Annotated in this window: 64 protein-coding genes and 2 pseudogenes (1 of these 66 running past the window's edge); 54 read left to right on the top strand and 12 right to left on the bottom strand. The window is 64.8% G+C overall.

Annotation, left to right across the window (positions count from 1 at the left end; translation table 11 throughout):
* From Q4610_RS18475 to Q4610_RS18415, 13 genes are all read left to right on the top strand, one after another.
* On the top strand, nt 1-1,509 hold the 3' portion of the coding sequence (locus Q4610_RS18475; protein ID WP_019054424.1) for a PRTRC system ParB family protein. It extends 132 nt beyond the left edge of the window; only the last 1,509 of its 1,641 coding nucleotides appear in the window; the start codon falls outside the window, past its left edge; it ends in the stop codon at nt 1,507-1,509.
* A gap of 34 nt (nt 1,510-1,543) precedes the next feature.
* Entirely contained in the window at nt 1,544-1,972 is a 429-nt protein-coding gene (locus Q4610_RS18470; protein WP_019054425.1) for a PRTRC system protein E, read from the top strand.
* Nucleotides 1,973-2,014: 42 nt separating this feature from the next.
* A complete protein-coding gene (locus Q4610_RS18465; RefSeq protein ID WP_019054426.1) occupies nt 2,015-2,221 on the top strand; it encodes a PRTRC system protein C in 207 nt (68 codons plus the stop codon).
* Between the two features lie 2 nt (nt 2,222-2,223).
* Nucleotides 2,224-2,448 (top strand): hypothetical protein, encoded by a 225-nt coding sequence (locus tag Q4610_RS18460; protein WP_019054427.1) that lies wholly within the window; start codon nt 2,224-2,226, stop codon nt 2,446-2,448.
* Between the two features lie 79 nt (nt 2,449-2,527).
* Nucleotides 2,528-3,388, top strand: a complete 861-nt coding sequence (locus tag Q4610_RS18455) for a hypothetical protein (protein WP_019054428.1) — start codon at nt 2,528-2,530, stop codon at nt 3,386-3,388.
* Nucleotides 3,389-3,395: 7 nt separating this feature from the next.
* Nucleotides 3,396-4,220 carry a PRTRC system protein B gene (locus Q4610_RS18450; protein ID WP_019054429.1) on the top strand — a complete coding sequence of 275 codons (825 nt, stop codon included), beginning with the start codon at nt 3,396-3,398 and terminating at the stop codon, nt 4,218-4,220.
* On the top strand, nt 4,217-4,972 hold the full coding sequence (locus tag Q4610_RS18445) for a PRTRC system protein A (protein ID WP_019054430.1): 756 nt from the start codon (nt 4,217-4,219) through the stop codon (nt 4,970-4,972). The genes Q4610_RS18450 and Q4610_RS18445 overlap by 4 nt, the downstream gene beginning before the upstream one ends.
* Nucleotides 4,867-5,625 carry a PRTRC system ThiF family protein gene (locus tag Q4610_RS18440; protein ID WP_026149972.1) on the top strand — a complete coding sequence of 253 codons (759 nt, stop codon included), beginning with the start codon at nt 4,867-4,869 and terminating at the stop codon, nt 5,623-5,625. The genes Q4610_RS18445 and Q4610_RS18440 overlap by 106 nt, the downstream gene beginning before the upstream one ends.
* Before the next feature lie 80 nt (nt 5,626-5,705).
* On the top strand, nt 5,706-6,185 hold the full coding sequence (locus tag Q4610_RS18435; RefSeq protein WP_019054432.1) for a hypothetical protein: 480 nt from the start codon (nt 5,706-5,708) through the stop codon (nt 6,183-6,185).
* 93 nt (nt 6,186-6,278) lie between these two features.
* The gene (locus Q4610_RS18430; RefSeq protein WP_304537361.1) at nt 6,279-7,940 is read left to right on the top strand and encodes an ATP-binding protein; all 1,662 of its coding nucleotides are present in this window, start codon (nt 6,279-6,281) and stop codon (nt 7,938-7,940) included.
* Between the two features lie 23 nt (nt 7,941-7,963).
* A complete protein-coding gene (locus Q4610_RS18425) occupies nt 7,964-8,158 on the top strand; it encodes a hypothetical protein (RefSeq protein ID WP_019054434.1) in 195 nt (64 codons plus the stop codon).
* The gene (locus tag Q4610_RS18420) at nt 8,155-8,481 is read left to right on the top strand and encodes a hypothetical protein (RefSeq protein WP_019054435.1); all 327 of its coding nucleotides are present in this window, start codon (nt 8,155-8,157) and stop codon (nt 8,479-8,481) included. The genes Q4610_RS18425 and Q4610_RS18420 overlap by 4 nt, the downstream gene beginning before the upstream one ends.
* A gap of 154 nt (nt 8,482-8,635) precedes the next feature.
* Nucleotides 8,636-9,100: a DUF736 domain-containing protein gene (locus Q4610_RS18415; protein ID WP_304537360.1), complete on the top strand. Its 465-nt coding sequence runs from the start codon at nt 8,636-8,638 to the stop codon at nt 9,098-9,100.
* A 112-nt stretch (nt 9,101-9,212) separates the two neighbouring features.
* Here Q4610_RS18415 and Q4610_RS18410 read toward each other — a convergent pair whose 3' ends face one another.
* Nucleotides 9,213-10,841, bottom strand: a complete 1,629-nt coding sequence (locus Q4610_RS18410; RefSeq protein ID WP_019054749.1) for a Na+/H+ antiporter — start codon at nt 10,839-10,841, stop codon at nt 9,213-9,215.
* A 148-nt stretch (nt 10,842-10,989) separates the two neighbouring features.
* On the opposite strand from Q4610_RS18410, the gene Q4610_RS18405 reads away from it, so the two are divergent.
* The 12 genes from Q4610_RS18405 to Q4610_RS18350 all read left to right on the top strand — a co-directional run bounded on the left by Q4610_RS18405 (nt 10,990) and on the right by Q4610_RS18350 (nt 18,280).
* Nucleotides 10,990-11,508: a hypothetical protein gene (locus Q4610_RS18405; protein ID WP_019054750.1), complete on the top strand. Its 519-nt coding sequence runs from the start codon at nt 10,990-10,992 to the stop codon at nt 11,506-11,508.
* Nucleotides 11,505-11,975 carry a DUF6878 family protein gene (locus Q4610_RS18400; protein ID WP_019054751.1) on the top strand — a complete coding sequence of 157 codons (471 nt, stop codon included), beginning with the start codon at nt 11,505-11,507 and terminating at the stop codon, nt 11,973-11,975. Before Q4610_RS18405 ends, Q4610_RS18400 begins: the two co-directional genes overlap by 4 nt.
* 2 nt (nt 11,976-11,977) lie before the next feature.
* The gene (locus tag Q4610_RS18395) at nt 11,978-12,379 is read left to right on the top strand and encodes a DUF6915 family protein (RefSeq protein ID WP_019054752.1); all 402 of its coding nucleotides are present in this window, start codon (nt 11,978-11,980) and stop codon (nt 12,377-12,379) included.
* 4 nt (nt 12,380-12,383) lie between these two features.
* A complete protein-coding gene (locus tag Q4610_RS18390) occupies nt 12,384-12,695 on the top strand; it encodes a DUF7673 family protein (protein WP_019054753.1) in 312 nt (103 codons plus the stop codon).
* 41 nt (nt 12,696-12,736) lie between these two features.
* Complete coding sequence (locus Q4610_RS18385; protein WP_171132739.1) at nt 12,737-12,934, top strand: hypothetical protein; 198 nt, start codon at nt 12,737-12,739, stop codon at nt 12,932-12,934.
* Nucleotides 12,935-13,126: 192 nt separating this feature from the next.
* Nucleotides 13,127-13,822 carry a hypothetical protein gene (locus Q4610_RS18380; RefSeq protein WP_019054755.1) on the top strand — a complete coding sequence of 232 codons (696 nt, stop codon included), beginning with the start codon at nt 13,127-13,129 and terminating at the stop codon, nt 13,820-13,822.
* A gap of 60 nt (nt 13,823-13,882) precedes the next feature.
* Nucleotides 13,883-14,785, top strand: a complete 903-nt coding sequence (locus tag Q4610_RS18375; protein ID WP_019054756.1) for a hypothetical protein — start codon at nt 13,883-13,885, stop codon at nt 14,783-14,785.
* 87 nt (nt 14,786-14,872) lie between these two features.
* On the top strand, nt 14,873-15,133 hold the full coding sequence (locus Q4610_RS18370) for an antitoxin (protein WP_019054757.1): 261 nt from the start codon (nt 14,873-14,875) through the stop codon (nt 15,131-15,133).
* Between the two features lie 11 nt (nt 15,134-15,144).
* Nucleotides 15,145-15,543 (top strand): type II toxin-antitoxin system VapC family toxin, encoded by a 399-nt coding sequence (locus Q4610_RS18365; RefSeq protein WP_019054758.1) that lies wholly within the window; start codon nt 15,145-15,147, stop codon nt 15,541-15,543.
* Between the two features lie 145 nt (nt 15,544-15,688).
* Nucleotides 15,689-16,255 (top strand): hypothetical protein, encoded by a 567-nt coding sequence (locus Q4610_RS18360; RefSeq protein WP_019054759.1) that lies wholly within the window; start codon nt 15,689-15,691, stop codon nt 16,253-16,255.
* A 217-nt stretch (nt 16,256-16,472) separates the two neighbouring features.
* On the top strand, nt 16,473-17,021 hold the full coding sequence (locus Q4610_RS18355) for a DUF736 domain-containing protein (protein ID WP_304537359.1): 549 nt from the start codon (nt 16,473-16,475) through the stop codon (nt 17,019-17,021).
* Nucleotides 17,022-17,110: 89 nt separating this feature from the next.
* Nucleotides 17,111-18,280 (top strand): hypothetical protein, encoded by a 1,170-nt coding sequence (locus Q4610_RS18350; RefSeq protein WP_304537358.1) that lies wholly within the window; start codon nt 17,111-17,113, stop codon nt 18,278-18,280.
* Nucleotides 18,281-18,490: 210 nt separating this feature from the next.
* Here Q4610_RS18350 and Q4610_RS18345 read toward each other — a convergent pair whose 3' ends face one another.
* Both Q4610_RS18345 and Q4610_RS18340 read right to left on the bottom strand, forming a co-directional pair.
* Nucleotides 18,491-19,771 (bottom strand): SulP family inorganic anion transporter, encoded by a 1,281-nt coding sequence (locus tag Q4610_RS18345; RefSeq protein ID WP_019054552.1) that lies wholly within the window; start codon nt 19,769-19,771, stop codon nt 18,491-18,493.
* Between the two features lie 2 nt (nt 19,772-19,773).
* The gene (locus Q4610_RS18340; protein WP_043146178.1) at nt 19,774-20,082 is read right to left on the bottom strand and encodes a helix-turn-helix domain-containing protein; all 309 of its coding nucleotides are present in this window, start codon (nt 20,080-20,082) and stop codon (nt 19,774-19,776) included.
* A 179-nt stretch (nt 20,083-20,261) separates the two neighbouring features.
* Here Q4610_RS18340 and Q4610_RS18335 point away from each other — a divergent pair, with 179 nt between their 5' ends.
* The 9 genes and pseudogenes from Q4610_RS18335 to Q4610_RS18295 all read left to right on the top strand — a co-directional run bounded on the left by Q4610_RS18335 (nt 20,262) and on the right by Q4610_RS18295 (nt 27,948).
* Nucleotides 20,262-22,082 (top strand): phosphoenolpyruvate carboxykinase (GTP), encoded by a 1,821-nt coding sequence (locus tag Q4610_RS18335; protein WP_019054550.1) that lies wholly within the window; start codon nt 20,262-20,264, stop codon nt 22,080-22,082.
* A gap of 15 nt (nt 22,083-22,097) precedes the next feature.
* Entirely contained in the window at nt 22,098-22,406 is a 309-nt protein-coding gene (locus Q4610_RS18330) for an alkylphosphonate utilization protein (RefSeq protein ID WP_019054549.1), read from the top strand.
* Between the two features lie 170 nt (nt 22,407-22,576).
* Nucleotides 22,577-22,831: pseudogene (locus tag Q4610_RS18325) on the top strand (DUF2171 domain-containing protein).
* Between the two features lie 114 nt (nt 22,832-22,945).
* Nucleotides 22,946-23,338 carry a DoxX family protein gene (locus tag Q4610_RS18320; protein WP_157410318.1) on the top strand — a complete coding sequence of 131 codons (393 nt, stop codon included), beginning with the start codon at nt 22,946-22,948 and terminating at the stop codon, nt 23,336-23,338.
* Nucleotides 23,339-23,981: 643 nt separating this feature from the next.
* Entirely contained in the window at nt 23,982-24,311 is a 330-nt protein-coding gene (locus tag Q4610_RS18315; RefSeq protein ID WP_171132328.1) for a single-stranded DNA-binding protein, read from the top strand.
* 56 nt (nt 24,312-24,367) lie between these two features.
* Nucleotides 24,368-24,697: a hypothetical protein gene (locus Q4610_RS18310; protein WP_019054544.1), complete on the top strand. Its 330-nt coding sequence runs from the start codon at nt 24,368-24,370 to the stop codon at nt 24,695-24,697.
* A 29-nt stretch (nt 24,698-24,726) separates the two neighbouring features.
* The gene (locus Q4610_RS18305; RefSeq protein ID WP_019054543.1) at nt 24,727-25,329 is read left to right on the top strand and encodes a hypothetical protein; all 603 of its coding nucleotides are present in this window, start codon (nt 24,727-24,729) and stop codon (nt 25,327-25,329) included.
* 773 nt (nt 25,330-26,102) lie between these two features.
* Nucleotides 26,103-27,182, top strand: a complete 1,080-nt coding sequence (locus tag Q4610_RS18300) for a DUF2493 domain-containing protein (protein WP_019054542.1) — start codon at nt 26,103-26,105, stop codon at nt 27,180-27,182.
* Between the two features lie 199 nt (nt 27,183-27,381).
* The gene (locus tag Q4610_RS18295) at nt 27,382-27,948 is read left to right on the top strand and encodes a hypothetical protein (protein WP_019054541.1); all 567 of its coding nucleotides are present in this window, start codon (nt 27,382-27,384) and stop codon (nt 27,946-27,948) included.
* A 4-nt stretch (nt 27,949-27,952) separates the two neighbouring features.
* Here Q4610_RS18295 and Q4610_RS18290 read toward each other — a convergent pair whose 3' ends face one another.
* Nucleotides 27,953-28,204 (bottom strand): hypothetical protein, encoded by a 252-nt coding sequence (locus Q4610_RS18290; protein WP_019054540.1) that lies wholly within the window; start codon nt 28,202-28,204, stop codon nt 27,953-27,955.
* Between the two features lie 581 nt (nt 28,205-28,785).
* Between Q4610_RS18290 and Q4610_RS18285 the strand changes: the two genes are divergently transcribed.
* On the top strand, nt 28,786-29,277 hold the full coding sequence (locus Q4610_RS18285; RefSeq protein WP_254447843.1) for a hypothetical protein: 492 nt from the start codon (nt 28,786-28,788) through the stop codon (nt 29,275-29,277).
* Nucleotides 29,278-29,642: 365 nt separating this feature from the next.
* Nucleotides 29,643-29,867 (top strand): hypothetical protein, encoded by a 225-nt coding sequence (locus Q4610_RS18280; protein WP_019054538.1) that lies wholly within the window; start codon nt 29,643-29,645, stop codon nt 29,865-29,867.
* A 117-nt stretch (nt 29,868-29,984) separates the two neighbouring features.
* On the opposite strand, the gene Q4610_RS18275 is transcribed toward Q4610_RS18280, so the two are convergent.
* A complete protein-coding gene (locus Q4610_RS18275; RefSeq protein WP_019054537.1) occupies nt 29,985-30,203 on the bottom strand; it encodes a hypothetical protein in 219 nt (72 codons plus the stop codon).
* A 481-nt stretch (nt 30,204-30,684) separates the two neighbouring features.
* On the opposite strand from Q4610_RS18275, the gene Q4610_RS18270 reads away from it, so the two are divergent.
* The 7 genes from Q4610_RS18270 to Q4610_RS18240 all read left to right on the top strand — a co-directional run bounded on the left by Q4610_RS18270 (nt 30,685) and on the right by Q4610_RS18240 (nt 38,801).
* The gene (locus tag Q4610_RS18270) at nt 30,685-30,975 is read left to right on the top strand and encodes a hypothetical protein (protein WP_019054536.1); all 291 of its coding nucleotides are present in this window, start codon (nt 30,685-30,687) and stop codon (nt 30,973-30,975) included.
* Complete coding sequence (locus Q4610_RS18265) at nt 30,965-33,271, top strand: type IV secretion system DNA-binding domain-containing protein (protein ID WP_024020798.1); 2,307 nt, start codon at nt 30,965-30,967, stop codon at nt 33,269-33,271. The genes Q4610_RS18270 and Q4610_RS18265 overlap by 11 nt, the downstream gene beginning before the upstream one ends.
* A complete protein-coding gene (gene mobF / locus Q4610_RS18260) occupies nt 33,271-36,315 on the top strand; it encodes a MobF family relaxase (protein WP_019054787.1) in 3,045 nt (1,014 codons plus the stop codon). The genes Q4610_RS18265 and mobF overlap by 1 nt, the downstream gene beginning before the upstream one ends.
* Before the next feature lie 50 nt (nt 36,316-36,365).
* Entirely contained in the window at nt 36,366-36,566 is a 201-nt protein-coding gene (locus tag Q4610_RS18255; RefSeq protein ID WP_019054788.1) for a hypothetical protein, read from the top strand.
* Between the two features lie 17 nt (nt 36,567-36,583).
* Nucleotides 36,584-37,087, top strand: coding sequence for a DUF2726 domain-containing protein (locus tag Q4610_RS18250; protein WP_019054789.1), 504 nt, complete (start codon nt 36,584-36,586; stop codon nt 37,085-37,087).
* A gap of 79 nt (nt 37,088-37,166) precedes the next feature.
* The gene (locus Q4610_RS18245; protein WP_304537357.1) at nt 37,167-37,742 is read left to right on the top strand and encodes a hypothetical protein; all 576 of its coding nucleotides are present in this window, start codon (nt 37,167-37,169) and stop codon (nt 37,740-37,742) included.
* 141 nt (nt 37,743-37,883) lie between these two features.
* Entirely contained in the window at nt 37,884-38,801 is a 918-nt protein-coding gene (locus Q4610_RS18240) for a hypothetical protein (protein ID WP_019054626.1), read from the top strand.
* 167 nt (nt 38,802-38,968) lie between these two features.
* On the opposite strand, the gene Q4610_RS18235 is transcribed toward Q4610_RS18240, so the two are convergent.
* The 3 genes from Q4610_RS18235 to Q4610_RS18225 form a co-directional block, all read right to left on the bottom strand.
* Complete coding sequence (locus tag Q4610_RS18235; RefSeq protein ID WP_026150008.1) at nt 38,969-39,964, bottom strand: hypothetical protein; 996 nt, start codon at nt 39,962-39,964, stop codon at nt 38,969-38,971.
* Nucleotides 39,965-40,167: 203 nt separating this feature from the next.
* Complete coding sequence (locus tag Q4610_RS18230; RefSeq protein WP_019054628.1) at nt 40,168-40,413, bottom strand: hypothetical protein; 246 nt, start codon at nt 40,411-40,413, stop codon at nt 40,168-40,170.
* Between the two features lie 92 nt (nt 40,414-40,505).
* On the bottom strand, nt 40,506-41,675 hold the full coding sequence (locus Q4610_RS18225; protein WP_019054629.1) for a tyrosine-type recombinase/integrase: 1,170 nt from the start codon (nt 41,673-41,675) through the stop codon (nt 40,506-40,508).
* A gap of 57 nt (nt 41,676-41,732) precedes the next feature.
* Here Q4610_RS18225 and Q4610_RS18220 point away from each other — a divergent pair, with 57 nt between their 5' ends.
* The 5 genes from Q4610_RS18220 to Q4610_RS18200 all read left to right on the top strand — a co-directional run bounded on the left by Q4610_RS18220 (nt 41,733) and on the right by Q4610_RS18200 (nt 44,847).
* Nucleotides 41,733-41,903 carry a hypothetical protein gene (locus Q4610_RS18220; RefSeq protein ID WP_019054630.1) on the top strand — a complete coding sequence of 57 codons (171 nt, stop codon included), beginning with the start codon at nt 41,733-41,735 and terminating at the stop codon, nt 41,901-41,903.
* 6 nt (nt 41,904-41,909) lie between these two features.
* Complete coding sequence (locus Q4610_RS18215) at nt 41,910-42,644, top strand: hypothetical protein (RefSeq protein ID WP_019054631.1); 735 nt, start codon at nt 41,910-41,912, stop codon at nt 42,642-42,644.
* Between the two features lie 292 nt (nt 42,645-42,936).
* Nucleotides 42,937-43,200, top strand: a complete 264-nt coding sequence (locus Q4610_RS18210) for a hypothetical protein (RefSeq protein WP_019054632.1) — start codon at nt 42,937-42,939, stop codon at nt 43,198-43,200.
* Between the two features lie 3 nt (nt 43,201-43,203).
* The gene (locus Q4610_RS18205; RefSeq protein ID WP_019054633.1) at nt 43,204-43,905 is read left to right on the top strand and encodes a nucleotidyl transferase AbiEii/AbiGii toxin family protein; all 702 of its coding nucleotides are present in this window, start codon (nt 43,204-43,206) and stop codon (nt 43,903-43,905) included.
* Between the two features lie 45 nt (nt 43,906-43,950).
* Entirely contained in the window at nt 43,951-44,847 is an 897-nt protein-coding gene (locus tag Q4610_RS18200; RefSeq protein WP_019054634.1) for an abortive infection family protein, read from the top strand.
* Here Q4610_RS18200 and Q4610_RS18195 read toward each other — a convergent pair.
* Complete coding sequence (locus Q4610_RS18195) at nt 44,844-45,452, bottom strand: hypothetical protein (protein WP_019054635.1); 609 nt, start codon at nt 45,450-45,452, stop codon at nt 44,844-44,846. The genes Q4610_RS18200 and Q4610_RS18195 overlap by 4 nt on opposite strands.
* Before the next feature lie 140 nt (nt 45,453-45,592).
* Here Q4610_RS18195 and Q4610_RS18190 point away from each other — a divergent pair, with 140 nt between their 5' ends.
* The 5 genes from Q4610_RS18190 to Q4610_RS18170 all read left to right on the top strand — a co-directional run bounded on the left by Q4610_RS18190 (nt 45,593) and on the right by Q4610_RS18170 (nt 48,680).
* Nucleotides 45,593-45,916 (top strand): AtpZ/AtpI family protein, encoded by a 324-nt coding sequence (locus tag Q4610_RS18190; protein WP_019054636.1) that lies wholly within the window; start codon nt 45,593-45,595, stop codon nt 45,914-45,916.
* Nucleotides 45,917-46,001: 85 nt separating this feature from the next.
* A complete protein-coding gene (locus Q4610_RS18185) occupies nt 46,002-46,208 on the top strand; it encodes a hypothetical protein (RefSeq protein WP_019054637.1) in 207 nt (68 codons plus the stop codon).
* A gap of 8 nt (nt 46,209-46,216) precedes the next feature.
* A complete protein-coding gene (locus Q4610_RS18180) occupies nt 46,217-47,347 on the top strand; it encodes a DUF3800 domain-containing protein (protein WP_019054638.1) in 1,131 nt (376 codons plus the stop codon).
* A gap of 71 nt (nt 47,348-47,418) precedes the next feature.
* Nucleotides 47,419-47,694: an HU family DNA-binding protein gene (locus Q4610_RS18175; RefSeq protein ID WP_019054639.1), complete on the top strand. Its 276-nt coding sequence runs from the start codon at nt 47,419-47,421 to the stop codon at nt 47,692-47,694.
* A gap of 77 nt (nt 47,695-47,771) precedes the next feature.
* Entirely contained in the window at nt 47,772-48,680 is a 909-nt protein-coding gene (locus Q4610_RS18170; protein ID WP_019054640.1) for a hypothetical protein, read from the top strand.
* A gap of 31 nt (nt 48,681-48,711) precedes the next feature.
* Here the strand turns inward: Q4610_RS18170 and Q4610_RS18165 are convergent, their stop codons facing one another.
* Both Q4610_RS18165 and Q4610_RS18160 read right to left on the bottom strand, forming a co-directional pair.
* Entirely contained in the window at nt 48,712-49,635 is a 924-nt protein-coding gene (locus Q4610_RS18165; protein ID WP_024020802.1) for a nucleotidyl transferase AbiEii/AbiGii toxin family protein, read from the bottom strand.
* On the bottom strand, nt 49,625-50,398 hold the full coding sequence (locus tag Q4610_RS18160; protein WP_019054276.1) for a type IV toxin-antitoxin system AbiEi family antitoxin: 774 nt from the start codon (nt 50,396-50,398) through the stop codon (nt 49,625-49,627). Before Q4610_RS18160 ends, Q4610_RS18165 begins: the two co-directional genes overlap by 11 nt.
* Nucleotides 50,399-50,670: 272 nt before the next feature.
* On the opposite strand from Q4610_RS18160, the gene Q4610_RS18155 reads away from it, so the two are divergent.
* Entirely contained in the window at nt 50,671-50,880 is a 210-nt protein-coding gene (locus Q4610_RS18155) for a hypothetical protein (protein WP_026149934.1), read from the top strand.
* A gap of 3 nt (nt 50,881-50,883) precedes the next feature.
* On the opposite strand, the pseudogene Q4610_RS18150 reads toward Q4610_RS18155, so the two are convergent.
* A pseudogene (locus tag Q4610_RS18150) lies at nt 50,884-53,448 on the bottom strand (conjugal transfer protein TraG N-terminal domain-containing protein); the annotation flags it as partial.
* Between the last annotated feature and the right edge of the window lie 125 nt (nt 53,449-53,573).

Here is a 53,573-nt window from a genome sequence, read left to right as displayed (position 1 = left end):
CAGCCCATCCTCCTGCGTCCCAAGGGCGAGGTCTATGCGATCGTCGCCGGCGAGCGCCGCTACCGCGCCGGTCTGGAAGCCTACGGCCCCGATGGCGAAGTGCCTGTCATCATCCGCGAGATGACGGACCAGGAGGCGCTGGACGCCGCGATCGCCGAGAATGACGACCGCGACGATCCGTCGGAAACCGAGCAGGCTGACGCCGCCGTCCGCTATCTCGCGGCCTGCCAGAACGATCGCGCCGAGGCCGCCCGACGGCTTGGCTGGTCCCGGGCGAAGCTCGATCGGCGCCTGGCGCTCGCCGAGCTTTCCGATGCCGTGAAGCTCGCGCTCGACGAACGCCGGATCAAGGTCGGCCATGCCGAGCTGCTGGCGGCCGTACCCGGCGACAAGCAGGACAAGGCCCTCGAGACCATTCTCGCCGCCGGGCTGGACGTCGGCAAGACTCGCGAATTGCTGATGCGGGTGACGCAGAACCTCGCCGCTGCCTGCTTCGACAAGACCGAGTGCACCACCTGTCCGTTCAACTCGGCCTCCCAGCGAACCCTGTTCGAGACCCACGTCGACGACGGACACTGCACCAATCCCGGTTGCTTCGAACTGAAGACCCAGACCGCCGAGGCGATCCGCTTCGAGGAGCAGGAGCGTGCCGAGAAGGCGGAACGGGCTGCAGCTCCGCCCTCCACTGACGATGCGCAGGATGACGAGCGCGATGACGACGAGGATGACGTCCTCGACGACACCGAAGGCGGATCTGATGCGAACCCGGGCGATCGCACTGAAGCTCCCACCCGCGCCGAACCGCGCGCCCCGGCTCCGCAGACCCCGCTCCCTTCGACGAGCGGCGGCTCCGCCGCGCACAAGCCGACTGTCACGGTCAAATCGATCGCAGGCCGTACCAGCGACCTGCGCGAGGCGAAGTGGCGCACCGCCGTCGCCCGGGCGCTCGCGGCCGATGCCGTCCAGGCCCACACCGCCATTCTCGTCGCCGCCATGTCGGGCACGCTTCCCCAGATCAAGGCCGAAACGCTGAAGGCGCGTGCCGGCATCCTGGTCGGCGCCACCTTCCCGGATCTTCCCTATGGCGACAAGATCGCGGAGATCCGCGCCCTTTCGGAGCCGCAGGCGGCCAATGTGCTGTCCGCCGTCGGCGCCGCCTATGCCAAGGACGTGCTCACCTTCGGGCATGTCGCCGACCTCGCCCGGGCCTTCGCGGTCGACCTGCGCGACGTCTGGCAGGTCGATAAGGCCTTCCTCGAGCGATACACCAAGGATGAACTCAAGTTCATCGCCCAGGAATGCGGCCTCGTCGCACACATGGGCGAAAAGGGCTTCGCCAAGCTCCTCACCGCCAAGAAGGCCGACCTCATCGCCGGCATGCTGGGCCGGCCCGGCTTCGACTGGGCCGGACGCCTCCCCAGTTCGATGACGCTCGACGGCCAATACGGACCGCCGCCGGTGAAGGCCGCGCCGCCGACCGAAGCCGCGATCACGGAACTCGCCGCCTGACCCCCCGAACACTCACATAGAAGGAAGCGCCCCCATGCTGATTACCAACCTGCTCCCGCTGCTCGCGCGCTACTCGCTCGGCTTCGATCTCGTCGCCGGCCCGGACGATACCGTCACCCTGACCGTGATCCCCCGCAGGCAGGAAGGCGCCGCGCACAAGCTCGAGACCGGCGAAACCCGCCCGATCTCGCTCACCGCCAGCGCCGCGGAAATCGACGCCGAACTAGCCAAGGGCGAAGACGGTGCGCTCGGCCAGCTCATCGCCGCTCGCAAGACGCTCGCCGACCAGCTCGAGGAGCAACGCCAGGCAGCCGAAGCGGCCCGCACCGCCGCCGCCGAAGCCGCGAAGGCCAAGGCGGCAACGCCGAAGACGCCCGCGCCCACGAGTCCCGCAAAAGCTGCGAACCCCGCCGCTCCGCCAGCCGACGCCAAGGCGGACGAACCGGCCAGCCTCTGGGACTGACCTTCATCGACTTGCCCAACATCTCAATTCGAGAGGCCCATCATGCAGATCAACCTCCTGACCCGCACTTACCGATACGACGGCATCGACCTCCCGGTCCCGCCGCATCTCGCGGAAGAACCGGCAGCGTTGCGCTCCTACCATGCGACACTCTTCCCGGCGATTCTCAACGCCGAGATCGTCGATGCCGGCGTGTCGGGCAACGCCCACCTCATCGAATATCGGCGCGCCGTCGGCACCAAGGGCTGAACATGCCGCCCGCCCAGAGCGCGGCCATTCCGGCCGCTCCGCGCAAGACGCTCCTCGAATGGATCGAGCACGACGATGGCAACACGACCGGCTTCCCCCAGCCTCCCTGCAGCGCCCAGGCCCAGGCCCTCCACGCGCGGATCCTCCTCGACCCTGCCAATCACAAAGGCGAAGCGGCGGAGCCGCTTCAGCCCCCCGCCGGCCTCAGGCTCGCCCCACTCGGTTGATCTCGCGGGGCGGTCGGTCGCGCTGTCCGTCGACATCCCCGCCACTTTCGATCAGCCGCTCAGCAATCACCACAAGCTGATGGGCCGCTGGGTGTCCGCGCGGGAAGCAACCTCCAAGCGGTACACGCGCGTCGGCGCCCGCAAGCGCATCGAGCAGGTCTTCAATGCCGCGGTTCTCGAAATCCTGGAGCCGATCGAGCTTGTCGATCTGCGGGTCGCCGTCCTCGTCGGCGAAGACGATAATCCGCCCGCGATCGCCCTTGTCTGCGAGACCCTGGGCCAACTGGATCTTGGCTGGATCGAAACCGGCGACGCTCCCATCCCCTGGCGCGCCGCCGCCTATGCGGCCCTCGGGGAGACGCTCGGCACCGCCCTTCCGGTCTTCGGCTACCAAGACCTCTTCGACGAAATCTCGATGTATTATTGGGACGGCGAGATCGACGACGAGAGCGCGCGCCGGAGCTTGGCCGCCTATCAGGGTCTCAGCGCCGAAGAGATCGAGGAACAGACGCTCCCCTCGGAAATGAACGCGCGCCGTCCCGACTGGATGATCGGCGCGAACGCAGCGAAGCCCGCATGCCTCCCGAAAGAGCTGGCGCAGGCGCTGCACCGGCTTCGCGACGCGCATAAGGCGCTCGAACACCTCGCCTCGGACCGCAATGCCTGGCACTTCGATAGCGACGCCCTCTACGAATATGTGCCGGGCATCGAGGAATGCTCGTCCCTTCCGCCCTTGACGCTCGTTCCGTTCGAAGAGTTCGCCCGCGAACTCGACGATGTCGCGCGCCACGGCATGGAAATGGGCTTCATGGATTTCTGCGGCCTCTGCCCGCTGCCCGAAGTGAGCCGGATCGACGCCTGGTTCGCGAGCCTCAGGCTCGGCGTCCAGTTCCTGCTCGCGGCTCAGGATCTCGTCCGTCTCGACCCACCCAATCCGTGAGGCCCCCATGTCCGATCACAGCAGCCACTTCGAAGCCACCGGCGGCGGTCTCGTCCTGACCAACGCCATCCTGCTCTATCAGGCCGGAACGTCCCGGACCCCAAACGCCTATGGCGCGCCCAGGAACGACGTGGCGGCGTTCGCCAGCATGCACGCCGTCGAGCTCGATGGAGACGGCCGCCCCACGATCGCTGCGGGCATTCCCTTGTCGCGTGCGCAGCTGCGCCAGTGGACCGAGGCGCTGGGCCGCACGGCTATCCCCGAGATATTGCCCGACACCGTCCTGGTCTCCCATCCCGATGTTCTCGCATGGTGGACGCCGGCACAGGTTCGCCCCGCCTATTTCGCGCTCTCATCGCCGCCCGACGGTCTTCGAGCGCTGGCGCGGCGCACCACGGTCGCGGTGCCCTATCCCGCGCATCTGTTCATTGCCACGCGCGCGGGGCTCGGGGTCTACGCGCTGCCGGCCAGCGAGCGCCCCGTGGCTGACACGCCGGTGCTGCACTCGCCCATTCTCAATGTCTTCATCGAAGGGCGGCTCTGCTGGGGCAATATCCCGAGGCCGAAAACCCTCGGCGTTGCCGCAATCCCGGAGTTCGAACGGGCCGTGTTCGACTCCTGGTCGACGCACCCCAATCCCGGACAGGAATGGACGGTGACCGGCAAGGGCGGCCTCGTCAGACTCTGGGACGATCTCGCCGCGCGCGGGGCCAGTCGTTTCCCGGTCCGACGCCTCAGGCCCTTCAATCCCGCCGCCCGTCTGCGACAGGCGCGCCCGCCGGCCGACGCGATCACGGTCGGCCGACTGATTTCAGCGGCTGCCGGGAGATGACCATGCTCGCCGATGATCCGACCGCGGCCGCGCTGCTCGCCGCCGTTCCCTGCTATCCTGTTCCGCCCATAGGCCGATCGCCTGGGCTCGATGCGCTTCGCAGCAGTCGGGCCGGACACGGGCTCGCCGTGGGGGCCGATGGGGCGATGCTCATATTGCGTCGTCCCTGGCTGGCGCTTGATGCGCCTCTGTCGCCGCCATTCGCAGCCCATCTCCCCTATGGCAGCATGGGCGACCCCCAGGCCGAATTGCGCTGCGGCCGGGTCCCGGGTGAGCATCTCGCGGCCGTCCTGGACCATTTCCGTGCCGCCCTGCCCAACGAGGCAGCCGCCTTCATCCTGTGGAACGAGGCGACGGCCGAATTCACCGTGCATTTTCCGCAGATCGATGAAGCGACGCCGACGCGCCTCGTCTACCGGCCCCCGGCCTGCGAGCCTAGTTGGCATGTCGTCTGCGACATGCACAGTCACGGGCGCGGTCCGGCCTATTTCAGCGCGACCGACGATGCTGACGATGCCCATGCCACCAAGATTTCACTCGTCGTCGGCCGGCTCGACCACCCGGCGGGTCCGGTCATGGCCGCCAGGCTCTGCGCCGGAGGGATGTTCCTGGCCGTGCCGCGCAGCCCATTTTCGGGAGATTCCCCATGCAGCCTGACAAGCTCCAGCGCCACTTCCTTCCCGCCACCTTCGACAATCGCGGGATCCGCATCCTCCTCGTGGGATGCGGTGGAAACGGCGCTCAGATGCTAATGGGCCTTGCCTCGCTCGACACGGCTCTCCGCGCGATCTCCTCGCGTTCGCTCGCGGTCACCGTGGTCGACGACGACATTGTGACCGAGGCCAATCTCGGTCGCCAGCCCTTCTATCGCTGCGATCTCGGCAACTCCAAGGCGCGCACGCTAACCGAGCGGATCAACCTTGCCCACGGCCTGGGCTGGAAAGCCGTTCATGGCCGAGCGCCCGATGCCGTCGATACGGAAGGGACCGACATCCTCATCACGTGCGTCGACACGGCTTCGGCGCGCCGGGCACTCGGCGCGGCGCTTAGCGACGGCAGGGTCGTGCCGACCTATTGGATGGACCTCGGCAATCGCGCCAGCGACGGACAATATCTGATCGGTTGCCCATGCCGTCCGAAGGGCAACGTCAAGGCGCGCCTGCCAACTGTCCTCGAGGCCTTTCCCGAGCTGGCCGACGAAACCCTGGCCGAGGACGATGCCCCGTCCTGCTCGGTCGCCGAGGCGCTCGAACGTCAGTCCCTGTTCGTCAATCGGGTGCTGGCGAGCCACGCGCTCGCACTGCTGTTCGACCTTCTCGGCCGCGGGTCGATCGGGCACGCCGGCGCTTTCATCAACCTCGCCAGTGGCCAAGCCGTCCCGATCCCTTTGCCGCGCGGTGACTGAACCCCTGCCGGCCACTCCACCACTTTCCGTGCCCATCCAACCCCGGTGGCCTGCGCCCCGGGGCATGAGGAGATTTTGTCATGACCGTCATCGGACATAACCGCATCCGCCGCGTCGATAGCTTCGATGGCTATGAGGTTCTCGCCCATCCCCTGGCGAACCGCGAGGACCGCGTCTTCCATCGCGGCGAGGGCGGGGCGTCCCAGGTCGGGGTAACCTACGGGTCGCATGACATCCAGATCGCGCGGCCGACCGGTCCCGGAAACAAGGGCCTCCTGGCCATCCTGATGCACCACGGCGGGGGCCGCCATATCCTCGAATTCTACGAGAGCGCGCTGCCGATCAGCGCGACACTGCTCAGCCTGCCGGAGCGCGCGCAATACGCGCTGGCCTACACGATGTTCAAACAGGCCGACGAGTGCGCCATCGCCGCCCGCGTGGACGAAGCCGACCGCTGGGCCAAGGCCTTCGTCGATGGCCGCATCCGCAAGCGCCGCCGGGCCGGCAAGCGCTATGTCCACATCGAGACACCGGCCGAGAAGGAGCGCCGTTGCGCCTGACAGCCGCGCCACCGCCGCCCGTGGACGCGCAGCCCCGAGCGAAAGGAGAGAAGGGCGGGGAGGGGGCCATTCGCTCTTGCCGAGGAGACCCCGATGCCCCTTCCCACCGTCGTCCACAGCCAGGTCGATCCCGCAGCGATCACCAAGGTGACGAGGCTGTTCAATAATACGCTCGGTTCCATACTGACCGAGCTCATCCAGAATGCGCGCCGCGCCGGCGCGACGACCGTCGACCTCGATGTCGCCGAAGCCGACGATCGGCAGTGGCTCGTCATCGCCGACGACGGCGCGGGGATCGCCGATCCCGCGGTCATTCTCGCGCTCGGGCGCTCGGGATGGGATGAGGATATCGCGGCCCGTGAAGATCCTGCCGGCATGGGCGTGTTCAGCCTTGCCGGGCGCCATGTCGAAATCCGGTCCCGTCCGCGCGCCGGCGGAGACGCCTGGCGGATCTCGATCGCGCCCGGCGATTGGGAAACGGGCGGTCCTATCCCGGTCTATCGCTGCGATCATCGCTTCGGCACCGAGATCCGTCTCCCACTCCAGGATGACTGGGCGAAATCCCTGGAGGCCAGCGCGAACGCGGCCGCACGCTATTGTCCGACGCCGATCCGATTCAACGGCGCGCCGCTTGCCCAATCGGACTGGCTCGCCGACGCCCTGGTCACGGTTGAGACCGGCGGCGTGCGCATCGGCCTCTATAACGGGGCGCGCTCCACTCACTACCAGCCGCGCATCAACTTCCACGGCCTCACCGTCCCCTGCGCCTTGCCCTCGATTGACGAGAAGGATCGCAGCTGGTGGGCGCGCGTCGACATCATCGATGCCCCAGCGCTACAGCTTGTGCTGCCAGCCCGGACCGAAATGGTCGAGAGCGCCGCGCTCGAAGCGCTCCGCGACTTGGTCCGCAAGACCATCTTCCGCCACATCGCATCTCTCGGCAGCCACCGCCTGTCCTTCGCCCAATGGACCGAGGCCCGGAATCTCGGCATCGATCTTCCCGAGGCGACGGCGCTCCTGCGAGGCTGGACCCCGGCGACGTCCGATCTCAACAGCGGACGCGAGGGTTCCGGCCTGATCCCGGCGGACAATCTCGTCCTCATGGAGAATTTCGGCGCGCCGCTCGAACAATGCGCGGCATTCGCGCTCGCCCGCGACGGCCGCCTCCAAGGTTCCCTCGCCGATCCGGACGACGCGATGGCGGGATATGGCTGGTACGATGCACTCCCCCGGATCACAGCGCTTCGGTTCGAGATCGAACGCGACGGCGCCCGCCATCTGTTCGACAGCGAGACCCTGTCCGGGCTCGAATGCGGGACGGTCGACCGCCTCGATCTCGTGGTCGAGATCGGGGGCGCCAGAACCGAGACGCTGACCGTCGCGGCTCCCGTCGTCATCGAGTATGACGACGCGCATCATTGGGGTTTCGAGGAAGCGAACGTCCTTCTCGCCGCGCGCGGCGCGATATCCCCGGACGAGCTGGTCGACCTGCTCGAGGCTTCATGCTTCTGCGCGAGCGACGATCGCGACGCCGATAGCTGGGAGACGCAGAACGATCGCTTCCTGCTCGATGCCAGAGAAATGGCCACCCGACTGTTGCTTGGAGACGACGCGGCGCTGGTGGAGCGGCTCCGGGCGATCATCGCCTACCGCGCCCAATGGTTCGTTCCCGAAGGGCGCCAGTTCTCAGCGATCATCGGCAGGAACGCCATCGATGTCCGCATCGAAACCGTCCCGGCGTCGCCGGCATCCTGATCAATCTCGAAGGGACCAATCCCATGCGACCCATCAGAGCCGCGAAGCGGGCAGACCGCGACGCCGTGTGGGAGGCGATTGACCAGCTTCGCAGCGCGCGGCACCTTCTTGCCCAGAGCGGCGCCCCGCGCGCCGCCGCCGCGGTCCGCAAGGCGCTGCGCAGCGCCGAGGGCGCGGCCCGCCACGTCGATCATCGCATTCGTCGGAGCCAGACATGAGCCGCTACGAACTGAAACCGAGACCGGGGAATGGGGTCATCAAGGCGGTGGTTGGCTGGGACAGACCCCTTCAGACCTTCTTCGCCCAGATATTCACGCCGACCGATGAGGAACCCGAAGAAGGCGAGGCGACGATCTGGCTTGGCACCGAGCCGGGCGAGCTGCTCAGCCCCGAGATCGCCATCAGGGTGGTCGAAGCTTATGCCGATATTCCCGAGACGCTGGCTGCCGATCTCGCGGCGGACATGAACGCCACGGTCGGCGTCAAGGACGGCCTGCATCAGGCAGCGGCCAAGAGGCGTCTCTTCGGCTCGATAAACTAACACCAGCGCCCAACGCGTTTCGACCCGAGGCCGCTTTTGCGGCGCTCGGATGGGCGCTTGCGCGCCTGCTCGGCCGAACGGCCGAGGAGGGGAGTGGGGAAGGAGGAAGGTGGCTCGGACACGGTGTTCGAGACCGCTTTCAGGAGACTTTCCCATGAACATCGGTTCGATCAAGCAGAATGACGCCGGCATTTTCGTCGGCAAGATCGCGACGCTGGCGATCGCCATGACGGTTGCGCTGCGCGAGGTGCACTCGGCCAATCCCAAGGCGCCCAAGTTCGAGGTTCTGGCGCTGTCGGCGTCGCGGGCGTGGGTGCAGGTGGGTGCGCTGTTCGAGCTGTTCTCGAACGGCACGGGCGAGGCGTTCCTCAACGGCAAGATCGAGGACCCGAGCCTGGCCGCGCCGCTCTACGTGTCGGCGTTCCGCCAGGAGGACGGCAGCTACAACGTCGTCTGGTCGCGCCCGACGCGTCGCCGCGATCTCGCCGCGGAGATGGCGCCCAAGGCCGACGAGGGCCTGCCGCCGCTGCCCGGCGCCGACGAGACCGCCGGCCCCGCCACCCAGGGCGCCGAGGCCGGCCTCGGCCAGTCCTCCGCCGAACATGCCTTCGCGAGCTGACGCAAACGGCAGTTCGAACTCTCCCAGCCCCCGCTTCACCCAAGCGGGGGCTTTTTCCTTGTCCCGAAACCAAAGCTCGCGGCCGCGCCGTGCCTGCCGGCTGTCGTTGGCATCACCCTGCCAGACGGGCCTCCTGCAGGTCGAGCTCCCGCACCAGCTTGCGCGCCGCCTCGCTCCCCAATTCGCTCTGACGAACCCGGCGGAAAATTTCCCCGCGTTCCGCCTTCAGCGCGGCAAGGCGAAGATCGCGCTCGATGCGCTCATCGCGCCGCAGAAAAGCCATCGCCTCGGGCAGGCTCGAGCGATTGTCGATCCGTTCGCGATAGAGGTCCATCAACCTGGAAGCGACGTTCACATAGGCGTCGGCATCCTTTCGCCCCTCGGCAAGCTGGTGCTGAGTGCGCTCGATCTCGGCGATCGCGGCTTCGGCGGCCGCTCTCCGGGCTTCTTCGATCTCCGCATCGCGCGATGGCTCCGCCGGCATCTCCAGCCCCCGCATCATCAACGGCAGTCCGATCGATGCCGCGATCAGCGACAGGATGATGACGCCCATTGCCAGGAGAATGGCGAGATCGCGACCCGGGAACGCCGTCCCGTCGGCCATGGCGAGCGGGAGCGTGAGTACGCCCGCGAGCGTGATGGCCCCACGGACGCCCGCGAAAGACATCGCCCCCACCAACCGCCAGTTCGGCCTCGGGCTATCTTCCGCGCGGCGGAAAGACGTCAGGCGCAGCGAGAACCAGACCCAGACGAAACGCAGCGCCGCCAGTGCGACATTGATCGCGACGATATAGACGGCCAGCCACCAGGCTCCATGATGGCCGGTCAGCCTGACGCTGTCGGCAGCGCCGGCCAATATCGTGGGAAGCTGCTCGCCAAGCAGCACGAAGATGATGCCGTTGGCCGTGAACTGAATGAGATCCCAGACCGTCGTGCGTCGGATGCGGGTTACGGCCAGCGCCTTGCCCCGTGTCTCGATGAACCCCATCATCACGCCGGCCGCGACCGCCGCCAGGATGCCCGAGCAATGGAGATGCTCGGCTACGAGATAGGCGCCGAACGGAATCAGCAGGCTGATCAGGATCTGCGAGCTGCTTTCCTCGCCGAGACGCCGCGCGACCAGTTCCTTTGCCCGCCCAACGAGCCAGGTGAGGCCCGCGCCGACGACGATGCCGCCAATCGCGACCCACAGGAAATTGAGCGCCGCGGCCCCCAGCGAGAAGCTGCCCGTCAGGGCGGCCGCCACCGCAAAGCGCAGGCAGACAAGGCCCGACGCGTCGTTGAGCAGCGATTCCCCCTCCAGGATATGCATCATCCGCTTGGGGATCGGCGTGCGCTGCGCGATCGCGGACACGGCGATCGGGTCGGTGGGGGAAACCACCGCCGCGAGCGCGAAAGCCACTGCGAGCGGCATAGCCGGGATCATCCAGTGGATGAGGAAACCCATGCCGACGACGGTGAACACGACCAGGCCAAGGGCCAGCTCAAGGATCGTGACGCCATCCTTGAACATATCGTCGGGCGGTATCCGCCACCCATCGAGGAACAGCAGCGGCGGCAGGAAGAGCAGGAAGAAGATGTCCGGATCGAGCGTCACCCGCCAGTCGGCGACGAGACCGATCGCGGCACCCAGAGCGATCTGGACGAGGGGACGCGGAACCGAAAACGGCAAGAGGCGAGCCAGGATTCCACTCAGCACCACGGCGAACAGCAATGTCAGGACGAGCGTGATGGTTTCCAAAAGCGAAGCCTCTGAACAGATTTGTCGGGACGGCCACCCTGTCTAACGCCGTGCCCCTTTCCTGTCAGCTTCAATCCCGGCCGACCGGCCTGCGGCCGTAGAGAGGAGGGGGAGCGTGGCTCCTGTCCAATCGTGACGGGAGACAATCATGTCCGACATCATCGACCTCGGCGGCGCCCCCGCCAACGAGGACTGCGCGCAGCTTGGGCACACGCCCGACTTCGAGCGGCTGAACCGGCTTGAAGTCGCCGCCTACCGCGCCGCCATCATTGCCCGTTTCGGCCCGCCGCCCGATGGCTGCACGCTCGTGTCGGTCACCAACCGGCACGACTTCGGCGTCTATTATTCGCTTGGCCTCAAGGTCGATGCGCTTGCCTATCGGCGTAATCCCGCGGTTACCGCCTATACCGAGGCCGCGCAGGACGGCCTCGAAAGCTGGGTCGAGGCCGGGTTCGCGCCACCGGTCCGTTATGAAGACGGCAGCGCCCCGACAGTCGATCGCGACCGGATCGACGACATCGTCACCGGCGCGCTTCTGGCGACCCGGCCCAATGCCGACGGACGCTTCGCCATCCCGGACTTCGAAGCCCTTCACCGCAACCTCGCCGCCGCCTATCCGGCCAGCGCCGAGGCCGCGAAGATCCTGATCCAGGAGATCGACGCATGATCCAGCAACCCACTTCCGACCAGCCGGTCACCGAGGCCGCGATCGTCGCGGAGATCGAGACCGGTCTTACCGCTGTCCAAGACGTCGAGGCGCGCTGCAAGGCCGCCTTCCTTCCATTGCTGCGCGAACACGGCATCGCGCGCGTTGACATCCACTATGACGGCGGCGGCGACGAAGGCAGCGTGGGCGATGTCTTCGCCTATCGCGACGACGCCAGCGCAGAGCTACCGACCATCCTGTGCGACCATTTCGCGCTCGAATATAATGGCTCTGTCACCACGCGGACGGTCGACCTTGAAGATGCTCTGAGCGCTTTCGCCGAGAATGCGGTCTGCACCCATCATTGCGGTTGGGAAAACGGCGAAGGGGCCCACGGCATCATCGGCATCGATGTCGCTTCCGGCTCGGTGACACTGACGCACAACACCCGCTTCATCGACTATGACACCAGCGAGACGGAGCTCTAGCGATGTCGCATTGCCATTATCATGCGCTGAGCTCGGTCCGCCGGTGGGGCGGTAATGCCGAGGACTATCTGCCGCTTCACCAGTGGTTCGACGAGTCCAAGAAGATCATCGCCGATCCGCGCCACCGCGCCTTGAGGCATCATGCCGAAGGCATTTTTCTCCTCGAGACGATCTTCGGCGTGACGATCCGCAACAGCGACGGCCGGGACATCCCGGTCCGGCTCGTCGGAGAACAGCATGTCACCGAAGATCTTGGGCGGATACCGTCGTTTGCCGACTGGGCGCGTCTCATCCAGCCGATGCCGTGGATCCTGCGCGGCAATCCGGCGGGCTCGCCGGGTGTCGATCCCGAGTTTGGCGCTCCGGTTCCCGGTTCCCGTGAGCATCTCGCTGCTATAGGCTGATCCCGTGGACAAGGGACCCTTCAGCGACGCCGCCGCGCGCCATGCCCTCGACCGGCTGATCGAGATCGCTCGATCCGACACCGGCCAGGCGCGGCGGGTCGCGAACTTCCTGCTTGCCTGGTGGAATGGCGATGATTGCGGTCATTTCCCTATCGCAGATCTGTTCGGCGTCGACGCGACGATCGCGACCCACATGACAATCATCATCGGCTTTCTCGGCCAGCATGAAGGCGCGATCTATCCCGATGCCTTCGGCCGCAAGGCCGAGATGATCGAGCTGGTTCGCCGTTGGCGCGACTTTCCAGACGAGGGCTGAGCGCTCGCCTCGACGCGCCTTCCGCGCTATGATCGAGTCCCATGACCGAGCTCGATCCCCACACGCTGCGCGTCGCCGCTTCGCTCGTTCGATCGCGGATCAAGACGCTCAAGCTCGACGGTCGTATGGACGGGCTGCAGCGGTTGGGCGCGCAGCGTACGCTCACCCAGCTCGCGGTGGACCTCGAAGTGTCCGCCGACCATGTCGGGCCTCCCCGCCGCCGCAAGCGCACGGCCTAGACTTGCCAATAGGGCGGTAACGCCGCCCGCACCTTCCGAACGTCTCTGACCAAGGCCGCGGAATCCTCCGCGCGTCTGCTGCGGTCCGCGCTCCGCGCATGCAAAGGGGAGCAGGGCAGGGGAAGGGGGCCGGGCCTGTCTCCGAGGCCGGGGACGCGGCTTGCGCCGCATCCCTCTCCCCAAGGAGTCAGCATGGCCAACCACTTCACCAAGGCGAGCTTCACGCTCGCCGTCACGCCCGCCGAGGCTGAGGTCCTCCGCCTGATCGACGATGCCATCGAGGCCCTCGACGATGCTTCGCTCGAACCGGATGGGCGCACCGCGCGGTTCTCCGCGTTGGGCCCGGCTTTCGCGGCCTGCTTTCCGCCGGCCGATGCCGACCCGTTCTCGGGCTTTCTCGAGATATTCCCCGATCCCGATTATCCCCGCCTCGGCTTCACCCTGCAGGTCGATCCTCCCGATACCGGGGACACGGTCGGCGTCTGGATCCACGGCGAGCAGGTCGACATCGAGGCGACGGCGGCGCTGATCCAGGCCACGGCACGCTCCGCGCTTCCCTTCGGCTTCGAATATGCCCTCGATTGTGATCGCATGCGTCCGGGTGAGTTCGGCGGCGGCTTCGTCGTGATCCGCGAGGACGACATCGAATTCGGCGGCTCGGCCCGAGGCCTCGAAAAGGCGCTGACCCGCCGTCCCGGCGAGGCCGAGCACGGCCTCGTCATCGCCACGCGGGATCGCGAGGAAGGCCTGCTCTTCTGGAACAGCAAGGCGGGCTTCGGCTCGCTCGAAACCGCGACCGTCTTCTCCGAGGCCGAAGCCTCGAACACCGATCTGCCGATCGCAAGCGACCAGCCGGAATGGCTGGCCCTGCCGGCGCCGCTCGCCTGAACGCGCCGGACCGCCGCCATCAAGCGCGGCGCTCACACCCTCAAGCCGGAGTATCTCGCCATGCCGACCTATGACGTCGTCTTCACGGCGCCCGTCCCCGACTGGATCCTCGCCAAAGCCGAGGCCGAGGATGCGCGCCGTGCGCGCAGCTGGCTTCTTTCCCAAAGCTGGTACGAGCGTCGGCGCATCGACTGGGCCGCCGCGCGAACGATCGTGCCGGAAGGCAGCCAGTCTCCGGTCCAGCACGAAGCTGTTTTCGCGCTCGATTGTGAGGAGAGCGCCAGCCCTGCCTCGGGAGCGCTCACCCTCCGCCTCGCCGTCACCGTCCGTCAGGGCGAGGATCCGCTCGAGAAGGCACGCCGCGTGCTCGACCTTCCTCGCACCGGCAGAACCAAGCGCCGGGTCCTCAACCGAGACGGCATATGGGACCGGGGTTCGTTCAGCGCCGTCAGGGGCAACAGCGTCATCGGTCCCATGCCGCCGGACTGGCCGGAAGGCCGCATGCTCACCGACTATTCGAGCCACCTCGGCAGCTATGGGCAAGGGGGCGTCGGCCTCTCGGGCTGGCAATGCAATCGCGGCTCATGGATCGTTCTGCCGCTCACCGGGTCTGACGGGTGGATCTGGCTGACGCGCGAGGAGATCACTCCGGCCGAGGATTTCCGGTCGCTCCGGGCTGCCATCGACCAGCGCATCCTTGGCGTGCATCCCGACCAGATCGCGGAATTCACGCCGTGGGAGCATCGCTATGCCGGCCATGAACGCATAGCCGACATCCCCGACTTCGGCGACGAGAAGGCGACCATAGAGCGCTTCAACGCGACCGAGGACGGATTCGTACTGGAGGCCGCCAACGGCCTCACCCGCTGGCGCTTTGCCATGGGCGACGATCTGCCCCGTCCGATCTGGGCCGGCTCGCGAGAGCCGCGCCTGCTCGCCCATGACTGCTATCTCGCGGTGTGAGACGCCAGGGCCGGAACCCCTGTTGTTGTCCGCCATTGAAATGGCCGACCGCAATGTATATGTCTATGTATATCCAAGGAGGACGGCATGGCACGATCCGAACCGATAGCCTCGCGGGAAGCCAAACTGTTCCGCAACAACAAGAGCCAGGCCGTGCGTATCCCGGCCGACTTCGAGCTTCCAGGAACGAGCGTCATGATCCACCGTGACGGCGAGCGGCTCATTCTCGAGCCGATCCGCCGGCGGAATATTCTCGAAGTCCTGGCGAGCCTCGACCCGCTCGGACCTGATGACGAGTTCCCGGACGTCGACGATACGCTGCTGCCGGCAAAGGCCATAGACCTTTGAGCACGCTCTACATGCTCGACACCAACATCGTGTCCGAGCTTGCGCGCAATCCGCACGGGGCCATCGCGAACCGGATCGCCGAGGTCGGCCCTGACGGCATCTGCGTCAGCATCATCGTGGCCGCCGAACTCCGCTACGGCTGCGCCAAGAAGGGATCGCCGCGCCTCCTGGCCCAGATCGAAGCGATCCTCGACAGCATCCAGGTTCTCGCCCTCGATGTTCCGGCCGACACCGAATATGGCGGAATTCGCGCCGAGCTCGAGGCCGCGGGCAAGCCGATCGGCCCGAACGACCTGTTCATCGCGGCTCATGCCTATGCCTTGGACGCGGTCCTTGTGACCGCCAACTACGGCGAGTTCTCGCGCATCCGCGCCCTTAGAATCGAGAACTGGCTCGACGAGCCCAACTGACGGCCTGTCCCTCGACCGCTACAGTCGTGGCGCTCCGCCGCAGACGATAATCGCCGGACCGCGCCACAAGCCTGCCGAGGCCGACATACCACCGGGCGCGGCGGCTGTCCCCGCTCGATCAACTCCAAACTCGAGAGGAACGACCATGACGACCATCGTCCTGAGCAACGGCCATCTGCGCTCCGAGACCGTCGAAGCCGCGATCGACGCGCTGATCGAGATGCTGAACGATCATCCGCTCAACCGCCTGTTCGAAAAATATGGCGATTTCGTCGAACGGGATGCCCGCAACCTGCGCGGCGAATGGCTCGAAGGGGTCGAGAATGCCGTCAGCTTCTTCGGCAACTTCTTCGACCGATCCCATGTCTTCATCATCGTCTCGAACGACGCGCATCACGTTGAACGCCTCTGCGCAGCGATCGCTGCGAACCGCCAGCGTCCCGACTATCTGCGCCAGCCGCCGCCTTATGATCCCGCCAAGCTGGTTATCGAGCGCAAGCGCTTCAGCACGACCCAGGGCGAGGTGCTGCTCACCTATGACGGTCAGCGGATCGAGCAATATGGTGACACGATCCGGCTCGACGGTCGCGGCAACTATGAAGGGCATGACGATCATTACTGGCACAACATCGCCAAGCGTGATCTCGCGCGCCGCCATGTCGAGGCCTTCGACCGCAGCATGACCGCGAGCGAGGCTCTCCCGCCCACTTAGCGACCGTCCGCCAGCCGGTGACGTTGCCTCTAGCGCACTGACCGCCCGCAGGCGGTCAGCGCCATCCAGCGCCCAACGCGTTTCGACCCGAGGCCGCTTTTGCGGCGCTCGGATGGGCGCTTGCGCGCCTGCTCGGCCGAACGGCCGAGGAGGGGAGTGGGGAAGGAGGAAGGTGGCTCGGACACGGTGTTCGAGACCGCTTTCAGGAGACTTTCCCATGAACATCGGTTCGATCAAGCAGAATGACGCCGGCATTTTCGTCGGCAAGATCGCGACGCTGGCGATCGCCATGACGGTTGCGCTGCGCGAGGTGCACTCGGCCAATCCCAAGGCGCCCAAGTTCGAGGTTCTGGCGCTGTCGGCGTCGCGGGCGTGGGTGCAGGTGGGTGCGCTGTTCGAGCTGTTCTCGAACGGCACGGGCGAGGCGTTCCTCAACGGCAAGATCGAGGACCCGAGCCTGGCCGCGCCGCTCTACGTGTCGGCGTTCCGCCAGGAGGACGGCAGCTACAACGTCGTCTGGTCGCGCCCGACGCGTCGCCGCGATCTCGCCGCGGAGATGGCGCCCAAGGCCGACGAGGGCCTGCCGCCGCTGCCCGGCGCCGACGAGACCGCCGGCCCCGCCACCCAGGGCGCCGAGGCCGGCCTCGGCCAGTCCTCCGCCGAACATGCCTTCGGTGGCGAGCCCCAGGAAGGCGGTCGCCGCCAGCGCAAGCCGCACGGTTCCGAGGCCGCCGAACCGGCCGAAACCGCCGACGCGACCGCCTGACGCGATCCATCTCCCCCGCCGCGCCCAGCCTCCGGGCGCGGCCCCTTGCAGGGTCCGTTTCGCACGTCGCGAAGCGGGCCCTGTCTCTTTTGACAGCGCGCACCCGCACGCCGACCAACAGCGAGGATCCCTCCATGCCTTCACTTGCCCAATCCAGTCTCCCGACCCGATCGCCCCACGACTTGTGCGGCCTCACTGCCGACTTCGTCGCGCTCACCAGCGCCGAGATCGTTTCCGCCGAGGGTAGCGTGGGCAAATTCTGGGCCGGTGACGGCAGCCGGGAATGCATGCTGGATGACGATTGTCTGGTTGCTCGCCATGTTGTGCCCTTCGCGAGCTATCCCTGGCACGTCTGGCACCACATCGCCGCCGAAATCCTCGGCGGCGCCTATGACCTGCGGGACGCCTCGCAGATCGAGCGACTGATCCAGCTCCGTGGCCTGTTTCCGCGCGACGGCGCGTCGGCCCCGCACTGGATCGCGCTCGACCAGACCGATCTCGCGACCTTGCTGGAACGCCAAGAGCATCCGAATAGCGAAACGGCCCAGCTTTCCCGTCTGCGCCTCGATGGTCTCGATGCGGGTCTCGGCCTTCCCGCACCCGAATATTATGTCGATGCGCGCGAGATTTCCCGAGAGACCTGGGAATCGATCTCGCACCTGACCTTCGATCAGGCTTTCGCCGATCCGGAAGGCCGGCCCTACGACCTGATCTTCGACAGGCCTGACCTCACCACCGGACACGCGTCCGGCCTGGCCTTCGCGGCGCTTCACGAACTGCAAATCGTGTTGACGGAGGAAAGGCCCGTGCCCCCGGAGGATGGCGACTTCCAGAGCGATGCGATGTTCGAGACCTTTACGGCGAAGCTGGCGGATATGATCGCAGCCGCGCCCGCCTGTCTCGCCCTTGCCCATGGCGATACCAACGGTCGGATCGCCGCCGCAATCGACTTCGTGGACCAGCGCTGCCCAGGATGGTCCGAGAACTTTTCCACGTCGCCCTCTGGCGGTGAGCTTCGTCCCGTTCCTCTCGCATGGAGCCGGCAGATCGCAATCGCGGGCCTGCGTGATGCGTCCGGCGAACATGCCCTCGTGCAGAACGCTGACGAAGTCCCCGCCTCCTACGCCATCTATGCTGAACGCCATGATGGCTCCCTGGAATGGCTCGGAACGGCGTCCACCATTGCCGATGCGACGCGTCTCACAAGCGCGATCGGATCGGCCTCGGCACCGCGTATGCTCTCCGCATTGACCGATTGAACCCTTTGACCGCGACGCGGTCGCTCAATGGCGCTCACGGCCCGAACCTGGTCCCACCGCTTCTTCCGCCCTCCAACATGCTCCCCGACGTGCCCGGTCCCGCGCCTCCCGGCCGCGCACGACCCTTGAGGGCCTGCCTCGCACATTCCCCGCGAGGCAGGCCCTGTTTTTGTTCTGCGGGCAAGCCACTTGCTCCGCACCGTCGCACCTTCAATCGCCCTCCTGCGGGACCCTTCGCCGGACGATCGCCAGCAATGCGGCGACGACACACCCCGCGACGATCCCGAATGTCAGGTCCTTCACCAGGGTCAGGCCGAAGGTCGCGAGCAGCACCGAGGCCGTGGGCCAGCTACGGATCAGGCGCAGGAATTCGGCCTTCTCGGCCATGTTCCAGCACACCACCAGCAGGACGCCGGCGAGCGCCGAGAGCGGTACATAGCGCGCCAGCGGCGCAGCCACGAGCATGAACAGCAGGACGAACAGCGCATGCAGCATGCCCGACACCGGGCTGATCGCGCCAGCCCGGATGTTCGTCGCGGTTCTCGCGATCGTGCCGGTGACGCTGATCCCGCCGAACAGGGCTGAGACGATGTTGGCGAGACCCTGCGCGACCAGCTCCATGTTGGAGCGATGCTTGCGTCCGGACATGCTGTCGGCGACCTTGGCCGACAACAGGCTCTCGACGCCGCCCAGCAGGGTGAACGAGAGCGCCGACGGCAGGAGCTGCAGCACCAGCGCCCATGACATCTCCGGTGCCTGCGGCGTCGGCAAGCCGCGCGGGATATCGCCGAAGCGGCTGCCGATCGTCTCGGCCGGAAGCTGCATCCATGCGGCGGCGATGGACGCCAGCACCACCGCGATCAACATGCCGGGCCAGTTGGGCCGATACCGGCGCAGCACGAAGATCAGCGCCGCCGAGCCGAGGCCCAGCACCGCCGCCGCAGGCGTCGCCGTCGCTGCCGCCTTGCCGAGCGCCAGCAGCTTGGGGATCAGCGGGCCGGGTTCCGCGCCCGCGAGATGCAGACCGAACAGATCCCGGATTTCGCCTGAGAAGATCGTCACGGCAATGCCGCAGGTGAACCCCACGGTCACGGGATGGGGAATGTGGCGGATCAGCGAGCCGAGGCGCGAAAGCCCGATCAGCGTCAGCATCGCGCCCGACAGCATCACGGTCACGAGCAGCCCGTTCAGACCGAACTTCGTCGTCGTGGCAGCCACCAGAACGATGAAGGCCCCCGCGGGTCCCCCGATCTGGTAGCGGCTCCCACCCAGCGCCGAGACGAGGAACCCGCCGATGATCGCTGTATATAGCCCTCGCTCGGGCGACACGCCGGAGGCTACGGCGATCGCCATCGACAGAGGCAGCGCCACGATCGCCACCGTCACCGCAGCGAGCACGTCCTTGCGCAACGACGAGAGGGAATAGCCTTCGCTCAGGGCCGTGACGAGCTTCGGCCGGAAGAGATGGGCTGTCGCCGTACCGTCAGGCATGCCTACGCCGCCGATGCATTGTCCTGCGTGCGCCGCACGGGCTCGCGCAAGGTCGGGCTGGTGGGATCGCGCAGCCGGACACCCCGCCCGCCGCTCGCGCTGATGCTATTCTCCCGGATCAGCTCGATCCCCTCGCGCTCAAGCGCATCGACCACCTTGGTCAGCGTATCCACCACGCCCCGGACATAGCCATCGCTGGTCGCTTCCATGCGCTGGATCGTTGGCAGCGAGACGCCGGCGCGCTCGGCGAGCGTGCGCTGGTCGATTCCGAGGAGCGCGCGCGCCGCGCGAAGCTGAGCTGGGGTGAGCATCGCCATGATGTAAAATACATCAGGAATGACGTCAAGGATTGCTCAGAAGCGAGGCTGACTATCTGAATAGCGATCCTAAACTTGCATCTGGCGTCCTCAAACTGCTAACGAACCGGGCATCAACCCCCTCGCAAACCGCGCGCGCTTGCCGCGACGCCCCAGTTATTCGGAGAGTTTCGATGTCGGACGCCCTTATCGCTGAAACGCTGGCGGCTCCGACTCGCCATCGCCGCCTCGCTGCCTGGGTCGACGAGATCGCCGCCCTCACCAAACCCGACCATATCCACTGGTGCGATGGCTCCGAGGCCGAATGGCATGCCCTGACCGAGCAGCTGGTCGCGGCCGGAACCCTGCGCCGCCTCGATCCCGCGAAGCGCCCCAACTCCTTCTGGGCCGCCTCGGACCCGCGCGATGTCGCGCGCGTCGAAAGCCGCACCTTCATCTGCGCCGAAAACGAGGCCGACGCCGGACCGACCAACAACTGGCGCGCGCCGGACGAGATGCGCGGCACGCTCAAGGACCTGTTCGACGGCTGCATGCGCGGGCGCACCATGTATGTCGTGCCCTTCTCCATGGGCCCGATCGGCTCGCCGATCAGCGCGCTCGGAGTGGAGATCACCGACAGCCCCTATGTCGTCCTCTCCATGCGCGTGATGACGCGGATGGGCACGCCCGCGCTCGACGCCTTGGGCGAGGACGGCGAATTCGTGCCCGCGGTCCATTCGGTCGGCGCGCCGCTCGCGCCCGGCGAGGCCGACGCCGCCTGGCCCTGCAACGAGACCAAATATATCGTCCACTTCCCCGAGACGCGCGAAATCTGGTCCTATGGATCGGGCTATGGCGGGAACGCCCTGCTCGGCAAGAAATGCTACGCCCTGCGCATCGCCTCGGTCATGGCCCGCGACGATGGCTGGCTTGCCGAGCATATGCTCATCCTCAAGCTGACCTCACCCGAGGGCCGCGTGCATTATGTCGCCGCCGCCTTCCCTTCGGCCTGCGGCAAGACCAACCTCGCCATGCTGCAGCCGACCATTCCGGGCTGGAAGGCCGAGACCATCGGCGACGACATCGCCTGGATGCGCTTCGGTGACGACGGCCGGCTCTACGCGATCAATCCCGAGGCCGGATTCTTCGGCGTCGCGCCGGGCACGAGCGCGACCACCAACGCCAATGCGCTCGCCAGCCTCGACGCGAACACCATCTTCACCAACACAGCGCTCACCGCCGATGGCGATGTCTGGTGGGAGGGCCTCACCAAGGAGCCGCCCGCCGGGCTGACCGACTGGCGCGGCCAGGCCTGGTCTCCCGATCTCGGCACGCCGGCTGCCCATCCCAATGCGCGCTTCGCCTGCCCCGCGGGGCAATGCCCGGCAATCGCGCCCGAATGGGAGGACCCCAGGGGCGTTCCGATCTCGGCCATTCTCTTCGGCGGCCGCCGAGCGACGACCGCTCCGCTCGTCACCGAGGCCTTCGACTGGCAGCACGGCGTGTTCCTGGCCTCCAACGTCGCGTCCGAGGGCACGGCCGCGGCCGAGACCAAGATCGGCGACGTGCGCCGCGATCCCTTCGCGATGCTGCCCTTCTGCGGCTATAATATGGGCGACTATTTCGCCCACTGGCTAAAGCTGGGCGCGGAGGCGTCGGACGCGGCCAAGCTGCCGCGCATCTTCTACGTCAACTGGTTCCGCAAGGATGTCGACGGCCGTTTCCTCTGGCCCGGCTTCGGCGACAATGCCCGCGTCCTCAAATGGATCGCCGATCGCCTGGACGGGCGCGTCGAGGCCGAGGACAAGGCCATCGGCCGCCTTCCCAGGATGGACGACCTCGATCTGGCGGGACTCGATCTCTCCGACGCAGCCGTGGCAGCCCTCCTCGCCGTCGATCACGACGAATGGCGCGCCGAGGCCGAGCGCATCCGCCGCGACTATGCACGCTTCGGCGACCGCCTGCCCGCGGCGCTGACCGCCGAACTCGGCGCGCTCGAAGCGCGTCTGGCCTGAAGGGCGCGACCGACCATGACCGATACCAGCGACGACTATGTCTATGACGAAGCCTCCGGCGAATGGATCAGTCCGGCCGAGGCCGCCGCGAATGCCCACGCCGCCGAGGCGATCGAAGTGCGCGATTCCGTCGGCAACCTTCTCGCCGATGGTGATAGCGTCATCACGATCAAGGATCTCAAAGTGAAGGGCGCAGGCCAGACCCTGCGCAAGGGCACCGTGATCAAATCGATCCGACTCACCGGCGACGCCCAGGAGATCGACTGTCGATACGATGGAATCAAGGGGCTGGTCTTGCGCGCAGAATTCGTCCGCAAGCATTGAACGGACGAGTACCGTTTGCCTTGGACAATTTGCCCCGCAATGCGGGACATTCTGTCGTTCGCCTGCGTTGAGCATCGCCGCATGTCGCTGACTATGCACGTGCATCGCTGGATCATGCCGGTGGCATGAGAGTTGCTTCGCGACCTCCGCCAATCAAGGAGAAACTAGCGATGGCTCACGACATCAAGGAAGGCATGGAAATCATCGGCGCCGATGGCGTCCATGTCGGCACCGTCGATCGTCTCGAGGGCGACCGGATCTAGCTCGGGAAACATGACAGCCACGGCGCCCACAGCGGCCACCACCACTATATCAGCATCGGCCTGGTCGCCGGTGTCGAAGGCGACCGCGTCCGCCTCTCCGCCAACGCCGACGTCGCGCTCTCCTTCGAAGAAGAAAAGTCCGGAAAGCCCGTCCAGGACTAGACCCGTTGTTGCACGCCCGCACGGGCGCTAGTCTTCAAGAAGCCCGCCCGGGTAGACGCACGACCTTTCCGTGCGTCCTCCTGTCATGGCGAGGCCGATCACAGGGGGATGCTCATGAACGACCGAGGGCTATTTCTCGCACGATTGTTCCTTGGCATCCCCTTCATCGTATGGGGTGCGATGAAGCTCATGGGCGGCGCGGCCGCCCTCGTTCCCGGACTTGCAGCCATCGGCCTGCCCGACCCCCTGATCTTCGCCTATCTGATCGGCCTTTGCGAGCTTGTCGGCGGGATCGCGATCGTCCTGGGTTATCCCGTCCGCACGGTTGGCATCCTGCTCGGGCTCTGGTGTCTCGCCACGGCCAAGCAGGCGCACATGGGCAATCTCACCGAAATCCTGAAGAACGCGACCATGGCGGGCGGCTTCTTCCTGATCGCCGCGACCGGCGCGGGCTCCCTCTCCCTGTTCCGCGGGATACCGCCAGGCCGGCTCGCCCGTCTGCGGTAGATAGCCTCGCCGTCCTTCCCGGCTTTCCTCGCCGATAGGCCGCATCGAGCCACCATCTTGGCGACAGGCGGGCCGGCCCGACCGCAGGAAGCGTCGCCGAGGTCTCTGCCTGCCGACCGCTGATATCGCTCGAGCCGGAGCACCCGTCGCCGTGCCGCGGTGCGCTGTCCTCTTGCCGGACGATCCAGCGCCATGCCCTTCCTCGTGCATGGCACTCGCCGACCGCTGGCCGGCATGACCTGATGGCATCTCGCCGTCCCGGACGCCGCGCCCTGTCGATCCCGCACACGAGGCCGTCCCCAGACCGCTCGGGCGAGGCCGACAATCCGACGCGCCGCCGCCGTGCAGGGCAGGTGTCTCGCTTTGGCTGACCCCGAGTGAAGACCGTCCATGGCGAGGGCCTTCGCGATATCGCCGGTGGGCCATCCGCTTGAGTGGATGAACGCTACGCCCGTGCGGGGCCTCCGCAACCCGCCATTTTCCGACCGTGTTGAGGCCTGGCGGCCTCTGCCCGCACCACTCGAAAAATGGGGGTTTCCCCTCGCTGGCGCTCGGGTGCGGTGTCCCCTCGATCACGGGCCTTCGGACAAGTTCATCCCAGCGGGATCGGCCCGCTGGCGTGAGACGCGAAAGGCATCAGGCCATGAACAAGGTTTTTCTCTCGGGCCGCATCACCTCGGACATCAGCCGCTTCGGCACGGACAGCAAGGGCGGCGTCAGCTTCAGCCTCGTCACCTCCAAGCCGGTCATCAAGGACGGCCAGGTCCAGAAGGACGACAACGGCTACACCGAGACCTACGACGAGTTCCACACGGTCAAGGCCTTCAACGGCCTCGGCAAGTCGGTCGCCAACCACAAGAAGAAGGGCGACAAGCTCCTGGTGGTCGGCGAGATCCGCTACAGCCGCAACGAGCGCGACGGTCGCACCTACTACAACACCGACATCGTCGCCGAGGAAATCGAATTCCTCTGACCGTCCTTCCGGGCGGTCGCGCGCGGCCGCCCTCCACCTTTCGATGGAGAGCACAAATGTTCACCCTCACCAGCTTCGACGACATCGCCGGCATCGCCCACGGCATCGAGACCACCAACCCCTGCATGGTCGAGCGCATCCGCCGCGCGGCCGACAGCATGGGCCGCCACGAGATCGCCGCCCGCCTTGGCCAGGCGATCACCGAGGCGACCGACGCCGCCCACGCCCGCGACTTCGAGCAGGCGCAGTTCGGCGAAGCCAGCGCCGACGCGATCGTCGACTGCGAATATTATGACGATCTTGCCGCGGCCTGGTCGCTGGTCGCCAGCGAGCACCAACTGATCGTCCCCCATTCCATCTTCGCGCACGACGGGTCGGTCCATTGACCCGTCGGCCTTCCAACAGGACAACGCTCATGCACGCACAATCCACGCCCGCCCGGTCCGCCGACCATTGCTTCGGCATCATCATGCACCACCGCCTCGCCTGGTGGCTGGTCGAATTTCCCGATCTCGATGCGACCCCGCTGCGCGCCCGCAAGCTTTCAGGCCGGCTCACGCCGGCCCTTGCCGACTGGCTACGCTGCGAGACCGGCGATCCGCGCCTCGGCGACGATATCGCCGCGCTCAATCCGGACAGCCGCTGCTGGTCCGGCGAATTCTCCTATGTGCCCGCGGCCGGCGCCGCCGATCTGTTCGACATCGATGCCCATCCCTGGGGCAGCGAGGCCAGCGAACTGGAGACCCGGCTCGCGCGCGCGATGATCGATGCGACACTGCACCCGATCCCCTCGGGCTTCATCTCGATCTTCGGTGCTTTGCCGCCCGAGAACCAGCCGGTGCTTGCGATCCGGTTGAGCGGCTATACCTGCTCCACATTCGAGCTGATGACGGTACGGTATATGCCGACCTACCGGCCGCGTTCGCCCTGGCGCGACATCTCCGGCGATGCCGTCGGTGACAGCGGCAGCGATATCCTTGGATGGCAGCTCGCCGCCGACTGGATCAGGCCGACCTGATGCCGGCGGCGAGGTCGGCACACGCCGGCCTCGCCCCGTGCCTAGGGCGAGCTTGCCACCCGCCCAGCATCCCCTGAAACTCGCGGCGCGGCGCCCTCGATGGCGGCGCGGGCATTTGCCGTGCTCACCCGCCTCTGACCGGACCGGGTTCAAAGCGAATGTCGCCTCGCGTCACGTCTGCGTGCCGCGCGGTGCTGCGTGCTGGCTGCGGCGTAAGTTGCTCGTGCTGCGGGATCTCACCGATCGATCAGACTTCGTCTGAAAACCGGGCTGTGTGGGGCCGGCGAGGTCCAGGTCATCGGTCCTGCGATAGGGCTGGCCAAGAAGGGTTGGCGCATCCCGCCCTTCGCTCGGGCGAAGGACGGGACCGGGGCTCTATTCGCTAAGCCGCCGCCCGCGCGTGCCGCGCGAGCCCCGGCTAAGCTCACGGAGCCGAAGCGGAGCTTCGTCTCCGCCCTGCCGGGTCACGATCCCACTTGCGGTTGACGAGCGGGGAAGGATTTTCATTCCTATTCCTCTCTTGTGTCTGCCTAGTGTGGCATGCGGGGTTGGCGGTCCGTCGAGCATGAGCGGTCCCCCCAATTTTTGCGTGCGCCCGCTGGCGCGGCCCCCCGAAAAAATCGGCTCCCCCGCTCCCCGCGCGGCGGCGTTAACCCGGGTCCGGCCGCGAGCGGCCGGCTTCCCGGTTAACGTGCCCGACCTCCCTGACCACCGCATGCCCTGAGCCAGGCCTCATCCCGAGGATGAGACATCCAGAACCCATGGAGGCTCACATGACCAAGTCTTTCTCGAACTTCGCAGATCTCGCCAGCTTCATCGCCAGCGAGACGGACAGCCACGACCGCGCCGCCACTTACGAACACGCTTTCATCGAGCATGACGAACGCGCGAAGCTCTCGCCGGTCGACGAGGCCGAGCAGCTCGACATGCCCGACCCGGAGCAGGCCCGTGTGGCCGTTGAGATGGTGATGGCGACGCTGTTCGATGTGTTCCGCGACACGCGCCTCGAACCCTATGCAGCCGATCTCGCCTGGGGCTTCGTGAACAGCTTCCACGTCGTCGCGAAGCGCATCAACGACCGAGAAGACGATGCCGCGAAGGAGCTTGGCGAACTCGCCCGCAACTTTGACCCGAGCGAGATCTACGCCGCGCAGCTCGAAGACGCCCAGCTTCTCTGCCAGACGCTGCAAGGGTGCCGCGATGCGATGGAGTGCATGCGCGACCACGCCTCCGAAGTCTATCGCGTCGAGACCGGACGGCCCTATTCGCCGACCCGCGGCAGCCGGGTGTCCCGAGGCGTCACCGCGTCGATGATCGATGCCCGCGACTATCTCGCTTCCCGAATTCGAGAGCGCCGCGAGCAGTTCGCGCCCGAAGGTCCGGTTGTCGCATTCTCCGGCGGGCAGGTCTGGGAAGACCATGAGGGTCTCTGGCGCGGGCTCGACTCGATCAAGGCGCGCATCCCGGAAATGATCCTCGCAACGACCGCCCAGACCAAGGGCTGCGATGCGATTGCGCAGGCATGGGCGGCAGCGCGCGGCGTGAAGGTCATTCTGTTCAAGCTCGACCGCCGGTTGGGCGCCAAGGCCGCCTTCGTCCGCAACGACCGGCTGCTGGCCCTGAGGCCGGTGGAAGCCGTCGTCTGCGAAGGCTCGGGCATCCAGATGAACCTCGCCCAGAAGCTGCGGCAGGCAGGCGTGCCTCTCCATGTCGTGAAGCTCGATGAGACCGTGAAGGCGCGGCTCGCCCAGCCCAAGACCGATCTCCCGAAGTCCCGCGACGAGTTCGATCCCTGGACGCAGGATGACTACTACCGCGACATGGTGAACGGCGGTCGCCAGCGTCGTCGCTGACGCACCCTCGAGAGGCTCCGGCATCCGCCGGAGCCTCTCTTCTTTCTTGCTGCGAGGAAGCGGCGCACGCGGGCATCGAACCCCCGTGCGCCGCGACTGCAGCGTCCCGCCAAGACGGGCCCGACAAGCTGACCGTGGGCGGCCGCCAGAAAGAGGAGAGGGGAGGGGCAAAGCGCCTTCAGTCGAGGAGACCAAGCCCGTGTCCATCCTGTTTCGCATCACCGAACCGGCCGACGATGCTCTCTCGCCCAGCGCTATCATCACGGCGCGGAAACTCGCGGCGCTCCGGCGGTTCCTCCGCTCCGAGGGAGACCGCATCGGCGTCGCGCTGCTTGAACCCGACGAGTATCTCGGCGACAGCTTCGAGGCGCGCGTCTGTCCGCTCGCGCTCGCCGCCATCACCAGCATCTTCGACCATGACGCCGCCGTGATCGCGGTCATCGAGGAAGCCCAGTTCAGAGGACGGCGCATCGCCATCCATCACTGCCCCGCCAGCGCCGAGATCACGCTGTGCGTCGCCCTCACATCGGATCAGGGCCTCGAACTCGATCTCGCCTATGGCAATGCCTATGCGCTGCTCGAAGCCCTCGCAATCGAGGCGGAAAGCGTCGGCGACATTCCCGTCGAGCTCCTCCGCGCCCGGCTGTCCGATCCGGCCACGCCGAGCCGGGCGGCACTGCGCGGCGTCGATCATTATCTGCCCCGGCTCGAGCGTCTCGTCGCGAGCGCGCCGGCGCATGATGACGCTCGGTTTGCGTGGGCCTGAACGGTCAGTTCGTCGCCGACGGAACGCCATCGACATAACGCTCGAGAAGGCTGTCGATCGCGGCCTGCAGATGACAACAGGCCCTGTCTTCTTCGGCCTCTTCGAGCGCCTTCATCGCCTGCCGCATCAGGACCAGAGCCAGCGCGCGCCGGATCTCCGGATCGTTTCTCAGATGGTCGATCGCGTCCGACGCTTCAGCCGCTCGCGATGCCATCTCCGGCGGACGAGACTCCACCTTCTGCCCTGACTTGCTCATCCCACGCTCCCCGGATGCGCAAGGGCCAAACCCTTGCCGAAACTCCCGCGCTCTGGGCGCGGGAGCCGGGGCTGGTAACACGTCGAGACATGCGCCTACGCTTTTAGCACCGAGGCACCTGGACATATGCGCAGGCACCCCGGCGTGAAACCACACCGAGCTGCCTTTCTCGACGGGATTACCAGTCCCGGCGCCACGGCCTTGGTGGCGCAAGCGCTCGCCTATCACAGAGATGGAACGACACCAAGTTGCCTCTGTGCGAGCCGCTCCTAGACGTGCGATGCGGTCCATCCGGACGCCCGCACGACGCTCGGGGGCAAAGCCAAACCACTCTCACATCTCGGCATCAGACGGAGCTTCATCGCCACAGTTTGACGCTGGGTGTCTCTCGGCCGTCAAGGATCAGCGGTCCCCCCAATTTTGCCGCCGATCCGCTCCGCTACCCGGCAACAAAATCGGCTCCCCCGCTGCCCGCTTCGCGGCGGCCATGCCGTCCCTGACCGCCTCAACACCGCGTCCCGATGAGCCCATCCTCATCGATGAGAGATGGGGAGCACGGCATCATCCTGATGGAGGCTCTTATGGACAACCTTTCCGACGATCTCCGGGCGCTGTTCAACGCTCCGATCTGCCCGTACTGCGCGACGCTCTACGATCCTGAGCATTATGACGAAGTCGATGAATGCGCCCGCTGTTCGAACTGCGGCAGGACATACCAGGTCGCAGCCGAACACCGCCCACAACAGGCGCACACTCCGCAGGACGATCCGCTATCCGCAGCCGCCCAATCGGATAGTCTGGCGCAGTTTCGGGAGGAGGCGGACCGCGTCTCGAAAGCGATGATGCACCAGACCGCCGGCGGCAGCTACGAGATGTATGAGCGGTGGTTCACGGAGGCGCTGGAGCCGACCATCGACAAGCTCGATCCGGCGCTCCGGTCACAGGCAATCGCGATCGCCACCGAGCTTGGCTATATCGACGATCCCGAGATCATGGCCGCCGGTTTCGGACCAGGCCTCTGCTCGATCAGCGGCATCGACGAGAACTACTGCCACTGCGGTCGTCATCCCTGACGCCATCCGGGACCGGGCCTCGCGCTCGGTCCCTTTTCTTTTGCCGCTGGCATCAAGTCCCGGCTCGCTCGCGTGCCGCGCGGACCCGTCGGTCCGCACGCCGCTACGCCTTGCCGGGGTCTCCCGACGAGAGGAAACATCTCTCACAGACTTCCCATTCTGTCGGACGCCCGAGACCGCCTCAAGGACGGCGGGGCCCCACCATTTTCTCCGGCGGATCAGGCGCGGCGCTTCTCCTTCGGCGTCCTGGCCGCCGAAGAAAATCGTGACCCCCACCGCCGCTTCGCGGTCGCTTCGCGATCCTTGACCCGGCCTCGGCCGCCCGACGCGCCGCTCCTGTCATTCAAGACAGACAGGAGCCTATCATGCAGATGATCTCGACCAGCGCCGCCGCCGACAACGCCGCCTTCTTCGCCGCCATCGCGAACGCCGAACGTCGCGCGCTTCACAGCTACTTCGACCAGCATGTCGTGGCGGACGAGGAGGCCGGCTACATCACCATCGACGAGGGGGATTACGGCGCGCTGCCGATGACGATCATCGACCGGATCGTCCATAGCGTGCCGGGCGGGCGGCTTGACGAATTCTGAGACAGACGGGGAGGGGCGCGGGCGCCTCTCCCCTTTTTTTGTGTGGCGATGTTACGGGCATGAGGGGCATCGAGCCCCCCATGCCCGTGCCGCGACAAGGGTCGCGGCGGGGGCTGTTCAGGCCGTCAGGCGCTTTTCCACTTCCTCGATTCCCAGCGACTTTATGCGGGCGACCAGCCCACTCAATCGCTTGCCGTCGAGCTTGAGAAGACCGGTCTTCTCGATCGCCTGTATCGCGGCCTCGCGTTCCTTCTCTTCCAGTCGTTGCCGCCGCTCTTCCAGCTTGCGGCCTTCTTCTTCAAGCGCGGCTCTTTCCTGTTCCAATGTGCGTGCCATGATGGGCCTCTTGGTTCACGCTGATCGGGCTATGAACGGTCCGACTATAGGCGCTCATCGAGCCTGCCGAAAGCGCTGAAACGCACCCGCGATCGCGTGGTCCGTCAATCGCCAGCCGGCATTTCCTTCCGACCGCAGGCCGGCACGGAGCCCCGCCGGAGGCGCTATCCCAACCATTCCGAACGCGTCCTGGACGCTCCGAGGGTCTGGACTCAGCCCTGGTGCAGAGAAGCACACCGAACGCACCTTCGGTGCATAGGTTCTGGAACAATTCCAACCGGTTATGGCGTTTCCGCTCGGTGGGACACTGTGGGACATGGTTTCGCCGTTCCCGAAACCCACGGAAATCCGCCATTTTCGCGTGTTACAGGCGCACACGCTTGCTGCGGGGAAGCCGATTTCCTTGCTCCACCACAGCGATTGCGCTATAACCCGGACCGGTTTCTGAGACCCCACCAGCCTCCCTGCTAGGAGGCTCGGTTTGACCATCCCCTACAAGCACTGCTCGGTCCGGCTCGACCGCGGCAAATATGATCGCCTCGTCGCGCTCGCGGCGGAACGCGGATGCACGCCATCGGACCTGCTGCGCGCGGCCGTCGATGCCTTCCTGGGATCGGGCCAGTTGCTGAGCTCCAGCCATCGCCGGATCGCCCGCATCAGCGAGTTCCAGCAGCTCGCGCTCGACATCATCATCCGCGAGCAATTCCCCGAATATCGCGATCGCATCATCGCCGAAACCGACAAGCGATTGGAGCAATATCATGGCGCGTGAGGACATCCGCACGGACGGGCGTCCCGTCCCGCTCACCCATCATTCCGCGCGCGGCCGCGTCCAGCGCAATGCCGGTAATTTCACCCGCGGCAGCCAGCTTCTTACCCACGAAATGCTGATGTGGTTCTCGGGCACGAAACTCCCCTTCATCCTGTGGTTCTTCGCCTTCCTCGCAGCCTGGTTCATCATCATGTCGATCAAGCTCGATGAGCATGGCTTCCAGCTCGTTTGCATGAAGATCTACGCGACGCTCTGGAACTGGGTCGATCTCAATCCGAGCAAGCGCGTCAACGTCACGCTTCCCAATGGCGAGATCCTGCGCACCGTGATGAAAGCGGTGCCCTATGTGCCCGAGGTCATCACCGCCTGGGCCGTCGCGATGCGCGGCCTCATCGGCGCCTTCCTCGTCTCGATCTTCATCACCATTCCGGCGGCCATCTGGTTCGTCGACATCTCGCACCGGCGGGGGCGTTCGATCCTTCAGGAACGCCATGAACGCGGGGCCATGCTGGTCGACCGCACCGTCCTCCTTGCAGAGATCAATGAGCACAACCGGATCAAGTTCGAAGAGGAAGCCGCCGACCTCTTCCCCAGCCTGTCCCCGCGGCAGGTTCTGGCGCTCCCGTTCCGCGCGCGCAAGGAAGCCGGCATCCATCATCCCTACACGCTCGCCGGCATCCCCTTTCCGCACCGCACCGAGCAGTCGCATGCCATGCTCATCGGCACCACCGGCTCGGGCAAGACGACGGAGCTGAGGAGCCTCGTCACCCAGATGCGGGAGCGTCAGGACACGGCGGTGATCTTCGACCTGACAGGGGCCTATGTCGAAGCCTTCTACGATCCCACGCGCGACACGATCCTCAATCCGATGGACGCGCGCTGCCCGGCCTGGTCGATCTTCAACGACTGCCGCACGCACAGCGAGTTCACCGCCGCCGCGGCGGCGCTGATCCCGTCTGACGGCGGCTCCTCCGAACCCTTCTGGGCGCTCGCCGCGCGCACGCTCTTCATCGAGATGTGCATCCGCCTCATGGAGCGGGGACAGACCAGCAACCTCGCGCTGTCCGAGAACCTGATGACGGCCGACCTGAAGCGCGTTCACCGCTTCCTCGCCAACACCATCGCCGATCCGCTGACCGCCCCAGAAGCGGCCCGCATGGCGGAATCGATCCGCGCCGTCTTCAACACCAACGCGCAGGTCCTGCGCTTCCTGCCGGACGAAGGTGAGCCCTTCTCGATCCGCGACTGGATCACCCGCGACAAGAAGCCCGGCTCGATCCTGTTCGTGACCTCGAACTATGTCGATCTGCCGATGAACCGGGCGCTGCTGACGCTCTGGATGGACCTCGCCATCAACCGGCTGATGACGCTGCCGCGCACGCGCAGCCTGCGCACATGGTTCATGTTCGACGAGCTCGGCGCTCTCCACCGCCTGCCCGCCATCGAGAATGGTCTTCAGACCGCCCGCGCGTTCGGCGGTGCTATGATCCTCGGCATCCATAGCTTCGAGAAACTGGTCGAAGTCTATGGCGAGCAAGGAGCGCGCAATCTCGCCTCGCTTGCCCGCTCCAAGCTTATCCTCGCGACCGCCGATCTCGACACGGCCGAGCAGTGCGCCCGCTACATCGGCAACCGCGAGGTTCGGCAGATGGATGAGGCCTATAGCTATGGCTACAACAACACCCGCGACGCCTCGACCCTGACCCCGCGCAAACAGGTCGAGCCGCTCGTCATCGCCGACGACATCACCAACCTGCCCTCGATGCACGGCTTCGTGAAGTTCCCCGACGGCTTTCCCGCGGCGCGGATCCTGCTCGAGTGGAAAGACTATCCCCAGGTCGCCCAGGGCTTCGTCCAACGGCCCGATGTCGGGCCGGTGCGGTCAAAGCGCGGAGAGGAAGCGTTCGACGAGGATGGGGCAGGGGAGGCAGGCGGGCGCGACGGCTCGTTGCAGGTGGTGGAAGAGGTGGCCGAGACCACCAATCTCGCCCGCGATCTGGCCGCGCGCATCCTGTCGGCCGAGGTCGAGGAGGAGGACGATGCCGCCCGGCGCGCGGCCCAGCGCGCCGACGATCGTGACGAACAGGCGACGCCCGGCACCCATGCGGCGGACAAGGCGGCAGCGGCGCGCACCGGCGGCGAAGAACAGCCGGTCTCCGCGCGCGACAGGGATGACCGCCGCGATGGTCATCGGCACGGCGAGACCAGCCCGCAGGTCGAGGATCTGACGCTGGTTGAGCTGCGCCAGGCTTTCGCCAGCGGCCGCGACGATGACGGCATGGATATGGGCATCTGATGCTCTCGGTCGCCGGCGTCCGCTCCGCTTCCGGTGCCGCGAACTATTTCGCGAAGGACGACTATTATACGGTCGAGGGATCCTCAGAGATCAGCCTGTGGGCGGGGGAGGGGTCGGAAGACCTCGGTCTGTCCGGCGAGGTGTCCAAGGACGCGTTCGAGGGCGTGCTCAATGGCATCCTTCCGAGCGGGGAAGCGGTCGCCCAGGTCGAGAACCGGCGCGCGGGCTACGACCTCACCTTCTCGATGCCGAAGTCGGCCTCGATCATGGCCTATGTCGCCGGCGACAAGCGCGTGCTTGAGGCCAATATGGCGGCCGTCAAGCAGACCATGGCGTGGGTCGAGAAGAACCTCGCCGAGGGGCGGCGCGACATCGAAGGCCGCAAGGTGCCGGTCCAGACCGGCAATCTCGTCTATGCGCTGTTCCAGCACGACACCAGCCGGGCGCTCGATCCCCAGGCGCATATCCATGCGGTGATCGCCAATCTCACGCGCATGCCCGACGGCAAATGGCAGGCGCTCCATGCCGACAAGCTCTGGAGCCACAACAGCATAATCGGCTCGATCTACCACGCCTTCCTGCGCGCCGGGCTCGAGCGGATCGGCTATCAGGTTGAGCTCAAGGGCAAGCATGGCACGTTCGAGATATCGGGTGTCCCCAAGGCTGTCATCGGCGAGTTCAGTCAGCGCCGCGAAGAGATCCTCGATCACGCGACGCGGTTGGGCATCAAGTCGCCCGAGGGCCTGCGCGAAATCACCAAGCGCTCGCGCGATCCCAAACTCGATGTCGAGGATCGCGCGGCGCTCAAGCAGGGCTGGATCGACCAGGCTGCGGCCCACGGCTTCGACGGCAAGGACCTGCGGGCGGCGGCCGAGGCGCGCGCAGGGCTAGCGGCTCCGGAAAGCGCCCTGGAGCGCGGCTACCGCGCCATCGTCGATGCCGTGGATGGCGCCCGCCAGACCCTGGGTGCGCTGCTTCGTCCCCAGGATCCTCTGGTGGACAACGCGCTCGCCCGGGCGGTCAAGTCGCCGGGAGAAGCACGCGCGCAGCTTGCGGTCGCGTCTGCCGTGCGCATGCTCTCCGAACGCGAAGCCGCCTGGCCCGTCAATCTGCTGAGCAAGACCGCGCTCGATCTCGGCCTCAAAGGCGTCACCGTCGACATGATCGAGAAGCGGATCGATCGGCTGGTGCAGAACCGTCAGCTCATCCCCGGCGTTGCGACCGCCGCGGATCGGACGGGCCGCATGGGCACCACGCAGGAGGCTCTGCGGACCGAAGAAAAGATCCTCGGTGCTGTCGAAGAAGGCAAAGGGAAAGCGGAGCCGATCGTGGCGGCAGCAGACGCGCCGCAGCGCTTGCAGGAAGCGGTGGCTCTGCCCCTCAATCCGGGTCAGCTTGCAGCGGCGACAATGATCCTGTCGTCGACAGATCGGACCGTGTCGGTCCAGGGCGTTGCGGGCGCGGGCAAGTCGACCATGCTCCAGGCGGTCGCCCGGGTCGCCGAAGCCGAAGGCCGATCGATCACCGGCCTCGCATTTCAGAACAAAATGGTGGCGGACCTCGGTGAAGGGGCGGGCATCAAGGCGCAGACGATCGCCTCCTTCGTCCTCGCCAATGAGCGTTTCATCACCGAGCGTGACACGCCCCGATATGACGCCGCGCGCGAGAAGCTCGCCGGCACCATGTTGCTGGTCGACGAGACGTCGATGGTCTCGAGCAACGACATGCTCAAGCTCCACCAGATCACGGCGGCCCTGGGTGTCGACAAGCTGGTGCTGGTCGGCGATCGCCAGCAGCTCTCCTCGATCGATGCCGGCAAGGCCTTCGCCATGATCCAGGTCGGCGGTGGCACCGTGGCGCGCATGGACCAGAATATCCGTCAGCGCACCGACCAGCTGCGCACGGTCGCCGCGCTCGCCAATATCGGCAAGGCCGGCGCGGCGATGAAGGTGCTGGGGGAGCGTGTCGTCGAGGCAGCCGACCCGGCGGCCGCTGCCGCCGACATGTGGCTCGGACTTGACCCGCAAGAGCGCGAGGCAACCGCCGTGTTCGCGTCGGGCCGCGATGCGCGCGCCATCATCAATCAGCGCATTCAGGACGGACTGATCGCCGAAGGCAGCGTCAAGGGCGAGGCGATCCACCTCACCGTATACGAGCGCGTCAATACGACCCGCGAGGAGCTGCGCTATGCGTCGACCTACTGGCCGGGCCAGACGCTGGAGGTCGGCCGCGGCGGTGCGCAGGACGTCGGCATCAAGGCGGGCCGCTACGACGTCCTGAAAGTCCATGCCAACGGAAAGGTTGAACTGTCGGACGGTCGCCGCAGGATCCGGTTCGATCCCCAGAAGCTTTCCCCGACCGAGCAGCGCGACCGGCTGCAGCTCTCCGAGAAGAAGGACCTTCAACTCCGCGAAGGCGACCGCATCCGCTGGACCGCCAACGACAAGGAACGCGGTATGCTCAACGCCGCTCTCGCCCGTGTCGTCGGCGTCGATGCCGATGGCGTGAAAGTAGAGACTGCAGACAAGGCGCTCGTGACGCTCGGCCTCGGTGACCCGATGCTGTCTCGGCTCGACCTTGCCTACAGCCTTAACATGCACATGGCGCAGGGGATCACCACCGACAAGGCGATCGGTGTGATGTCGTCATTCGAGCGTTTCCTGTCCAATCAGCGTCTGTTCAACGTCCTCGTCACCCGCGTGCGCGATGCCCTCACGATGGTGGTCGACGACAAGGAGAAGCTTGGCCGCCAGCTCGACATGAACCCCGGTGACAAGACCTCCTCCCTCGAGACGCTCGGTCGCCTCGACATCGACGGGAAGAAGGGACCGGGCGCTCAGACCCTCGAGAAATTCGACCCGGGCCCGATCGATGGTATCGACCTTTCGGACCTTCCACCGATTCCGACCGACCTCCCGCCGCTGCCCGATGGCGCCGCGCCCATGCCGGCCGCGAAGGCCCCGCCAGCGCCGTCCGATCTGAAGCCGGATCGCGGCGATCCATTGCCGCCGCTGCCCGAACGCAGCCTCGGCCTCGACTTGTGAATGGAGAAGCCGCCGGCGCGGTGCCGGCGGCCAAGAGAAGGAGATGAACAATGGGTTGGGAATTCGAGGAAGCCGGCAAGTTCGGCAGCGAGAAGGCGGCAAACGACTATGCCCGGCGAAACGGCCTCGATCCGCGCGACGTCCAGATCACCCGCAAGGGCGAAGAGGTCGAGCTCAACATCCGCCGCTCGGCGCTCGATGGCCGGAATCTGCGGGACAACGGGGAAGGTCGGCGCGACGGCTGGGGCTGAAGGAGAGAGCTGTGAACATGTTTCAACTTCTGGCCTCGCTCCTGCTGGTGAGCGGGCTCGTGGCGCTCGGCTGGTCGCGGCTGTCGGGCAATATTACCCCTCAGCAGCCTCTGGCGCCTGTCGCCAGGCCGTTCATGACGCAACGAGAACAGGCCATGCTGGCGGCGCTCGAACATGTGCTGCCCATGTACCGCATCCATGCACAGGTCGCGATGGGTGCGCTCCTCAAGGTGCCTTCCGTGCCTGGCCGGCGGGTCATCCCGGCAGACTGGAATCCCTTCGCGCGCAAGATCGTCGATTTCGTGGTGGAGGATCCCACCACAGGCAGGGTCATCGCTTTGATCGAGATCGACGACCGCTCGCATGATGCCGAAAAGGATCGGGAGCGCGACGCCATGACAGCCCGGGCCGGCTACCGGACCTTTCGGATTCCCGCCGGTACGGGACCGACCGTCCAGGCCGTATTCGGGGTGATCGGGCATCTTCGCGACGCGGCGCCGACCGCCGCGATCAACGGGTAGCCCGGCCATGGGACTCGATGATCGCGACTATATGCGCGAGCGCTATCGCGACCGTGCGAAGAAAACCCCGACCGGGCGGATGGAAGGCGCCTGGTTCGATTCCGTCAACCGCGGCTTCGACTATCAGCGTAGCCGGTACTGGAGCCTGCGCGGTAATGCCGGCGGGACACTGCGCTGGTTGCCCTTCGCGTTGAGCCTGCTCCTCATTGCCATTCCCTTTTTAGGGGAAGCCCAAAGGGCGGGATGGCTGCCTGACGGCGCGGCGGCAATGCCTTTCCCGGAATCGGGTTCGGTCACCGTCGAAAACGGGGTCACGCGCAAGCGCATTTCCAGCTTCCTCACCATCGAAACCGCGGATGCGAACGCGGTCGTGCAGCTCTTCGATCCGGCATCAGGCCGGCACATCATCTCGGTCTATGTCTCAAAAAACGACCGCATTCGCGTTCCGGTCCCGCAAGGCACCTTCAGGATGCGGCTGATCGAGGGCCAGAAATGGCATGGCCCGGCGCACTTTTTCGGATCGAACACATCCTATGAGACGGTTGCGGAGCTCATGAGCTTCGAGCCGCGGACCGGGCATATCATCGACCTGCATCGCCGGCCCGATGGCAATCTCAAGACGCGCATCATGCTTACCCGGCCTGAGAGCCTCTGATGGAGGCAGCAGAAGCCATACCCGTGTGTCGGGCATCCTTGTTCCGCTCCTGCCGCAGGCGCGACGAGATGGCCGGACTCCGCGAGGCGGGCCTTGCCCGAGGCATTCAAAAATTGTCGGCGCCCTTCAGGAGAAACAGAAATGACCAGACAACCACGCGCCTATGACGCACTGGCCGCCCATCTGGCTCCGGACGATCCGGGCGAGGGGGAGCGCCAGATCGACACGGCGATCCTCACCCTGCAACGCGCGCGCTATGGCCCGCTGAATCGCAGCCGCGCGCTATTCTGGCTTGGCCAGCTCCTGCTTGGGCTCAGCACGGTCATTCTGGGAGCGCGTTTTCTCTGCTGGTTCGAACCACAACTTTGGCAGACCTTCTTTGGGGTTCTTGCCGGCGCCGTTCCGACCGTGGTCGCCAAGGTCGTGTTCGTCGGCGCCTTCCTCCACTTCGTTTATCATTGCACCTTTGGGGCAGTGACGGATTACGGTCCGGCACCCACGCCGCCAGAACCGATTTACGAGTGGCTGGCCGCTCAAGGCAAATCGAACCTGACCTACTGGCACGAAATCTACTGGCCGTACCGCAAGCGTCAGGCGAACCGGAAAGAGATTCTGGGCTTTGTCATCTGGCGAAAGACGCCGTGTCCGCCGGACCGGTATCCGCCAACGCCGGTGCCGGTCGGGGCCGCGCCGGAGCCGGAGAACCCCCACATGGTGTATCTTGACAGCCCGCAGGGGCGTGCGGATCGGGAGGCCTTTCTGGTGACGTTCGAGCATCGGATGGATGACTGGTGGCGGCTCTCATTCAGGCTGACCCTCGCCGTGCTGATCATGCTGTTGGTCGTCATCTACCTCCCCGTCTATCCGGCGACACAGGCGGGCGATCTGATCCGCACCGGCGTGATGACGGCTTTCATTGCGGGGTGCATATTGGCGTTCTTCGGTTTCGGCAGAGTGCCGATGCGCTGGCTCCCTTACCCCGTCCGGCGCTACTGGTTTCGGGGGCTTCCACCCGAGGCAGCGCAATTTCGGGATCATATGATCGCGCGTTCGAACTGATTGCGTGGGCCGCGGCAGGAACAAGGTGCTGGCCACGAACAATGCCAGCCTGTTGAAACGCGCCATCGACGCCAAGTCGCGCGCGAAATTACTGTCTATCATTCATCCAATGAGGAGGGTCTACGACCGCCACGCAGGTACGGTGGCCCAGGAGCCGCAACTGGCATTTAGCCGGCTGTGCTGATGCTGTCCACGAAGTGCTGCTGTATGCTGGTTTCCCAAGGATCATCTTCTCTCGGGACAACGGCCTCAGACCATCCTTTGGGAAGCCGGTTCAGGGCTTTCAGCGCCCCAAGCGCGCGGGCCACGCGCTTGGGGCCGCCGGCACCGGTCATGTTTTTGATGGCCGTGCTCACGCGCTGGCTGCGCGCATGATGGCTCTGCTCTTTCGGATCGATGTCAGCCAGCACGCTACAGAAATCTCCCTCTTCGATTTTCAGTTGCGATAGTGCCCAGGACAGGATGCCCTCAAAGAAGTTCGCCTCCAGCTCGTGCCGCATTCGGACCTCGAGCGCGGCAATGTGTCTCTGCCCAGGGAGAAGATAGGCTGGAAGTCCCTTATTGCCGCTATCTTCCGGACGGGGCTTCCATCGACAGACAATCGTGTCTTCCCAGATCGGCCTGACGAACCAGGACAAGGTTCCGATGAGATTCTTGAGCAATGCCACGAGAGCTTCGCACTCAATGTCCAGAAGGAGCCGCTCCCTTGGCGACAGTTCCTCTGCTCGGTCCACGCGGTGCATCAGGCCGGCGAAATCCTCGATGAAATAGAGTTCATTGTCCGGCCGTTGCATAACCTGCGGGCCCAGGATCGGTGAACGGATCCAGTCCGTATCATCGTCCCCCTCGAAATCGAATCTGGCGATATTGCTATCGAAATCGCAACCGAATGGCTGCCATCGAACCGACAGATTCCCCGAGCGCAGGACGAGCGCATATACGCCGACGCGAGCCCTATCACGGTGAAGTTTCCGCAAATTCCAGTAAGGCATGCTGTGGGCCAGTGCCAAAGCCTGGGCAGAGGGTCCCGTCAGACATGCCTCGATCACCGGCGGTATATTCCAATCCCCCTTCACTCCAAGTTGGACGCGTTTCGCACAATAGAGGGCTGCGCAAGTACCGGCGGATTGTGCGTGGACCAAACCGTCATCGAGCGTGAACATTCCTTCCTCTATCCTTCGTCCGTTCGCTTCAGGCTGGGTTCGACACCGGGACCGTCTCAATCGCCGCCGCAAGACAGGCCCAGACCCGTTCTAGGTCATGTGATGGTCCTGTCAGGTATCCACTTGCCGCAACATGTGGCGCTGCGCTTCGGACGAGCCGTTCATTCGCTCTCGAGATCTTCGCCCCGCTTTTGGCGGGCGCGCTACACCTCATACCCGTGACCCGCGAGAAGTCGAGCCATGCCGGCACCTTCCCAGCTTCCGGGCCGGCGAATGACCATCGCCGCATCCTGCGCCAGCATCGTTAGAAGGTCCGCGGCACTCTCAAGTGGTCCATGAGTCGTTGCGCCATTTCGTGCTTGATCTGCATCGACACAACGCCGCGTAAGTTCGGCCAGGTTCGCCGAATCCTCTTTGCTCAATTCGATCGTGATGGTCGGCAAACTCATTCTCCTCGATTTCTTCGGAAACCGTCCTCGTCGGAGTCTCCAACAATATGAGAGTCTTTGCAAATCCGGCCTGGAAAGGCAGGGCTGGCAGCTCATTTACGGACCCGCGACAAGACGCGTGCGGCAACATTGCTGCGCACGGCGAGCTTGCGGCCATAGCGCAATGCGGTTGTTGGCGAACTCCAGCGCAGGGCCTGCGCGATGCCAGCGCCATCCTCTCCCGCCGCGAAGAGATCCTGGGTAAGGCCGACGCGCAGCGAATGTGTGGACAAGGCCTGGATCGCGTCGTCCAGCTTGCCAACAGCCAGCGTAACCAGTCCCTTGTCATAGGCCGTGAGCGCCACACGGCGGTAGATGCCGTTGACGCCCTGCCGGGTTAGAGATGTCGTTCCGATGGAATAGGTCGTTCGTGCGAGCGCAGTTTCCGGTACGGTTTCCCGTGCGCGACGTCGATCGACCCCGACCCTGCGGAACAGCGGGCCTTCTTCGATGCCGCTTGCAACCAGCCATGCGCCGACGCGCCGCATCGTCTCCGCGGAAAGCCATGCCCAGGCGCCTTCCTGTTCCTGGTCGGTCTTGGAGTAAGGGATGAAAAGCGTCGCCGAGCCATCCTCCTGTGGATCGATTTGTCTTGCCTCCACCATGGTGAGTTCGCTGACCCGCAGGCCGGCATCATAGCCGAGCGAAAGCAGGGCGGCATCCCGCAGCCCTTGCAAATCGCCGCCACAGGCATCGAGCAGCGCGGCAAGGGTAAAACCTTTGGCGGCATGAGGATCGAGTGCCTTGCCCAGCCGCAAGGGCGCTGCCTGGCGCTGGAGGGCACCTTTGCGCCTGCGGACGGCCTTGAGCGCTGCCCGCACCATCGGCGCGTCGGTGGGCGCGGCATCGCCCGTCAGTCCCATCATGCGGTGGACCGAACCGAGACTCGCGATACGTCGCGCGAGGGTCGCGGGCTTTTTCCCCCTGGCATCGAGCGCATTCACATAGCGCACCACATCTTCGGGATCGGCGGGCAGTGGTTTTCGGCTTTCCTCGCCGCACCAGTCACGCCAGCAATCGAGATCGGCGGCAATCGCCGCCTTGGTCGCGTCGGCCATGGCCGAAAGCGTCGTCTCGAGCCCGAGCTGGCTGATCGGCGGCAGATCTGTGGGAACGATGCCGCCGATCGTGCGGAGCAACCGCATATCGACCGTTTCGGCGTCCGCGTTCCGCGACCGCATCGGCAGTGCGGCGTCCTCGGTTCTGACGACGATGATTTCCATATCGGAGGATCTTGTGGAACTCTCAGCCATTGCTCGCTATATGTCATTCTGGAGGACATGATGCAGCTTAACTCGGCACAAGCCTTGAAACTGGGCCGCGAGGTCCATGAAACCTTCGGGAGCTGGAGGAAAGCGCGTGAGGCGGCCGTCCAGCGCAACGGCGTCTATGTCATCGACCGCGAGAAGATTCGCGCCGCCAGGGCCGAGAAGACCGCCGAAACGGCCTAAGCTGGCATGACCTTCGGATATGCGCTGCTCGGCGCGCTCGTTCTGCTGCTTCCGGGCTTCGCTGGTTATTTCGGACTTCGGATCGGGGAAGCGCGCGATTTTGTCTCGCCGCGACCGGATCGGCCGAACTCCAATCTCACTATCTTCCTGGTTGTGGCGCTGGCGCTGGGCGCGCATGTCTTCGGCGCTGGCATCTTCGCGCTCAACGAACTGATCGCGGCCTGGAAGCCACTCATCAGGCTGTCCTACGAACCCAACCCTTATAAGGCGCTGCTCAGCGGCCATGCGCCACAGGGGCTGTCCTCGCTTGCGATCGAACTGGAACTGCTGTTTTTCCTCGGACTGGCGGTGCTGATGGGCTGGATCTGTGAAACGATTGCCCGGACATCGCCGATTACGGCGAGGGCCGATCCGTTGCGCTTCGGATGGCTGTTGCCGATCGTCCAGAAGGTCGAGGCTGGCGGCCATGTCGCCGTCGGTTATGTGCGGACGACCAGCGGCCATGACGGAGCCTGGATCGCCTATGAAGGAAGCGTGCGTCGGCTGACGCTCGACGAGGATGACGGGATTCGCATGGTCGTGCTCGAGCAATGCGACCGCTTCCTGGTCCAGATGAAGGACGGGAAGATCGAGCGCGTTGATATGGAGAGCGCGCCGATCGCCATGATGCACCTGGCCGCCGACCAGATCGCGGATTTCGCGGTCGAACTGTTCGAGGTTCCTGAGTCCGACGCCGAGTGACGCCAGCCGCTCGGTCGCCTGCGGCACAATGCGCGGCACATTTGTGCCGCGTGATTGCTGCAATTTCTTCATCTGCGGAACTTGCCCCTTCCCTGCCGGTTTCGCGCTCCTATACTTACCATAATCTCCCATTATGGTAAGTGGGAAAATCGCGCGGGGAGGGCGGATTCAAGCCGGAAATCTGACGCCTACATTCACCCAGCTACTCGTCAGATTGCCCCGTTCTTGTTTTGATAACGCCCCAGAGCTATATAGACGGAGTGATCGATGGGATCATGGTACAGGTTGTGAGATGGCAAAGGCTGCAAGCTTGGTGTTGGCGACGGTGAACGCTCCTTATGGGGCGAACCTCTCCGCGCATCAACTCGCCGCGCTGATCACCGACCCCAAGAGCGCGAGCGACTTCAACGCGCCCGTGTTCTCCTTTTTCTCGGAAGTGAGCCCGGCTCTGCAGTTGCAGTTCGTCCAGGAAATGGGTGTCGATGCCGATAAGGTCTGCGCGGTCGCAGACCAGTTTTCCAACCTGTCGGGCTACGCGCTCCCGCTGGCAGCGTAACGTATGGTCGAGCGGGGCCCGAGCCAGTGGCCAGTCCTGTTCGACCTCGCGATGGAAATCTTCGGCCATTTAGAGAAAACCGTAGGCTTTGCGCCTTCGTGGAGCTTTGGCGGCGGGACCGCTCTCATGCTCCAGATCGACCATCGCGAAAGCCACGACATCGACATCTTTCTCGATGATCCGCAAATCCTACCCTTCCTCAATCCGCAGATCCAAGATTTCGCCATGACCCGCCGACCGGACGAATATAAGACCGACGGGACGCAGGCGCTCAAACTGGCCTTTGACGAACTCGGCGAGATCGACTTCATCTGCTCTTCCGCCATCCTCGATATCGCCAGCGAGCGTCACGATGTGCGAGGGCAGATCGTCGACCTGGAGACACCGGCCGAAATCGCAGCCAAGAAGGTCTATTTCCGGGGCTGGAACTTGCAGCCACGCGACATGTTCGACTTGGCAGCAATCGCCGAGCATCATGGAGACGACTATCTCGTCTCAGCGTTGCGCGAATGCGGCCGCGAGCGATGCCAAAAGGCGCTAGACGTCGTAGAAAAGGTCAACCCGAAGGCCGTCGAAACAGTCATCGGTCAACTCCTGTACCGCGACAGATACAGCCATCTGGTCACGGCAGCCCAAGCAATTACGCATCGAATTCTGACGGAATCACTCTCGGACAAGGCTGAGCATGTGGGTAGTGAAGATTGAAGGCTGCCCGAAGCTCGCGTCCTTCTCTCTCGCGGCAGACAAGCCATGAGCGGCAAATTCTCTGCCTTTGTCATCAAGGCGCTGGTCGACACGATCACGGGCGGCGCCGGCAATGATAACAGCCCGGCGATCGGAATCTATCGGTCGGGCCCGAAGATCGAACAATTCTTCCTCGATTGCGGCCTCGACATGCGTATCGGCGCGAGCTCTCGCGTACCCGCGACGACGGATTTCCTGCGCCAGGCAGCCAATCACTATGACGGCCAGGGCGATGTCTACATCACGCGGATCATTGAGAAGGTCTGCGATCCGCGCGAATATCTGACGGAGCCCGATAAGGCGACCGCGGTTCGCGAGCATCTCAACAAGGCGCTCGCAGCGGACGAGCTGGCGGTGGTCATCGTCGGCGGCAAGGCCGTGCTGACCAGACGCCAGAGCTCCGGGACGATCGTCGAACCCTTCATCCAGAAAGTCGAAACACTGGACTTCGACACGGTGCAGATGGAGATAGCGCGCGCCCTCCCCAATCTTCAGGATGACCCCGAAGATGCGGTAACCGCCGCGTGCTCGCTCATCGAGGCTGTCTGCAGATCCATCCTCATCGAGCTCGGGTTGCCGCTGCCGCCCCGCAAGGATATCGACGGCCTTATCCGCGCCGTCCAGGAGCCGCTGAACCTGTCGCCGGGGCGCAGCGACCTGCCCGCCGAAGTGGAAGCAGACGTCCGCCAGATCCTGAGCGGCCTGACATCGGTTGCAAAAGGCATCGGTGCGCTGCGAACGCATGGTGGTGACGCTCACGGGCGTGAAAAGGGCTTCCGGAGGATCGACCCGCGCATCGCACGTCTCGCGATCAACGCCGCCAGTTCGCTGGCCCTGTTCCTGATCGAGACCTGGGAGCGCCAAGAAAAGCGCGCTCTGCCGCAGCACGCACCGGGGATTTAGCCTGAGGCGCGCGCTGCCTCTGCCCGGGGCTGCCCATGCGCGCCGCGGACATAGGGTTGCCGCCGGTGCTCGCTAATGGCGATGCTTGGGTGAAGCGCGGCTCGGACCGCGTCGGTCACGGTGTAGACCGCATGACGCTGGGCGCCGCGGTTTTCATGATCGACGAAGAACCCCTGGTAGTGCCGCGTGATCAGCCCGGCCCTCACCAGCTCCGACACCGCCCGGCTGATTGCCGTCATGCCGGTTTCGCGGACACGCTCACTGACTTCCGCCTCGACCAGGCGGTCGGCCTCGGCCGGATCACCTGGAAACTCTCCCCGGCCGACGAGCGCAGCTCGAACCTTGTCGGCGGTCGCGCGGCGCTGATGATGACGCGCGCCGCTGGGTGCGATCGTCGCGGCCAGCCATTCGCGGATCGGCACAAGCGCTTCGCCTTCGCGAACGAGCGGTCCCGCCTGCCCGTTGGCCCGCGCAACCCGCGCGATCAGATCAAGCACCATGAAGGTATAGCGCGGCCGCGCGGAGTGCTCGGCGATGATGCGTACGATATCGGGCATGCCCGTCGTTCGCTGGGGCGTCGCCGCGAAGAGGTCCTGCTGGATCATGGAACGAATCAAGCACAAAGCTGGACTCTTGTGAATCCCCCAAAATGCTCATGGAGACGCGAGACGGCACTTTTGCCATCCGTGTCACTTCACCCCTCCTCATCATTTTTCTCGTCTTCACACCATGCTAGACCCGCCCCATGAGCAAAGATGAATCAGACCCCGATCTTATCGGAGAGGATCCCCGATTGGATGGCCTGAAGGATCGCCTCGAGGCGGCGCATTCGGCCGAAGAGGAACGAACCCGCCCTGCCTCTACAGGTGCCGATGCCAGCTATAGCCTCGGCAATCGCGTGCTGGCGGAACTACTCGGCGGCGTTGCCGGCGGTGCCTTGCTTGGCTGGATCATCGACAGGTTTGCCGGCACCGGTCCCTGGGGCCTGCTCATCGTGATGGCCCTCGGCATCGTCGTGGCCTTCGTCAACATCATCCGCATATCCAACCGCAAGCCAGACGGATCGTAACGTTTGCCATCTACGTCACTTTACCCGGCGTGAGGTAAAGTGACACAGTTGGCACTAAGGCAATGGCAAACTGTCGGAGACCAGCGTGGCTGATTTCAGTCTCAAACATTACGAGCTGCGCACGACGGATGAATATCGTGCGGCTAGCCGGGCGACCTGCATCGATCGCATTCTCGCGCACCGGCAGATGGCGCGCCGCTATGCCGAAAAGGCTCGAAAGGTGCGCGAGGCAGGCGGAGCCGCGCGGTTTCGCGCACGCGCCATTTCAGGCCTCAGGATCGCGAAACGCTGACATTGCGGATGACGGAGAGCAAACAGGGAATTGATATCGAAGATCTGCGCGGGCTCGACATTCACCTTCACGGGCTGGATCGCGCCGACGCGCCTTATACGCTCTATTATGACGAGACGAACAACATCCGCCGTTTGCACGTCACGGCCGATGGGTTGAACGTCGATAATCCGGGATGCTTTGTCCTCGCCGGCGTTGCCCATAGCGGTCCTCGCAAACCCATCGACATCGCCCCTCTACGCGCGGCTCTCAAACTACAGCCCACCACCAAGGAGATGAAGCTCGCGCACATCGGCAAGGGCGACTTTCTCGACCTGCTGGGCTCACGGCGTCTGGGGGACCTCCTCGACTGGATCGCGGCCAACGGGCTATTCCTCCACTACCAGTGCCTGGACGTAATCTACTGGTCGCTCGTCGACATTGTAGACGCCGCACTTATCGCGGGCGATCGTGAAGAACTGATGCTGGTCGCACCGGCTCTCAAGGATATGCTCAACCTTGCCCTGCGCCGGGACCTCGAGGCGACCACGGACCTGTTCCGGCTCTTCAACTATCCCGCGCTCGATCCTCGCGATGGCCCGCAATTCTATCATGTCGTGCTGCAGATGGTCGAAGAGGAAGCAGATCACCTTCATCCCTTCTATGGGAGGCTTCTTGCCCAGGCTCTCGAGGACGCCATTCAGGGTGAGAGCTTTCCGTTCATCGAAGGTGACGATGAGGATCGGCATATCCTGATCGAGGGGTTCGACATCTTCTTCCGCCACAGGATCGCACTGCTGCGCAACTCGACGCATGTTCTCGACCTCGAGGAAGTCGTCCGCCGCCAGTTGCTGGCCGATCCCCTCATGCGTGACGGCGTGCCAGTCGACAGCTTCAGGTTCGTGGACTCGCAGGACGAACCGCTGATCCAGGTCAGCGACGTCGTCGCGGGTCTGTTGGGCAAGTTCTTCTCCTATGTCGTCAGCACCGAAATCGACGTCGTTCGAGCTGATCGCGCGGCGCTCAGCGACCTTCAGACTGAAAATCTGGCAAAGCTCGCACGTCTGTTTGATCAGGCGACCGATGAAAACGAAGCATTCGCCCATCGTGTGATGAGCCTGTCGGACACCCACAAGGCAGACATTTTCATGCAGACGTAGCACACCGATGGCGCAGGTCGGTCCAGGCGGCTATGCAGTGAGCAATTTCAACTGAAATGAGGACTATCCGAATGAACAATAGTGAGCTTGCTGAAACCCTCGCCGGCCAGACGGGCACGACCAAGGCGGATGCCCGCAAGGCGGTCGATCTCGTTTTCGCGGCGATCGCGGATGCGGCGGCCAAGGGCGAGGAAGTAAGCCTCAACGGCTTCGGAAAATTCAAGGTGAAAGACGTGCCTGCCCGCGAAGGCCGCAACCCGGCCAATGGCGAGACCATCAAGATCGCCGCTTCCCGGAAACTTACCTTCACTGTGGCGAAAGCCGTCAAGGACAAGCTCAACGGCTAGTCGAGATTGACGCCTCGAGCCCCCTGAGGACCGAGGCGTCGCCCCCTTCCCTGCCTTGATGGTCGCCCCGGCACGAAATGAGCGATAACGACGAACTGACTGCGCTCATTCGCGAAACATTCTCGCGCATCTGGCCAAGTAGCGATCCCGACATCGCGAACTATCTGACGCCAATGGTCGCGAGGTTCGCGCGGTCGGATTGCCGCGACCGCCATTTCCTTGTCGAGTTCCAGCGCGGCGATCTCGGCAAGCTGGCGAGCCGGATCTGGGAAGCGATGCTCTATGGCCGCTTTCAGGACCTCGGCTGGAACATGGCCAGCGAGGACAAGGGGCCAGACTTCCTGATCGATGATCAGGTCTATATCGAAGCGGTCGCCGCGCAGCCGGGCGACGCCGCCAAGGGCGGCTTGCCGCAGGAGTGGCAGGATGGCGGCGCCAACGGCGCCGGTATGGTTCCCACCGATCAGATGCTCCTGCGCTGGACGTCTGTCATCAAAGCCAAGCGTGATGGTTATCTCAAATGTCTGGAGCAGGAGGCAGTCGATCCGAAACTCCCGTTCGTGATCGCGGTGAACACCTGCCGGCTTGGCGGCGATACCCTCGGCATTGGCGGCGTCCCGCTCGCGGCTATGGCTGTACTTCCCTTCGGCAGCCCGCAGGCCCATGTCGACGTGCAGACAGGTCAGCCGCTCGGTGGCTGGCAGCTCTCATGGCAAGACACCGTGCTCAAGGCCAACGGCGAAGAGATTCCCACCGACAACTTCCTCCAGGAGGACTATCGCTGCGTCAGCGCAATCGTCGGCTGCTCCGGTTTCTATGCCTTTCCCGATGACCGCGACAAATTCTGTGGCCAACCGCCATATTACGTCATTCACAATCCACTCGCCGCCAATCCCCTCCCCCGGCCTTGGCTCCCCGGCGCGATTGAATACGCCGTCACTGCCCATGACACGCACCGCCTTCAATTGGACCAACTGCCGGCCTAGCTGCGCCCTGTTCACGACCGAGATGGATTGGTTACGAAAGCGCCGCTTCCAGCGCTGCCAGACCGGCCTGATGCCTCTTGGGCTGCGCGTCTCTGAACCTAAGGATATTCATCAATTTGAACTGCGGCGCTGGAAGCTCACGGACAGCGGGCAGCGGGAAGCTTTCCCACTCCGGATCCCCAGCTTCGAAGCTCCTGAGAAACTGTCGATCGTCGGCATCGAGCGAGGCATGAATCGTCTGCACAAGGCGATCGAGCGTTTCGACATGATCCTCATAGGTGAATGGCTCGAAGGGCATTCCTTCGAACTGAGCCTTGAACGTAGCGCTTTGATCCTTTCGGCTCGGGCTGACCAGCTCAGCGACCGGGCGCCCGTGGCTTACCAGCGCTCCGACGAAGCCGTGACGAACCTCGTCGACCAGCCCTTCTGCGTCCAGCAGGCGCTTCACGTCGAACAGATCGCGCGGATGCTGCCGGTCCAGCGCGGCACAAATCTTTCCGCCGAAAAGCTCACCGTGCGAGAGGCATCGCGCCTCGACGAACGCCTCAAACCTCTCCTGCACCTGGTCCGAACATGGCAAGTCGCGGAGGGGAAGGAGATGGCCGCGCAGGGTGGGATTAACCTCCACCTTGATCTGGGTCTTGCCGCGCTGGCAGTTGAGCTTGACCTCCATCCCTTCCTGGCCCTGGCGTGTCTGGGTCACGCGGGTCGGTGGCAGGCGGCGTTCGATGTCCGCCTTGATCCGGGCGAGAGCCTCACTGATCGCGCGCAAGGATTGGGCCCGGTCGTGGATCGGTAGGTAGGTCAGATCGATGTCGACCGAGAGGCGTGGAAGATCCCATTCGAACAGGTTGATCGCGGTGCCGCCCTTCAGCGCGAAGACGGGCTCGGCCATGACCAGCGGCAGGACGTCCAGCAGGAGCCGGACCTGATCGCGATATTGCTCAGTTGCCACCCGAAACGAGCTCCTTGGGCAAGAGCAGTCGGTATTTCGGGACATAGCGCCCCATTTTCGCAAGGCTGCGATCACCCGAACCCAGGTCTATCTGCTCCACCTTCAGATGGCGCATGACGGCGAGTTCCGCTCGCTCCGCAAGATAGAGGAACAGCCGCCGGACCTTCACCGACGCGCAGGCCTCGAGCAGCGATTGCATGAGCTTGGGGCGAAGCGACGTCATGCCTTCGACGATCTGGCCGGCCTCGACGAGATCGAATTCCTTGGGCGCAAGGTGCAGCAGCTCCAGGATGGCCCGTTCGGGCGTCGCCGTGGTCAGTGGATAGCCTTCCGGACTTCGCTGCTCGGTGAGGCCGAGGTCATTCGGCAGGAGCTTGCTTTGCATGTGCCGAACTTCTTCCCCCCAATGCGTCTGGAACCAGGCCGGCAGGACGACATGCAGCGGAGAGAAGAGATAGGCCTTGCTCTCTCCGAAGCGCAGATAGTGGCTGTTCCCCGTCATCTCGAGGCCCGTCAGGGCGCCTACATGAACCGGCAGCTTGAGCTGCGATTGAACGCTGTATAGCGCGCCTTGCCAGGTCACGGTTTCCATGGGGCGCTTGAAAGCTCCGCGGCCAAGCGAGACCAGCCATTGTGAGGCGGTATAGTTCTGCAGATCCTGCGCCGTCAGCCCAAGCGCCTTGAGATGCGGGCTGGTCGCCACGGTGTGCGGCTCCCAAGCGTCGAGCAACGACTTCAATTTATCGGTTCGACCTACCTTCATGGTCTATCTTTGGCATAAATTCCAAGGTTCCTCAATCCCTCGGAATTTCATGAACTAATATGTCAGAGATATATTTGGGACATATAATTCAAGATATCGGACGCCCTCTGTCCCGAGACGATGGCCTCACAGCGAAGCCCACGGTCATGGATCTATAGCGAGGTTACGGCAGTCTATGGCTTTTTCATAAACTCGCCAATCTCCCAATAATCCCCTGCAATCCGTTGCGAACAAAGCTCGAACCGGCTATTCTCCGCTGCCAGGAGATGGCCATGCGCATCCTCAAATTTGATCTCAACACATACAACCAGACTAAAGACCTCCCGGGAGGCCCCGTCTTTGGTGTCGTTGAAGAGGAACTGGCTGACATCGAGATGTTCACCGATCAGCACGGCAATCCTACTCGCGGAGGAATGATCGGCTACGCGCTTGCGTATCTTCTGATGGCCGGCTTCGTTGGAGCGATTTTCTACCTCCTCTAAGCTTTATTCGCGAAGCTTAGGGTCTTGGAAGAACCCACGATCGTGGTCGCGGTTCACTTCCTGCTGGAGATCGGTGGAGCCCTGAACGCGCTGTCCTCGCATTGTCTGCGCAGCAGCCCGATCGCCGCTGAGTTCGGTCTTGCCCGCCTCGATGATCGCGGCGGCGCCCACGTCGCCGCCCCCGCCGGGGCCCGCGGGCAGACGCCCAGGTCCATGTGGCCGGTAAGACCCTCTCACGTCTGCCGCACTTGAGATGCTCGGCCGGCTTACGTCGACGAGGTCCGGATCGTGCAGACGGCCTTCGATCTCGGCCCGAATGCCGTCCTGCTTGTCGTGCATCCAGCGCGTGATCATCTCCTGGCGCACGACCCGCTGCTGGTCGGTCAAGTCGGTCGCCCAAAGCTCCGGCGCATCAAGCCCAGGATTCTCGACCTGCTGGCGTCGATACCATTGAGCGAGATCCTGGCTCAGATTTTCGCTGAGTTGCATGCCATGCGTCTCGGCATAGCTGGCATCACGCGACAACTGCTGGGAAAGCTCCTCAAGGCGGCGGGCCGTTTCCGAATAGGACTTCGCAAGCGCCAGGGAATCTTCAGTGCTAGCCGACGCCGAAGATGTGGCCGATGCCCGGCTGAAGCTGCCGCTGCGCGAATATGTCCCGTCGGACATCGACGCACCGGTTCCGCTTGAATGTTCGTCCCGCACGCCACTTGAGGATGTATTGGCGCTGTCGCTGCCGCGGGTTTCCTCCGTCCCGTAACGGAGCCCATCGATCTGGCTGCCGGATTTGGATACGCTGCCGCCAATCCCCGGCAGTCTTCCCAACGCTCCGCCGCGACCACCTGCCCGCCCCCCATTTTGGTTCCCGCCGACATTTGCAGTGACCGATCCCATGATCTGATCGTTAGTCTGCGCCTGGCGATCATGGCCCTGAGATATTCGCTGGCCTTGCGAGATCGTGTCCCGTTCCTCCTGACCCTGTGTGCTGCTTCCGGTCCGCCGATCGAATTGATCGACGGAGGTGTTCGCCTGCCGTCCGCTGCTGGAATCCCAACCGGAAGACCGTTCAGTCGATGTGCCAAAGGCGCTGCGATTGGCGTGGGTTGCGGTGAGTACCTCGGCCGCAGCATTCTCATAGGCTTGCGCCTGACGGTGCGCTTCGCTGGCCATCTCGCGCCATTCGGCGACCGATCCCGTCGTCATCGTCGGCGTGAAGCCGAGGCGCGAGATCGCACTGGAGGTGTCGAACACCTCCTGACCATTGCCGAACCCGTTGATCATGGCGCCATTGTCCTGGCGCCATCCCACGCTGGGCGCGCCGCCCATATAGCTCGGTGCTGTGGTCCACTGATCGGCTTGGCGCATATTCGACGTCGAGTTCGCCCAGCTCACATTGCCATAGGCATAGTTGCCGGTAGTCTGCTCGAGCGCCGCCGCCTCGGCTGCGTTCTGCGCGGGCGCCAGCATCGACATGGACTGGCCGGCGATCGACATCGCCCCCCGCGCAAGACCGGCCGCCAGGAACGGCACGCTCATGAGCATGAAACCGGCGATCGTCGCTGTCTCGCCGTTGACCGCGCCGATACCGGCATAACTGCCGAGCGTCACCCCTCCCCCGGCCACGCCGTTGGCCGCTGACTCAGCCCTCGTCATGCAGATCATGTGCAGGATCACGTAGAGCGGACCCCATGCCGCCAGATAGAAGAACCCCATGGCATAGCCCTTGAGCGTGCCGACGCCTGTCTGCGGCATGAGGAACAGCGGGAAAATCACAGGAAACATCGCGAAGAAGACGACGGTCAGCACGATGTTCAGGATCGGCACCCAGGCCATCGCCTGCTGCGCGATCGAGTTGTAGGTGTTGCGGGCCTGAATGTCGGCCCTCGTTTGCGCAAAGGTGTCGATTGCCGCGGCGCCGGCCCCGCCGGCCATGCTGTTGCGCGCCTGCATGAAGGCGTTGATGGCCGTGTTCTGGCGCATCGTTTCGGTGAAATTGCTCCCCGATCCGGTAAAGGCCGTGTTCGCGATCGGCACGTCGTGCTTGAGCTTGTCGGCAGCCAGGGCGTTGCTCAGCTTGGGGTAGACCTCCTTGCCCCACAGCGGGGCGTTTGCCTCGATCATCGGCGCCCATTGGGCGTCGAGTGCCTGATAGGCCTGCCGACAGGTGACGATGAAGTTCTGGACGGTGCCATCGCCCTGCCGCTCGAGCCATTCCTGCGAGCGCGCCTCGGACCCCGGCCCGATTGCCGCCCAAAGATCAGGCGCTTTGGCGAGATTGGTGAGCGACTTCTGGTAGAGCATCACATCCCCGAAGACGCAGTTCTTGAAGTGGCTTTCGAGATTGGTCGAGAATTCGGCGTCCCTCACCACGAAATTGCGCGTCGCGTCGAACAGACGCGCACCATAGACCATGCCGTTCGTCGAGTAGTTGAGCTCGCTCGGCATCACGAACACGGTCTCGGCCGTGCGGGTGAGCCAGTCGCCGACCTGGGTGGTGAAGCTCGCCAACACGCCCAGACCCATCGGCACATTGTCGATCGTCGCCGGCGCGAGACTCGGGTTGATACGATGGCTCTGTTGCAAAAATCGTGAAGCTTGAGCATGCTTGGCGGAGATTGGACGGACGGAACGATGACGGATTTCAAGTGGCGCCATTTCCAGGGTGATGTGATCCTGTGGGCGGTGCGCTGGTA

Source organism: Sphingobium cyanobacteriorum, from assembly GCF_030580935.1.
Taxonomy (GTDB): Bacteria; Pseudomonadota; Alphaproteobacteria; order Sphingomonadales; family Sphingomonadaceae; genus Sphingobium; species Sphingobium cyanobacteriorum.
Note: the sequence above shows the minus strand (reverse complement) of the source record. Positions and strands in the feature narration are given on the sequence as shown.

What these genes read in the sequence shown, in the direction of transcription:
- Q4610_RS18155 (WP_026149934.1), top strand. Translation starts at nt 50,671, where the DNA reads ATGCGCATCCTCAAATTTGATCTCAACACATACAACCAGACTAAAGAC.
- Q4610_RS18250 (WP_019054789.1), top strand. Translation starts at nt 36,584, where the DNA reads ATGTTTCAACTTCTGGCCTCGCTCCTGCTGGTGAGCGGGCTCGTGGCG.
- Q4610_RS18370 (WP_019054757.1), top strand. Translation starts at nt 14,873, where the DNA reads ATGGCACGATCCGAACCGATAGCCTCGCGGGAAGCCAAACTGTTCCGC.
- mobF (WP_019054787.1), top strand. Translation starts at nt 33,271, where the DNA reads ATGCTCTCGGTCGCCGGCGTCCGCTCCGCTTCCGGTGCCGCGAACTAT.
- Q4610_RS18320 (WP_157410318.1), top strand. Translation starts at nt 22,946, where the DNA reads ATGAACGACCGAGGGCTATTTCTCGCACGATTGTTCCTTGGCATCCCC.
- Q4610_RS18450 (WP_019054429.1), top strand. Translation starts at nt 3,396, where the DNA reads ATGTCCGATCACAGCAGCCACTTCGAAGCCACCGGCGGCGGTCTCGTC.
- Q4610_RS18290 (WP_019054540.1), bottom strand. Translation starts at nt 28,204, where the DNA reads ATGAGCAAGTCAGGGCAGAAGGTGGAGTCTCGTCCGCCGGAGATGGCA.
- Q4610_RS18345 (WP_019054552.1), bottom strand. Translation starts at nt 19,771, where the DNA reads ATGCCTGACGGTACGGCGACAGCCCATCTCTTCCGGCCGAAGCTCGTC.
- Q4610_RS18455 (WP_019054428.1), top strand. Translation starts at nt 2,528, where the DNA reads ATGGGCCGCTGGGTGTCCGCGCGGGAAGCAACCTCCAAGCGGTACACG.
- Q4610_RS18310 (WP_019054544.1), top strand. Translation starts at nt 24,368, where the DNA reads ATGTTCACCCTCACCAGCTTCGACGACATCGCCGGCATCGCCCACGGC.
- Q4610_RS18425 (WP_019054434.1), top strand. Translation starts at nt 7,964, where the DNA reads ATGCGACCCATCAGAGCCGCGAAGCGGGCAGACCGCGACGCCGTGTGG.
- Q4610_RS18280 (WP_019054538.1), top strand. Translation starts at nt 29,643, where the DNA reads ATGCAGATGATCTCGACCAGCGCCGCCGCCGACAACGCCGCCTTCTTC.
- Q4610_RS18365 (WP_019054758.1), top strand. Translation starts at nt 15,145, where the DNA reads ATGCTCGACACCAACATCGTGTCCGAGCTTGCGCGCAATCCGCACGGG.
- Q4610_RS18265 (WP_024020798.1), top strand. Translation starts at nt 30,965, where the DNA reads ATGGCGCGTGAGGACATCCGCACGGACGGGCGTCCCGTCCCGCTCACC.
- Q4610_RS18200 (WP_019054634.1), top strand. Translation starts at nt 43,951, where the DNA reads ATGAGCGGCAAATTCTCTGCCTTTGTCATCAAGGCGCTGGTCGACACG.
- Q4610_RS18175 (WP_019054639.1), top strand. Translation starts at nt 47,419, where the DNA reads ATGAACAATAGTGAGCTTGCTGAAACCCTCGCCGGCCAGACGGGCACG.
- Q4610_RS18245 (WP_304537357.1), top strand. Translation starts at nt 37,167, where the DNA reads ATGGAAGGCGCCTGGTTCGATTCCGTCAACCGCGGCTTCGACTATCAG.
- Q4610_RS18380 (WP_019054755.1), top strand. Translation starts at nt 13,127, where the DNA reads ATGGCCAACCACTTCACCAAGGCGAGCTTCACGCTCGCCGTCACGCCC.
- Q4610_RS18415 (WP_304537360.1), top strand. Translation starts at nt 8,636, where the DNA reads ATGAACATCGGTTCGATCAAGCAGAATGACGCCGGCATTTTCGTCGGC.
- Q4610_RS18460 (WP_019054427.1), top strand. Translation starts at nt 2,224, where the DNA reads ATGCCGCCCGCCCAGAGCGCGGCCATTCCGGCCGCTCCGCGCAAGACG.
- Q4610_RS18400 (WP_019054751.1), top strand. Translation starts at nt 11,505, where the DNA reads ATGATCCAGCAACCCACTTCCGACCAGCCGGTCACCGAGGCCGCGATC.
- Q4610_RS18170 (WP_019054640.1), top strand. Translation starts at nt 47,772, where the DNA reads ATGAGCGATAACGACGAACTGACTGCGCTCATTCGCGAAACATTCTCG.
- Q4610_RS18255 (WP_019054788.1), top strand. Translation starts at nt 36,366, where the DNA reads ATGGGTTGGGAATTCGAGGAAGCCGGCAAGTTCGGCAGCGAGAAGGCG.
- Q4610_RS18360 (WP_019054759.1), top strand. Translation starts at nt 15,689, where the DNA reads ATGACGACCATCGTCCTGAGCAACGGCCATCTGCGCTCCGAGACCGTC.
- Q4610_RS18205 (WP_019054633.1), top strand. Translation starts at nt 43,204, where the DNA reads ATGGTCGAGCGGGGCCCGAGCCAGTGGCCAGTCCTGTTCGACCTCGCG.
- Q4610_RS18335 (WP_019054550.1), top strand. Translation starts at nt 20,262, where the DNA reads ATGTCGGACGCCCTTATCGCTGAAACGCTGGCGGCTCCGACTCGCCAT.
- Q4610_RS18405 (WP_019054750.1), top strand. Translation starts at nt 10,990, where the DNA reads ATGTCCGACATCATCGACCTCGGCGGCGCCCCCGCCAACGAGGACTGC.
- Q4610_RS18285 (WP_254447843.1), top strand. Translation starts at nt 28,786, where the DNA reads ATGGACAACCTTTCCGACGATCTCCGGGCGCTGTTCAACGCTCCGATC.
- Q4610_RS18215 (WP_019054631.1), top strand. Translation starts at nt 41,910, where the DNA reads ATGACCTTCGGATATGCGCTGCTCGGCGCGCTCGTTCTGCTGCTTCCG.
- Q4610_RS18305 (WP_019054543.1), top strand. Translation starts at nt 24,727, where the DNA reads ATGCACGCACAATCCACGCCCGCCCGGTCCGCCGACCATTGCTTCGGC.
- Q4610_RS18430 (WP_304537361.1), top strand. Translation starts at nt 6,279, where the DNA reads ATGCCCCTTCCCACCGTCGTCCACAGCCAGGTCGATCCCGCAGCGATC.
- Q4610_RS18195 (WP_019054635.1), bottom strand. Translation starts at nt 45,452, where the DNA reads ATGATCCAGCAGGACCTCTTCGCGGCGACGCCCCAGCGAACGACGGGC.
- Q4610_RS18435 (WP_019054432.1), top strand. Translation starts at nt 5,706, where the DNA reads ATGACCGTCATCGGACATAACCGCATCCGCCGCGTCGATAGCTTCGAT.
- Q4610_RS18465 (WP_019054426.1), top strand. Translation starts at nt 2,015, where the DNA reads ATGCAGATCAACCTCCTGACCCGCACTTACCGATACGACGGCATCGAC.
- Q4610_RS18180 (WP_019054638.1), top strand. Translation starts at nt 46,217, where the DNA reads ATGACGGAGAGCAAACAGGGAATTGATATCGAAGATCTGCGCGGGCTC.
- Q4610_RS18420 (WP_019054435.1), top strand. Translation starts at nt 8,155, where the DNA reads ATGAGCCGCTACGAACTGAAACCGAGACCGGGGAATGGGGTCATCAAG.
- Q4610_RS18470 (WP_019054425.1), top strand. Translation starts at nt 1,544, where the DNA reads ATGCTGATTACCAACCTGCTCCCGCTGCTCGCGCGCTACTCGCTCGGC.
- Q4610_RS18190 (WP_019054636.1), top strand. Translation starts at nt 45,593, where the DNA reads ATGAGCAAAGATGAATCAGACCCCGATCTTATCGGAGAGGATCCCCGA.
- Q4610_RS18235 (WP_026150008.1), bottom strand. Translation starts at nt 39,964, where the DNA reads ATGTTCACGCTCGATGACGGTTTGGTCCACGCACAATCCGCCGGTACT.
- Q4610_RS18385 (WP_171132739.1), top strand. Translation starts at nt 12,737, where the DNA reads ATGACCGAGCTCGATCCCCACACGCTGCGCGTCGCCGCTTCGCTCGTT.
- Q4610_RS18445 (WP_019054430.1), top strand. Translation starts at nt 4,217, where the DNA reads ATGACCATGCTCGCCGATGATCCGACCGCGGCCGCGCTGCTCGCCGCC.
- Q4610_RS18330 (WP_019054549.1), top strand. Translation starts at nt 22,098, where the DNA reads ATGACCGATACCAGCGACGACTATGTCTATGACGAAGCCTCCGGCGAA.
- Q4610_RS18240 (WP_019054626.1), top strand. Translation starts at nt 37,884, where the DNA reads ATGACCAGACAACCACGCGCCTATGACGCACTGGCCGCCCATCTGGCT.
- Q4610_RS18230 (WP_019054628.1), bottom strand. Translation starts at nt 40,413, where the DNA reads ATGAGTTTGCCGACCATCACGATCGAATTGAGCAAAGAGGATTCGGCG.
- Q4610_RS18300 (WP_019054542.1), top strand. Translation starts at nt 26,103, where the DNA reads ATGACCAAGTCTTTCTCGAACTTCGCAGATCTCGCCAGCTTCATCGCC.
- Q4610_RS18340 (WP_043146178.1), bottom strand. Translation starts at nt 20,082, where the DNA reads ATGCTCACCCCAGCTCAGCTTCGCGCGGCGCGCGCGCTCCTCGGAATC.
- Q4610_RS18160 (WP_019054276.1), bottom strand. Translation starts at nt 50,398, where the DNA reads ATGAAGGTAGGTCGAACCGATAAATTGAAGTCGTTGCTCGACGCTTGG.
- Q4610_RS18355 (WP_304537359.1), top strand. Translation starts at nt 16,473, where the DNA reads ATGAACATCGGTTCGATCAAGCAGAATGACGCCGGCATTTTCGTCGGC.
- Q4610_RS18375 (WP_019054756.1), top strand. Translation starts at nt 13,883, where the DNA reads ATGCCGACCTATGACGTCGTCTTCACGGCGCCCGTCCCCGACTGGATC.
- Q4610_RS18220 (WP_019054630.1), top strand. Translation starts at nt 41,733, where the DNA reads ATGATGCAGCTTAACTCGGCACAAGCCTTGAAACTGGGCCGCGAGGTC.
- Q4610_RS18315 (WP_171132328.1), top strand. Translation starts at nt 23,982, where the DNA reads ATGAACAAGGTTTTTCTCTCGGGCCGCATCACCTCGGACATCAGCCGC.
- Q4610_RS18210 (WP_019054632.1), top strand. Translation starts at nt 42,937, where the DNA reads ATGGCAAAGGCTGCAAGCTTGGTGTTGGCGACGGTGAACGCTCCTTAT.
- Q4610_RS18225 (WP_019054629.1), bottom strand. Translation starts at nt 41,675, where the DNA reads ATGGAAATCATCGTCGTCAGAACCGAGGACGCCGCACTGCCGATGCGG.
- Q4610_RS18275 (WP_019054537.1), bottom strand. Translation starts at nt 30,203, where the DNA reads ATGGCACGCACATTGGAACAGGAAAGAGCCGCGCTTGAAGAAGAAGGC.
- Q4610_RS18395 (WP_019054752.1), top strand. Translation starts at nt 11,978, where the DNA reads ATGTCGCATTGCCATTATCATGCGCTGAGCTCGGTCCGCCGGTGGGGC.
- Q4610_RS18440 (WP_026149972.1), top strand. Translation starts at nt 4,867, where the DNA reads ATGCAGCCTGACAAGCTCCAGCGCCACTTCCTTCCCGCCACCTTCGAC.